The organism is Pseudomonas sp. QL9 (genome assembly GCF_041409665.1).
In the GTDB taxonomy this organism is placed as follows: domain Bacteria; phylum Pseudomonadota; class Gammaproteobacteria; order Pseudomonadales; family Pseudomonadaceae; genus Pseudomonas; species Pseudomonas knackmussii.
Genome location: NZ_CP166971.1, coordinates 1,292,191 through 1,348,543 on the forward strand (window position 1 = coordinate 1,292,191; position 56,353 = coordinate 1,348,543).

Sequence of the window (56,353 nt, forward strand, 5' to 3'; positions counted from 1 at the left end):
GCGGTCACAACCACACGCATACCCGCCATCTGTGCGGTAGCCGGGTTGGTGCCGTGGGCGGAGGACGGGATCAGGCAGACATCGCGGTGACCTTCGCCACGGCTGGCGTGGTAGGCACGGATGGCCAGCAGGCCGGCGTACTCACCCTGGGAGCCGGCGTTGGGCTGCAGCGACACGGCGTCGTAGCCGGTAGCGGCGCAGAGCATGGCCTCCAGCTCTTCGGTCAGCAGGCGATAGCCTTCGGCCTGCTCGGCCGGGGCGAACGGGTGCAGGCTGCCGAATTCCGGCCAGGTGACCGGGATCATCTCGCTGGCGGCGTTGAGCTTCATGGTGCAGGAACCCAGCGGGATCATGCTGCGGTCCAGCGCCAGGTCCTTGTCGGCGAGCTTGCGCAGGTAGCGCATCAGCTCGGTTTCCGAGTGGTAACGGTTGAACACTTCGTGACGCAGGATCGCCGAGCGGCGCAGCTGCGCTTCCGGCAGGCGGTCGCCCACGGATTCGGCCAGGGCGGCGAAGTCCGGCAGGGCCTGGCCGGCGGCGGCGAAGACCGCCCACAGCGCCTCGATGGCGGCCTGCTCGCAGGTTTCGTCGATGGAGATGCCGACGCGGGCGGCATCGATGGCGCGCAGGTTGATGCCAGCGGCCTGGGCAGCGGCGTGCAGTTCAGCCGCCGGACGAGCGGTGACCAGGCTCAGGGTGTCGAAGAAGGCTTCCTGCTCGACCTGGTGGCCGAGCTGCTTCAGGCCCTCGGCCAGGATCGCGGTCAGCCGGTGCACGCGCCGGGCGATCTGCTGCAGGCCCTGCGGACCGTGGTAGACGGCGTACATGCTGGCGATGTTGGCGAGCAGCACCTGCGCGGTGCAGATGTTGCTGGTCGCTTTCTCGCGGCGGATGTGTTGCTCGCGGGTCTGCATGGCCAGGCGCAGGGCGCGGTTGCCGAAGCGGTCGATGGAGATGCCGACCAGGCGGCCCGGCATGTCGCGCTTGAAGGCGTCGCGGGTGGCGAAGAAGGCAGCGTGCGGGCCACCGAAGCCCAGCGGCACGCCGAAGCGCTGGGCGCTGCCCAGGACCACGTCGGCGCCGAACTCGCCCGGCGGGGTCAGCAGGGTCAGGGCCAGCAGGTCAGCGGCAACGGCCACCAGGGCGTTGGCGGCGTGGGCGCGCTCGACCAGCGCACGGTAGTCGATCAGGGCGCCGGTGCTGGCGGGGTACTGCAGCAGCACGCCGAAGTAGGCAGAGAAATCTTCCAAGGCGCTTTCGTCACCGACCACCACTTCGATGTCCAGCGGTTCGGCGCGGGTGCGCAGCACCGCGACAGTCTGCGGATGGCAGTGGGCGGAAACGAAGATGGCCTGCGCGGCTTTGTTCTTCGACAGGCGCTTGCAGAAGGTCATGGCCTCGGCCGCGGCGGTCGCTTCGTCGAGCAGCGAGGCGTTGGCGATCTGCATGCCGGTGAGGTCGCTGACCAGGGTCTGGAAGTTCAGCAGGGCTTCCAGGCGGCCCTGGGAGATTTCCGGCTGGTACGGGGTGTAGGCGGTGTACCAGGCCGGGTTTTCCAGCAGGTTGCGCAGGATCGGCGCCGGGGTATGGCAGGGGTAGTAGCCCTGGCCGATGTGGTTGCGGAACGGGCGGTTGCGCGCGGCGATGGCGCGCAGATCGGCCAGTGCCTCGGCTTCGCCCTGGCCGGCGCTGCCGCCGAGCACGCTGGTGCCCTTGATGCTGTCGGGGATGACGCTGTCGGTCAGGGCGTCGACGCTGGCGTAGCCGACCAGCTCAAGCATGGCCTGGGTATCGGCATCGCGCGGGCCGATGTGGCGGCCGATGAACTCGTTGGTAGTGCTCAGTTGGATCTTGCTCATGAGGGCCTCCCGGTTCAGGCGCGAGCGGAAAGGTAGGCTTCGTAGCCGGCCTGGTCCATCAGGGTGTCGAGTACGGCGGCATCGTCCAGGCGGATGCGGAAGAACCAGCCATCGGCCAGCGGCGACTGGTTGACCAGCTCGGGGCTGTCGACCAGGGCCGGGTTGACCTCGGTGACTTCGCCGGCGAGCGGCATGACGATGTTGCTGGCGGCCTTCACCGACTCCAGCACCGCCACTTCGGCGCCCTGCTCATGGCGGCCGAGCTCCGGCAGCTGGACGTAGACCACGTCACCCAGGGCTTCCTGGGCATAGTCGGTGACGCCGACGGTCACTTCGCCGGAAGCTTCGAGGCGCAGCCATTCATGGTCGGGGGTGAAGCGCAGGGTGGTCATGGATCGTCCTCTTGTACGCGACTGAGCCGTCGGGTAGCTCAGCCATTTTTCGGCGAACATAGCAAGAGCAATGCCAATAGATTTTTTTACTTATAAATCAATAGCTTAAATATAAATCAGGCCAAGCAAAGAACCCTGAATGGAACGATTTCATTCCATCTCGGAAGTCCTACAGCCCTGTTACAACAGTCTGTAAGCCATGATTGGCGCGGCCTCGCTCGATCGGAACGAAATCATTCCAATGGAGCGAAATCATTCCACGCAAACCAAACCTCAATGCTCGCTGCGAATACCATACTTGCGCAGCCGCTGTCCGATGGCGGTGTGCGAGGTACGCAACCGCGCGGCGAGCTGGCGGGTCGACGGATAGGCCGCGTACAGGCGCTGCAGCAACGACTTCTCGAATTGCTGCACGGCCTCCTCCAGGCTGGTGACCTCCTCGTCCGCGGCCTGCCGGGTGTCGAGCTCGGTGCCGGCCACTTCCAGGTCGCCCACCTCGATCACGTCGCCCTCGCAAATCGCGGCCGCACGGAAGATCTTGTTCTGCAGCTGGCGCACGTTGCCGGCCCAGCGGTTGCCCAGCAGCAACGGGTGCGTCGCCGGCGCGAGACGGCACGGCGGGCGCTGGATCTGCGTGCAGGCCTGGCGCAGGAAGTGCTCGGCTAACAGGAGGATGTCCTGGCCGCGCTCGCGCAGCGGCGGCACCTGCAGGTTGAGCACGTTGAGGCGGTAGTAGAGGTCTTCGCGGAAGCTGCCTTCGCCGACCATCTTCGTCAGGTTGCGGTGGGTGGCGCAGAGCACCCGCACGTTGACCCGCGTCTCGCGGTCACCGCCGATACGGCGGAAACAGCCGTCATTAAGGAAGCGCAACAGCTTGGCCTGCAGGTACGGCGACATCTCGCCGACCTCGTCCAGGAACACGGTGCCGCGGTCGGCCAGCTCCAGCAGACCCGGCTTGCCACCGCGCTGGGCGCCGGTGAAAGCGCCCGAGGCGTAACCGAACAGCTCGCTCTCGGCGAGGCTTTCCGGTAGCGCCGCGCAGTTGAGTGCGAGGAAGGGCTCCTCGCGGCGCGAACTCAGCGCGTGGCAGGCGCGCGCCACCAGCTCCTTGCCGGTGCCGGTCTCGCCCTGGATCAACAAGGGTGCATCCAGCCCCGCGACCTTGCGCACACGGGCCTTCAGCTGGGTCAGCGGCGCCGAGCGGCCGATCAGTCCCTGCAAACCTTCGGCATGGTCGTGGTGCAGCACCGACAGGCGCTCACCGATTCGGCTCGGCGGATAAAGGGTTAGCAGCCCGCCGTCGAGGGCATCGCCACCGCCGCGGATCGGCGTGGCGTCCAGCAGCAACGGCTGCCCGCCCAGGCTAACCTCGTGCATCGGCAGGCGGAAGCCCTTCTCGCGCAGGTGCTCGGCCAGGCCTGGCTCGTCGAACAAGCTGGACAGCGATTCGCCGGCCGGCTGGCGACCGCACAGCTCGATCAGGCTCGGATTGGCCAGCAGCACGCGGGCCTCGGCGTCCACCGCCAGCACCGGATCGCTCATCGCCGCCAGCAGTGCATCCAGGTGCAGGCTGCGGCGCTGGCCGGGAAGCATGTCGACGATCTGCACCGAGAGCACGCCACGCACCCGCAGCAAGGCGCCATGCAGCTCGTGGAGCACTTCCTGGCGCAACTCGGGGGCATCTATATAGACGTTGGGTGGAACCATCTCCACCGCATCCAGATTGAGATTGCGCGCGCCCAGCAGCGCCAGGACTTCCTGGGTGATGCCGACGCGGTCGGTGAAGGTGACGTGGATTCGCATGCTTCGGGCCCTGGCTACGCGCTGCGCATGATCGGTATTTTTCGCCGCCCAGGCAATTTCAGAAGAGGCTGAGCTGCTCGGCTTTTCCGCGCAGATCGACCAGGCGCACGCCTACGCCGATCAGCCGCACCGGGCGCTCGCCGCGCTGGTAAGCCTGCGCCAACAGCGAACGGTAGCTGTCCAGATCGCGGCCTGCGCCGGCCTGCTCGAGGGTGGTCTGGGTGAAATCGTGGAACTTCAGCTTCACGAAGGGCTTGTCGGCCCGGTAGCTGGCATCCAGGCGCTGCATGCGCCGCTGCAGCTCGTCGAGCAGCGACGGCAACTCCGCGAGGCAGGCATCGACGTCGCGCAAGTCGTGCTCGAAGGTGTTCTCCACGCTGATCGACTGGCGGCGGCTGTCCACCTGCACTGCCCGGTCGTCGATGCCGCGGGCGAGGTTCCACAGGCGCTCGCCGAAACCGCCGAACTCGCGCACCAGCGCCAGCCGCGACCAGTCGCGCAACTCGAAGCAGGTCTGCACGCCCAGCCGCGCCAGCTTTTCCGCCGTGACCTTGCCGACGCCGTGCAGCTTCTTCACCGGCAATTCGGCGACGAACGCCTCGACCTGGTCCGGGGTGATGACGAACAGCCCGTTGGGCTTGCGCCAGTCGCTGGCGATCTTGGCGAGGAACTTGTTCGGCGCCACGCCGGCCGACACCGTGATGCCCAGCGAAGCCCAGACCCGCCGACGGATGTCCTGGGCGATGCGCGTGGCGCTGCCGGCGAAATGTTCGCAGTCGCTGACGTCCAGGTACGCCTCGTCCAGCGACAGCGGTTCGATGAGGTCGGTGTAATCGCGGAAGATCGCGTGGATGTCCCGCGACACACCTTTATAGATGTCCATGCGCGGGCGAACGATGGTCAGGTCCGGGCACAGCTTCACCGCCGTGCGCATCGCCATGGCCGAGTGCAGGCCGTAGGCGCGCGCTTCGTAGTTGCAGGTCGCGACCACGCCGCGCTTGTCCGGCGAGCCGCCCACCGCCAGCGGCTTGCCGGCGAGGCTCGGGTCGTCGCGCATTTCGATGGCGGCGTAGAAGCAATCGCAATCGATATGGATGATCTTTCGCTGCTTGGCACTCAAGGGAAACGTCTCTGCCTCGACCGGCTTGCGGCGGCACGCCGGAAGACTGCGTATGGTAATGCAAAAGGTCGGCGCCAACCTCGACGCCGGCCGCGCCCGGCCCAAGGCCCCGCAAAGCCCCGGCTGCCGCGCCCTGCCCTCCCTGGCTCGCTAAATATTTGAAGAAAAAACACTTTTTTGTTGACAGGGTAGTCTTCCTGAGTAGAATGGCCGCCGCGGGATGGAGCAGTCTGGTAGCTCGTCGGGCTCATAACCCGAAGGTCGTTGGTTCAAATCCAGCTCCCGCAACCAAAGATTCGATGAAAAAGGCCACTCCGCGGAGTGGCCTTTTTCATTTGCGCGTCAATTTAAATTATTGATTAAAAAGCAGAAATCGATTGACAGCAGTCTCCTCCCGAGTAAAATGGGCGCCGCGGGATGGAGCAGTCTGGTAGCTCGTCGGGCTCATAACCCGAAGGTCGTTGGTTCAAATCCAGCTCCCGCAACCAAACACAGAAAAAAGCCACTCCTAGAGTGGCTTTTTTCGTTGCCGAGGGATTGAACCGAGCCCGTCGGAGTCCCGGCTTCCATAATGGATGGCGACTATTCGCCCCAAGGACTTGGGAATTCGCGGCACCGCCCCTATTGTGTCGCGCAAAATCCACGAGGTGCACGATGCGCGCCAACCCTTCCGCGCCTGATACGCCCGAAGAAGCAGCCAGCCCCGTCGAGACCGGGCCGCGCCTGCTGGATCGAATCAATGCCCATCGCCAGCAGATCGGCATCGCCGTCACGCTGCTGCTGTTCTCCCTGGCGCTGATCGCCTGCTACCACCTGCTGCGCGACATCGACCCCTATTCCCTGCACGACGCCATCCTCGACGTCCCCACCGATTCCCTGCTGGGAGCACTGGGCGCGACCGTCGCCGGCTTCATCTGCCTGCTCGGCTACGAGTGGTCGGCCAGCCGCTTCGCCGGTGTGAAACTGCCGCTGCCCACCTTGCTGACAGGCGGCTTCAGCGCCTTCGCCATCGGCAACGCCGTAGGTCTGTCGATGCTCTCCGGCGGCTCGGTGCGCTACCGGCTCTACGCCCGCGCCGGGCTGAACGCCATGGAAGTGGCACGCATGACGCTGTTCGCCAGCCTCTCGCTAGGCTGCGCATTACCGGTATTGGCCGCCATGGCCGCGCTCAGCGACCTGACAGACACCGCCCAGGCGCTGAACATCCCGGCCTGGCTGGTAGCCACGGTGGCGGTCGCCATTCTGGCCTTCTGCGCGCTGCTGGTGATAGGCATCGAACGCCGCAGCCTGCCCGAACGTCCTTCGCCCGATAGCCAGCTGGTCCGTATCGGTCATCGTTCGGTACGCCTGCCAGGCCTGCGCCTGGGCCTGATCCAGCTGGTGATCACCGCGCTGGACGTGGCCGCCGCCGGCACCGTGCTCTATCTGCTGCTGCCCGAAGCGCCGCCCTTCGGCACCTTCCTGCTGATCTACATGATCGCCCTCGCCGCCGGCGTGCTCAGCCACGTGCCCGGCGGCGTCGGCGTGTTCGAGGCGATCCTCCTGGCGGCCTTCGCCGGCCAGCTGGGCGCCGCGCCGCTGGCTGCTGCCCTGCTGCTCTATCGGCTGATCTACGTGGTCCTTCCGCTGCTGGTGGCCTGCCTGGTGCTACTGTCCGTCGAGGCACGGCGCATGCTCCTGGCGCGCCAGGCGATGCGCGCCGCTTCCGGCCTGGCCGCGCCGGTGCTGGCGGTGCTGGTGTTCATCTCGGGCATCGTGCTGCTGTTCTCCGGCGCCACGCCGTCCATCGATACCCGCCTGGACGAACTGGACTTCCTTGTCCCCCACCGCCTGGTCGACGCCTCGCACTTCGCTGCCAGCCTCATCGGCGTGCTCTGCCTGCTGCTGGCGCAGGGCCTGCGCCGGCGCCTTTCCGCCGCCTGGGTGCTGACCCTGATCCTGCTGATCAGCGGTGCCGTGTTCTCGCTGCTCAAGGGCGTGGACTGGGAAGAAGCCAGCATCCTCGGCGTAACCGCGCTGCTGCTGGCAATCTTCCGCCGTTCCTTCTACCGCCGCAGCCGGCTGATGGAAGTGCCCTTCTCGCCGCTCTACCTGGCCGCGGCCGCCTGCGTGGTGGCGACCTCGATCTGGCTGTTCCTCTTCGCCTACCAGGACGTGCCCTACAGCCATGAGCTCTGGTGGCAGTTCGCCCTGGACGCCGACGCCCCGCGCGGCCTGCGCGCCGCGCTGGGCAGTTGCCTGCTGCTCGCCGCCGTGGCCTTGACCTGGCTGCTGCGCACCTCGCCGCCGGCGATCCATGAGCCGACCCGCGAAGAACTCGACCGCGCCGCCGCCATCCTCGCCCAGTCCGAGCAGCCCGACGGCGGCCTTGCACTGTCCGGCGACAAGGCCCTGCTGTTCCACCCGACGCAAGACGCCTTCCTCATGTACGCCCGCCGCGGCCGCAGCCTGGTCGCGCTGTACGACCCGATCGGCCCGACCCAGGCGCGCGCAGAGCTGATCTGGCAGTTCCGCGACCTCTGCGACCTGCACCACGCGCGCCCGGTGTTCTACCAGGTGCGCGCGGAGAACCTGCCGTTCTACATGGATATCGGCCTGACCGCCCTCAAGCTCGGCGAAGAGGCGCGGGTCGACCTGCGCCGCTTCGACCTGGAGAGCAAGGGCAAGGACATGAAGGACCTGCGCTACACCTGGAACCGCGGCCAGCGCGACGGCCTCTCGGTGGAGTTCCATGACGCAGGGCAGGCGCCGCTCGACGAGCTACGGGCGATATCCGACGCCTGGCTGGGCGGCAAGGCGACCCGTGAGAAGGGCTTCTCCCTCGGTCGTTTCACGCCCGAATACCTGCACTACTTCCGTGTCGCCGTGGTTCGCCATCAGGGCCGTGCAGTGGCCTTTGCCAACCTGCTGGAAACCGCCAGCCACGAACTGGCCAGCCTGGACCTGATGCGCGTGGTGCCCGACGCACCGAAGATGACCATGGAATTCCTCATGCTCGGCCTGATCCTGCACTACAAGGAGCGCGGCTACGCACGCTTCAGCCTCGGCATGGTGCCGCTCTCCGGCCTGCAGCCGCGCCGTGGCGCGCCGCTGACCCAACGCCTGGGCGCCCTGGTGTTCCACCGTGGCGAGCAGTTCTACAACTTCCAGGGGCTGCGCCGCTTCAAGGACAAGTTCCAGCCCGACTGGGAACCCCGTTACCTGGCCGTGCCCGCGGGACTGGACCCGCTGGTGGCCCTGGCCGATACCGCCACACTGATTGCCGGCGGCCTGACTGGATTGGTGAAACGCTGATATGTCGAAACGTCGTTGGCGCCTGCTGGCCATCGTCCTGCTGTTGATCATTGCCGTAACCACCGCAGCTGCCTGGCTGTGGTTGCACCCGCTGTCCCAGGCGAAACTGGAGCACAGCAAGCTGCCCGACGGCAGCCCGGTGACCCTCGCAAGCCCAGGCAAGCGCCCGACCGCACGGGTGCTGGTCGCCGTCCCGCAGGACCAGCAGCTGAGCGACGCGCAACTGCTCGCCCTGGCCCACGACAACGGGGCCAAGGTCGCCCAGTTCATCTTCCCGGAGAAGGATTGCGCCGCGCAGCAGCATCGCGCCCAGGCCGCGACCAACCTGCTCGACGGCCAACCGACCCTGGTCGCTGGCGTCGGCCCCGGCGGCGCCTACGCCTGGCGCTGGCTTGCCGGGCAGAACGACGACAAGGCCAAGGCCCTGTCGGTCGCCTTCTCCCTCGGCAAACCAGACTGCGCCGCCACGCCGCTGCCGCAAAGCGCCGCCCACGGCCATTGGGTGGCCGCCTGGAACGACAACCCGGATGACGATAGCGCGCGCTTCACCCGCACCCAGCAGAATGCCGAAACCGTCATCGCCGACTACTACGACAACCTGCAGAAGGTGCTCGACGACCAGCTCAAGCGCCTGATCCAGGGCGGCGGCGACAACTTCCCGGTGGTCGAGGTACCGGCTGCCAAGCCATCGGAAACCGTCACCCTGTTCTATTCGGGCGACGGCGGCTGGCGCGACCTGGACCGTGACGTCGCCGGGCAGATGGCCGAGCTCGGCTACCCGGTGGTCGGGGTCGATGCGCTGCGCTACTTCTGGGAGCACAAGAGCCCCGAGCAGAGCGCCGCCGACCTCGCCCTGATGATGCAGCACTACCGCGAGAAGTGGGGCGCCAAGCACTTTGTCCTGGCCGGCTTCTCCTTCGGCGCCGACGTCCTGCCGGCGATCTACAACCGCCTGCCGGAAGCCGACAAGCAACAGGTGAGCACCATCCTGCTGCTGGCGATGGCGCGCAGCGGCAGCTTCGAGATCGAAGTCCAGGGCTGGCTCGGCAAGGCCGGCAAGGAAGCGGCGACCGGCCCTGAAATGGCCCATCTGCCGGCACCCAAGGTGTTCTGCGTCTACGGCCTCGACGAGAAGGACGAGAGCGGCTGCACCCAGCCCCAGGCGGTCGGCGAGAACCTCGAACTGCCCGGCGGCCACCACTTCGACGAGAACTACCCGGCCCTGGCCAAGCGCCTGGTGAACGCCATTCGCGCGCGGCAGACGCAGCCCAACGAGTCCTGAGCCGGCGTTCGGGCTTAAACTGGCGATGCAGCGCGCACCTTCAGACTGTCTTCAGATTGGTCGCGCAAGCTGCCCTCGCCCCGCTGCCGTGAGCGAGGTCCGCCTGAGCCACAAGGAGTCGAGATGAACACGTCCGCCACCCCGCCACGCCGCTACGGCGGCCTGTCGATCGCCATGCACTGGCTGATGCTGGTGCTGATTGCCGGCACCTACGCGTGCATCGAACTGAAAGGAAACTTCCCCAAGGGCAGCGACGGGCGCGCGCTGCTCAGCCAGTGGCACTTCATGCTCGGCCTGAGCATCTTCGCCCTGGTCTGGCTGCGCCTGCTCGGCCGCATGATCCACCCCACCCCGCCGATCACCCCGGCGCCGCCGGCCTGGCAGAACGCCGCGTCCAAGCTGATGCACCTGGCCCTGTACCTCGTCATGATCGGCCTGCCGCTCGCCGGCTGGGCGACCCTCAGCGCCGCCGGCAAGCCGATCCCGTTCTGGGGCCTGGAGCTGCCGCCGCTGCTCGACCAGAACCCGGACCTGGCCAAGCAGATCAAGGGCTGGCACGAAACCGTGGCCAACCTCGGCTACTGGCTGATCGGCCTGCACGCCGCCGCCGGCCTGTTCCACCATTACGTCGCCCGCGACAACACCCTGGCGCGCATGCTGCCGGGCTCGCGCGAGGCCTGATCGGGATAGAAAAAGCTCCGCCTCGGCGGGGCTTTTTCATGGTCCTTCGCTCCTGTAGGAACGGTTTCATCCGCGATTCTTTTCGCGGACAAGGTCCGCTCCTACAGTCACGTACCACGTCGCCCTTCCACGTCTTCCCCGCGAACGCGGGAATCCAGAGACTTCGTGTTTCTGCGTCGCTTTGGCATGTATGGATGTATCGCTGGAAGTCCCAAGAGCGAAGCGCGCTTACGCTTTGCATAGGAGCGAGCTTGCTCGCGAACCGCACGGCAAGGCGCTCCCCTGTAGGAGCGGCCCATGGCCGCGATTCGCGCGCATGGCGCGCTCCTACAAGGGCAATTCGGCGCGAGGAGTTTCGCGGATAAATCCCCTCCTACAAGGGACTCGGGACACGCCCATGAAAAAGGCGCCCCGAAGGCGCCTTTTTCATGCAGCGGATGAACCTCAGATTTCCACCTGGGTCCCCAGCTCGATCACCCGGTTCAGCGGCAGGTTGAAGTAGCGCAGGTTGCCGTTGGCGTTCTTCAGCAGGAAGGCGAACAGCCCTTCGCGCCAGCGCGCCATGCCGATGCGCTTGGACGGGATCACCGTTTCGCGGCTTAGGAAGTAGGTGGTGCGCATCGGGCTGAAGTCCAGCTCGTTGAGGTGGCAATACTTCAGCGCCGCCGGGATGTCCGGGTCTTCCATGAAACCGTAGTGCAGCACCACGCGGAAGAAGCCCTCGCCATAGGCGTCGACTTCGAAGCGACGGTCCGTGGCCACGCGCGGAATGTCTTCGTTGACCACGGTGAGCAGTACGACCTGCTCATGCAGCACCTGGTTGTGCAGCAGGTTGTGCAAGAGCGCATGGGGCACGGCGTCGGCGCGGGCGGTCAGGAACACCGCAGTGCCCTGCACGCGATGCGGCGGCTGCGAGCGGATGCTGGAGATGAACAGCGGCAGCGGCAGCGCGCCTTCGTCCAGGCGGTCCACCAGCAGCTGGCGGCCACGTTTCCAGGTGGTCATCAGAGCGAACAAGGCGACACCGGCGACGACCGGGAAGGCCCCGCCCTGCAACACCTTCGGCAGGTTCGCCGAGAAGAACAGCACGTCCACGAGCAGCATCACGGCAAAGAACGGAATGGTCAGCCACAGCGGCCACTTCCAGTGCAACCAGAAGATCACGCCCATCAGCAAGGTGGTGACCAGCATGGTCCCTGTCACTGCCACACCGTAGGCCGAGGCCAGCGCCGCCGAGGATTCGAAGCCGATCACCAGCAGCACCACGCCGACCATCAGCGCCCAGTTCACCCCGGCGATGTAGATCTGCCCTTGTTCCTGGCTGGAGGTGTGCTGCACGAACATGCGCGGCACGAAGCCCAGTTGCATGCCCTGGCGGGTCAGCGAGAAGGCGCCGGAAATAACTGCCTGGGAAGCGATCACCGTAGCCACGGTGGACAGCGCCACCATCGGCAGCAGCGCCCAGGACGGCGCCAGCAGGTAGAAGGGGTTACGCGCCGCCTCGGGGTTGAAGAGGATCATCGCGCCCTGGCCGAAGTAGTTCAGCAGCAGGCCCGGCAGCACCAGGGCGAACCAGGCGCGGGAGATCGGCTTGCGGCCGAAGTGGCCCATGTCGGCGTACAGCGCCTCGGCGCCGGTCAGCGCCAGCACGGTGGCGCCGAGGATGGCCACGCCGATGCCCGGGTGGACCACGAAGAAGTTCACCGCCCAGAACGGGTTGACCGCGTGCAGCACTACCGGGTGCTGGTAGATGCCATAGAGGCCCAGGGCGCCGAGCACCACGAACCAGATCACCATCACCGGGCCGAAGAGGATGCCGATGCGCGCCGTACCGTGGCGCTGGATGAGGAACAGGCCGACCAGCACGATCAGCGACAGCGGCACCACCCAGTGCTCCAGGCCATCGAAGGCGATCTCCAGGCCCTCGATCGCCGAGAGTACCGAGATCGCCGGGGTGATCATGCTGTCGCCGTAGAAGAGCGAAGCGCCGAACAGCCCGAGCACCACAAGAACCGAACTCAGCCGCGGGTAGCCGTGCGCCGCTTTACGCGCCAGCGCGGTCAGTGCCATCACCCCGCCTTCGCCTTCGTTGTCGGCGCGCAGGACGAAGATCACGTACTTGATCGACACCACCCAGATCAGCGACCAGAAGATCAGCGAGAGCACGCCGAGAATGGCGTCATGCCCGACTTCCACACCGTAGCCGCCGACGAACACTTCCTTGAGCGTATACAGCGGGCTGGTGCCGATGTCGCCGTAGCAAACACCCACAGCCGCCACCATCATTCCCACGGCGGAGCTCGAGTGGCGCTCCTGGTGCTCTGCGGTTCCAGCGCTGGCATCGGACATGTAACGAAATTCCTCTACGAAAAATTCGGCGCATCCTGCTCCGACGCACTCGGCGATGCAAGAGTCGCGAAAGCCTGACTTGAATGAATATAGAGCCTGTTACGTGCGATTACTCTGACAGCGACTGGCAATTCGCCGCTCGCCTGCGACAGCTTGCCTCAGGGAGGCTGGTCAAGCACGCGGGCTGCCGGTAGAATTGCGCACTTTTTGATCAGAGGCGCCGCCAGCGCGCCCTTCGAGGTTAGCCACAGATGTCCACCGCAACGCCCAAAGTCGGTTTCGTTTCCCTTGGTTGCCCCAAAGCAACGGTCGACTCCGAACGCATCCTCACCCAGCTGCGCATGGAGGGCTACGAGATCGTGCCCACCTACGAGGACGCCGACGTGGTGGTGGTCAACACCTGTGGTTTCATCGACACCGCCAAGGCCGAATCCCTGGACGCCATCGGCGAAGCCATCGCCGAGAACGGCAAGGTGATCGTCACCGGCTGCATGGGCGTATCCGAAGACGCCATCCGCGACGTGCACCCCAGCGTGCTCGCAGTCACCGGCCCGCAGCAGTACGAGCAGGTGGTCAACGCGGTGCATGAAGTGGTGCCGCCCAAGGCCGACCACGACCCCTTCGTCGACCTCGTACCGCCGCAAGGCATCAAGCTGACCCCGCGCCACTACGCCTACCTGAAGATTTCCGAAGGCTGCAATCACAGCTGCAGCTTCTGCATCATCCCGTCGATGCGCGGCAAGCTGGTCAGCCGCCCGGTCGGCGACGTGCTCAGCGAAGCCCAACGCCTGGTCAAGGCCGGCGTCAAGGAGCTGCTGGTGATCTCCCAGGACACCAGCGCCTACGGCGTCGACCTCAAGTACAAGCTGGACTTCTGGGAAGGCCAGCCGGTGAAGACCCGCATGCTCGAACTGTGCGAAGCGCTGTCGAGCATGGGCGTGTGGGTGCGCCTGCACTACGTCTACCCGTACCCGAACGTCGACGACGTCATCCCGCTGATGGCCGCCGGCAAGCTGCTGCCGTACCTGGACATCCCCTTCCAGCACGCCAGCCCGAAAGTGCTCAAGGCCATGAAACGCCCGGCCTTCGAGGACAAGACCCTGGCGCGCATCAAGAAGTGGCGCGAGATCTGCCCGGAGCTGACCATCCGCTCGACCTTCATCGTCGGCTTCCCCGGCGAGACCGAAGAAGACTTCCAGTACCTACTCGACTGGCTGACCGAAGCCCAGCTCGACCGCGTCGGCTGCTTCCAGTACTCGCCGGTCGAAGGCGCCCCGGCCAACGAGCTGGGCCTGGAGCTGGTCCCCGATGACGTCAAGCAAGAGCGTTGGGAGCGCTTCATGGCGCACCAGCAGGCGATCTCCGCCGCGCGCCTGCAGCGCAAGATCGGCCAGGAAATCGAAGTGCTGATCGACGAAGTCGACGACGAAGGCGCAGTGGGCCGCTCCGCCGCCGACGCCCCGGAAATCGACGGCGCCGTCTACATCGACAGCTTCGACGTGAAGCCGGGCGACAAGGTGCGCGTGCGCATCACCGACGCCGACGAATACGACCTCTGGGCCGAGCTGGCCTGAGTCGACGAAAGCCCCGCCTAGCGGGGCTTTCTCTTTCCGCCCCAAGGAAATTCCCGCCATGCTGAACAACGACATCCTGCGCAGCCTGCGCTACAGCCTCGACATCGGCGATGGCGAAGTCGCCGCCATCGCCCAGCTCGCCGGCCAGCCGCTGACCGCCGCGGAAGTCGCCGACCTGCTGCGCCGCGACGACGAGGCCGGCTACCGCGAGTGCCCGGACGAGGTGCTGGCGCGCTTCCTCGACGGCCTGATCATCCATCGCCGTGGCCGCGACGAAAGCCGTCCGCTGCCGCCACTGGAACTGCCGCTGAACAACAACCTGATCCTCAAGAAACTGCGCGTCGCCTTCGAGCTGCGCGACAACGACCTGCTGGCGGTCCTGGACGCCGCCGGGTTGATCATGACCAAGGGCGAACTCAACGCACTGTTCCGCGCCCCCGGCCACGACAATTACCGCCCGTGCGGCGACCAGATCCTGCGCAACTTCCTCAAGGGGCTGACGGCGCGTCTGCGCGGCTGACCGAATCCGCAGGGATGTAGGCGACACTACCACCCTCGTGCTGCTTGAACAGCCGCGCGCCGTTGGTCTGCGGGGTGAGCAGGCGCTGGTGGTCGGCCGCAAGGTAAGCCAGCGGCATCCTCTCCGGCTTCGGGTAATAGCCGATCACCACGGTGCGCAGCGGGTCCCAGTGACGACCGCTGTAGCGCTCCAGCCAGGCGAAAAACGCGGCGCTGTCGCCCTCGCGCGGAAAATCGGCGCTGTCGTGTACATAGAAGAACGGCTCGCTCGTGCCCTGCAGGTACATCGGCAGCTTGTTGTCGCCATCGACGATCACCACCTGCCATTGTGGCCAAGGCGCCTGCCGCGTTGCCTGGCTACGCACCTGATCGGCGAAGGTGATCACCCCGCCTCCACCGTTGCTCCAGGGGTAGATCACCCCAAGCACCAGCAGCAGAAGAATCGCCACCCCACCGAAGGCCCACGCCCAACCGCGGCCGGCAGACTGCCGCGCCTCAAGACGCCGGACGATCCACCAGGCCGCCAGCAACTGCGCGAAAGGCACCAGCGGCAGCACATAGTAGCTGCGCCGGCTGCCGCTGGCGGTGAAGAACAGGAACAGCAGACCGAGCGCCCAGACCAGCCAGCGCACATTCGGCTCCAGGCCCTTCCAGTTGCGCAGCGCCAGCCACAGTCCGGCCATCCAGAACGGCGCCCAGGGCAAGGTGTAGACCGGCAGGTAGATCAGGTACGTGTAGATGGGCCCGAAGTTGTCGTAGGGGTGGAAGAAGCGCACCACGTTCTCGCGGAACACCAGGTACAGGCCGCTCTCGCCGTAGGTCGGCTGGCCATACAGGTGCGACAGCAGGAAGGGAATGAAGTACACGACCGCGGAAACCAGCAGCGCGGCCAGGAAACGCAGGTTGCAGTGCTTGCGCCAGCGCCCTTCGCCCAGCAGGTGCGGCAGCAGCACCAGGGCCGGCAGTACGAAGCCGATCAGGCCCTTGAACAACGAAGTCAGGGTGAGCAGCAGCCAGAAGCCGAGGTAGCGGCTGAAGCGCGTGTCGTCGGGGTTGCGCCAGTACAACAGCAGCGCGGCGAGGATGCCGCACACGGTGACCAGGTCGGCGGTCGCCACCCGCGCCCAGAAGGCGAAGTAGAAAGTGGTTGCCAGCAGCCAGCCGGCGACCAGCCCGATGCCCTTGCTGAACAGTTGCTCGCCGAGCAGATAGACCAGCCAGATGCTCGCCCAGGCGGCGAGCACGGAGCTCAGCCGCAGGGTCCAGTGATTGAGGCCGAACAGGCTGGCCGGCGCGGTGATCAGCCAGTACGACAGCAGCGGCTTGTCGTAATAGGCCCCACCCATGAGGTAGGGGTCGAAATAGTCGTGCGACTGCAGCATCTGCAGGGCGATATCGGCCCAGCGCGCCTCCGGCCCCCAGACCTCGCGCGCGCCCAGGCCGCAAAGCAGGATCAGCGCCGACACGCCCAGCAGCAGCCCCAGGGCGCCATGCTCCGTACGGAACAACTTCATCAAAACGACTCCCGGCAGCGAACGCCGGCACCTCCAATGGATGCGGCGGCGCAAATGCTGGCGCCGCAAGCGTTATGGCGAGGTGAATTCGTTGCAGAGAACTCGTGATTTGCCGCCCGCCCGGGCAATGGCGCGGCATTCCTGCTCTGGATGGTGCTCGGCGGCTGCCGCGCCTGCCATTTAGGGTGGAGGCCTGTCGAAGCCAAAGGAGACTCCCCGATGCATCCCTACTTCAGCCTGGCCGGCCGCACCGCGCTGGTCACCGGCGGCACTCGCGGCATCGGCCGCATGATCGCCCAGGGCCTGCTCGAAGCCGGCGCCCGCGTGTACATCTGCGCCCGCGATGGCGCGGCCTGTGAACAGACAGCCGCCGAGCTTTCCGCCTATGGCGAGTGCCACGGCCTGCCGGCCAACCTGGCCAGCGAGGATGGCGCCCGCGCCCTCGCCGCCGAACTGGCGAAGCGCCTGGAAGGCCTGGACATCCTGGTCAACAACGCCGGCACCACCTGGGGTGCGCCGCTGGAGAGCTACCCGGCCTCGGGCTGGGAGAAGGTCATGCAACTCAACGTCACTGCGGTGTTCAGCTGCATCCAGCAATTGCTGCCGCTGCTGCGCAAGGCCGGTACGGCGGCAAGCCCGGCGCGGGTGATCAATATCGGCTCGGTGGCCGGCCTCACCTCCTTCGGCGAGCAGGCCTACGCCTACGGCCCGAGCAAGGCGGCGCTGCACCAGCTGTCGCGCATGCTGGCCCGCGAACTGGTGAGCCAGCACATCAACGTCAACGTGATCGCCCCTGGGCGCTTCCCGAGCAAGATGACCCGGCACATCGTCAACGACCCCGAGGCGCTGGCCGAAGACAACGCGCACATCCCGATGAAGCGCTGGGGCCGCGAGGAAGAGATGGCCGCCCTGGCGATCAGCCTGGCCAGCACCGCCGGCGCCTACATGACCGGCAACATCATCCCCATCGACGGCGGTTTCCACCTCTGATCGGGTAACATGGCGGCCCCTGCTACACGCCTGTGCCGCCATGTCCCACTCCGTCTCGCCCATCGGCCACATTCGCTCCTGCTTCAAGGAGAAGTTCGCCATTCCGCGCCAGCCACAACTGGCACCGGCCGCGCGCGGCGTGCTGGAGCTGCTGCCACCGTTCGATACCGGCGATGCGGTGGCGGGCCTGGAGCAGGTCAGCCATGTCTGGCTGATCTTCCTCTTCCACCAGGCCCTGGAAGACAAACCACGCCTGAAGGTGCGCCCGCCGCGCCTGGGCGGCAACCGCTCCCTCGGCGTGTTCGCCACCCGCGCCACGCATCGCCCCAACGGCATCGGCCAGTCGGTGGTGAAACTGGAGAAGGTCGAGCCCGGGCGACTCTGGCTGTCCGGCATCGACCTGCTCGACGGCACCCCGGTGCTCGATGTGAAGCCGTACGTGCCCTACGCGGACATCGTCTCCGAAGCGCGCAACGCCATCGCCGAGGCACCACCCGCGCCCATCCCGGTGCAGTGGAGCGATGCAGCGCTGGCCCAGGCCCGCGAGCAGGCGCTACGCCTGGGAGAGCCGGTGGTCGAGCTGGTCGAGCAATGCCTGGCCCAGGACCCGCGCCCGGCCTACCAGCAGCCGACGCCGGAACGCCGCTACGGCGCGCGGCTGTGGGACCTGGATGTGCACTGGCACTACCCCGAACCAGGCGTCATCCGCGTGCTGGACGTGCAGCCCGCGGATCGCGGATAAATCCGCTCCTACGGTCCGCCGATCGCCCTGTAAGCGGATTCATCCGCGAATCGCGGCCATGGGCCGCTCCTAAAGAATCGCCAACGAAAAAGCCCGCCAATTGGCGGGCTCTTTCATGTAGCCGGAGCTTACTTCTCGACGAAGGCGCGCTCGATCAGGTAGTCGCCCGGCTCGCCCATGCGCGGCGAGATCTGCAGGCCGAAGCCGTCCAGCACTTCGCTGGTCTCGTCCAGCATGCTCGGGCTGCCGCAGATCATGGCGCGGTCGTCCTGCGGGTTCATCGGCGGCAGGCCGATGTCGGCGAACAGCTTGCCGCTGCGCATCAGGTCGGTCTGGCGGCCCATGTTGCGGAAGTCTTCGCGGGTGACCAGGGGGTAGTAGATCAGCTTCTCTTTCACCATGTCGCCGAAGTACTCGTGCTCCGGCAGGACCTTGGTGATGAAGTCGGCGTAGGCCAGCTCGCTGACCCAGCGCACGCCGTGGACCAGGATGACCTTCTCGAAGCGCTCGTAGACTTCGGGGTCCTGGATCACGGAGAGGAACGGAGCCATGCCGGTGCCGGTGCTCAGCAGGTACAGGTGACGGCCGGGCTTGAGGTCGTCCAGCACCAGGGTGCCGGTGGGCTTGCGGCTGACCATCAGCTCGTCGCCTTCCTTCAGGTGCTGCAGACGCGAGGTCAGCGGACCGTCCGGAACCTTGATGCTGAAGAACTCCAGGTGCTCTTCGTAGTTCGGGCTGGCGATGGAGTACGCACGCATCAGCGGACGACCGTTGACTTCCAGGCCGATCATCACGAACTGACCGGTCTTGAAGCGCAGGCCCGGGTTACGGGTGGTCTTGAAGCTGAAGAGGGTGTCGTTCCAGTGATGCACGCTGAGAACGCGCTCGGTGTACAGGTTGCTCATCGAGGACTCCTAGAGATTGGTGGCGCACCCCAGCGGATCCCGGACGTAGCGCAATTGCGCGACATTTTATAGGGGACGACAATATCCGCAAAATAAATTATCTGGATATTGCTAATCCAAATCGCAGATAAGGACCGGAATTCGCGGCCTGCCGCGCACCTTTCTCCCGCCAAGCCCACCTCGGGGCGACAGAATGTCGCGCCGAACAGCCCCTCTGGAGCCCTCGCCCAGCATGAAATTCACCTTGCGCCAGATGGAAGTCTTCGTCGCCGTCGCCCAACAGGAAAGCGTCTCGCGCGCGGCCGAAGCGCTGTCGCTGTCGCAGTCGGCGACCAGTACCGCGCTGGGCGAACTGGAGCGGCAGTTCGACTGCAAGCTGTTCGACCGCGCCGGCAAGCGCCTGACCCTTAACGCCCTCGGCCGCCAGGTGCTGCCGCAGGCGGTGGCACTGCTCGACCGGGGCAGCGAGATCGAGAGCCTGCTCAACGGCAAGAGTGCCTTCGGCTCGCTCGATCTGGGCGCCACGCTGACCATCGGCAATTACCTCGCCACCCTGTTGATCGGCACCTTCATGCAGCGCCAGCCGGACTGCCGGGTGCGCCTGCACGTGCACAACACCGCGCACGTGGTGCAGCGCATCGCCCACTACGAGCTGGACCTGGGCCTGATCGAAGGCGACTGCCAGCACCCGGACATCGAGGTGCAGCCGTGGATGGAAGACGAGTTGGTGGTGTTCTGCGCGCCCCAGCATCCACTGGCCAAGGCCGGACCGGTGGACCTGAGGCAATTGAGCAGCGAGGCCTGGATTCTCCGCGAGCAGGGCTCGGGCACCCGGCTGACCTTCGACCAGGCCATGCGCCACCACCTGGAGCCGCTGAACATCCGCCTGGAGCTGGAGCACACCGAGGCGATCAAGCGCGCCGTGGAATCCGGCCTGGGCATAGGCTGCATCTCGCGCCTGGCCCTGCGCGACGCCTTCCGCCGCGGCAGCCTGGTGCCGGTGGAAACCCCGCAACTGGACCTGCGCCGGCAGTTCTACTTCATCTGGCACCGGCAGAAATACCAAACCGCGAGCATGCGCGAGTTCCTCGACCTGTGCCGCAGCGAAACCGCCGGCATCAGCCGCAGCGACGAGATCGTGTTGCCGATGATTCCCTGACGGGAACCCAGGAAAACTGCGGGGCAATCAGCCCAGCAGAATGACGGCCCAGACCACGCTGATGATGGTCAGCGCGACGAACTGGGCAGCGCTGCCCATGTCCTTGGCGTTCTTCGACAGCGGGTGGCGCTCAAGCGAAACGCGGTCGACCACCGCCTCGATGGCTGAATTGAGCAGTTCGACGATCAGCGCCAGCAGGCACACCGCGATCATCAGCGCGCGCTCGCCACGGGTGACATGGAAGAAGAACGACAGCGGAATGAGGATGACGTTGATCAGCACCAGTTGGCGGAAGGCCGCCTCGCCGCGGAAGGCCGCGGAAAAGCCGGCCAGGGAATAGCCGGCGGCATTGAGGATGCGTTTCAGGCCGGTCTGGCCCTTGAAGGGGGACGAAGTCACTGCGGAATTCCTGTGCAAAGAGCGCGGCACTCTAATCCAGGCGCCGCGAGAAGTTGTGAAGCGAAGATCAATGAAGTGGCGATCAGGGGGCGGGAACCGTTTCCATCTGTTGCAGCAGCAGCGCCGCCTGGGTCCGGGTACGCACGTTGAGCTTGCGGAAGATCGCCGTGACGTGGGCCTTCACCGTGGCCTCGGAGACGCTCAGCTCATAGGCGATCTGCTTGTTCAGCAGGCCCTCGCAGACCATGGTCAGGACGCGGAACTGCTGTGGCGTCAGGCTGGCCAGGCCGGCGCTGGCGGCGCGCGCCTCCTCGCTCAGCTCGGTCACTGCATCGGCCTGCGGCGGCCACCAGACGTCGCCGTCGAGTACCGCGCGCACCGCCTGCTGCAGGGTGGCCATGTCGCTGGACTTGGGAATGAAACCGCTGGCGCCGAACTCTCGCGAGCGCTGCACCACGGCGGCGTCTTCCTGGGCGGAGATCATCACCACTGGAATCTGCGGGTATTGCCCGCGCAACAGCACCAGGCCGGAGAAGCCGTAGGCGCCGGGCATGTTCAGATCGAGCAGGACCAGGTCCCAGTCGGCCTTTTCGTTCAGCCGGGCTTCCAGCTCGGCGATGCTGGCTGCCTCCACCAGCTTCGCATCGGAACCCAGGCCCAGGGTAAGGGCCTGATGCAGTGCACTGCGGAACAGCGGGTGATCGTCAGCGATCAGGATCTCGTAGGAAGCCATGAATTGTCCTTGCTGGCCGCGCTCGATCCCGGCCGTGGGTAACGGCCGAGCCAGCGCCGGAAAGGTCTGAACCCGATGCGCCGCATTGTACGCCAAAGCGCCCCGCCGATGCCCGCCGAGATTGCGTCTCCCGGCGCTCCCGCAGGTATTGCGCCGTGCTTTGCAATGGGTCGGTCAATGCGGCAGAGTTGCGCTCTTTTTTCTGCCTGATCTGCCTGTTGAGAACACCATGAAAAGCCACGCCCTGCGCGCCGATATCCTGATGCTGTTCACCGCCATGATCTGGGGGGTGTCCTTCGTCGCGCAGCGATTGGGTATGGATGCCATCGGCCCGTTCCTCTTCACCGGCCTGCGTTTTGCCCTCGGCGCCCTGGTGCTGGTGCCACTGATGGTCTGGACGGGCAAGCGCGGCGCGCAACCGTTCAACCGTGGCCTGCTGCTGGCCGGCTTGGCCATTGGTACCGCGCTGACCGTTGGCATCAACCTGCAACAGGTCGGCCTGCTGTTCACCAGCGTGACCAACTCCGGCTTCATCACCGGTCTCTACGTGATCTTCGTGCCGCTGCTCGGCCTGCTGCTTGGCCACCGCACCGGCACGGGCACTTGGCTGGGCGCCGCACTGGCGGTGAGTGGCATGGCCATGCTGAGCATCGGCCCTGACTTCCACGTCGCCTCCGGTGACTGGCTGCAGCTGACCGGCGCCGTCGTCTGGGGCGGCCACGTGCTGCTGGTGGGCCTGTTCGCCAGCCGCTACGACCCAATCCGCCTGGCTTTCCTGCAGTTCGCCACCTGCTCGGTGGTGAGCCTGGTGCTGGCGGTGATCTTCGAGGAAATCCACTGGGACGCCATCGTCCAGGCCGGCCCGGCGCTGCTCTATGGTGGCCTGTTCGGCGTCGGCACCGGCTTCACCCTGCAAGTGATCGCGCAAAAGCACGCCATCGCCTCGCACGCCGCGATCATCCTCTCGCTGGAAGCGGTATTCGCCGCCATCGCCGGCGCGCTGTTCCTCGGCGAGAGCCTGCACGCCCGCGGCTACCTGGGCTGCGGCCTGATGCTCGCCGGCATGCTGGTCGCCCAGCTCTGGCCAGGCAAGGCCGAAGCCCGCGCAGCCTGACCTTCAGAGCGCGGTGAAGGGCCGCAGGGCCTGGTGCGCCAGGCTCTGCTCGTCCAGCGGCTGCTGACGCTTGGAGCCCAGATAACGCTCGCTGAACACGTCGAGGTAGGCGTCCAGCGCCTCACCGGCCTGCTGGTCGCCCGCCAACCCCAGGCAGAGCGCCGCCACTTCGGCCGTGCACAGGTGCTCGTCGAACTTGGAACGGCGCAGGCGATAGCGCGACAGCGCATCCGGGGTGATGCTCAGGACCGGGAAGCGATCCAGGTACGGGCTCTTGCGGAACATCTTGCGCGCCTCGTTCCAGGTCGCGTCCAGCAGGATGAACAAGGGCCGCTTGCCCTCCTGCGGCTCGACCTTCTCGACCACCCGCTCGGCAGCGACGAATTCACCGGGAAACACCACGTACGGCTGCCACTGCGGATCGTCGAGCAGCGCCAGCAGCGCCGGATCGACCTCGATGCGCGACCAGCCGAAGGCCCAGGTGTCCGGTACCGTCTCGGCGATCAGCCAGCCCGTGTTGCTCGGTTTCAGCGGCTCGGTGTCGAACATCACCAGGCACATCCCGGCGTTGCTCTGCACCTTCGGCTGCCAGGCACACATGCAGTAGTTCGGCCGCAGGCGGCAGCCAGGGCAACGCGGCGAGCGCGAACCCCGCGCGACGAAAGGCTTGATGCAGCGGGCCAGGCGCTCGGCACGCAAACGGGCGACGGCGTGGCTCATGGGCGGCCCTGCAAAAGGGCGACGGGGAACGGGAACATGGCGACTCGAAACGGCAGATCGGATGCGGGCGGCGATTCTAGCAGAGCGTCGCGTTGTGACCTTTCTCGGCAGCCGGGCGGTTTTCAGCGACAATAGCCGGCGCACTCCGCTGCCGAACCCTCGATGTTCGGTGCGGTCGAAGCGGCACCCATGCCAGGAGAACCCCATGCTACGCCTCACCGCCCTCGCCCTCTGCCTCGTGCTGCCCGCCGCACAGGCAGCATCCATGAAGGACTACGAACTGACCCAGACCCTGGAGAAGGTCGCCAAGGAGAGCAGCGAAGGCACTCCGCGCGCCATCAACGAGGACATCCTCGACCAGGGCTACACCGTGCAGGGCAAGCAGCTGATCAACCACCTCAGCGTGCGCGCCAGCCATGCCGAGAAGATGCGCGCGAACCCCGGCAGCGTGCGCAGCCAACTGGGCGACAGCGTGTGCAAGAACACCGGCTATCGCCAGCTGCTGGCCCAAGGCGCGGTGCTCACCTACGAGTTCACCGAGTACCACACCAACAATCCGGTAGCCATCGAGCGCTTCGACGCCGGCAGTTGCCACATCAAGCTGCAGAAGTGACGCCGGCGCCATGCTGGAGCCGGAAAAACTCAATCTGCTGAAGATGGCCCGTACGCCGATGCCGTTCGGCAAGTACCAGGGACGCATGCTGGTCGACCTGCCGGAAGAGTACCTCCTCTGGTTCCAGCGCAACGACAGCTTTCCCAAGGGTGAGCTGGGCCGCCTGATGCAGATGGTGCTGGAGCTCAAGGTCGAAGGCCTCGACGCCCTGGTCAAACCCCTGAAGCGCTGATCCGGCGCTTCAACGCAGCGCGCGCGGGTCGCCCTTGCCGGCCAGCGCGGCCGCCTCCTCTGCCGTCAGCAGGGCGCTGCGGGGGATCTCCAGCAAGCGCGCGCAAGCAGCCAGCACGTCTCCCCAGCAGGCCCGGTTGGCGAACAGCATGCCGGCCTCGTCCAGGGTGCCACCGCGATTGCGGTAACCCAGCACCGAACTTCTCAGCGCATCGGGCAGGATCGGCCAGAGATGTCCGCGCGCCACCTCCGGGCGCATGTGGGTCAGCAGTACGCGACGCGTGCAGTGGTCGGGGAACAGCCGCTCGGTCAGCTCGTCATCCGCTACCACGGCCAGCTCCCAGCTATCCCGCGGCGCACGAAAACGACCCGGCTCCTGCAGATAGACCAGCCGATACGCGTATCCGGCCTCGGACAGCCGCTCGGCAGCTCGCCGCATCTCGCCCAACTGGTAGCTGCCGTTGGCGATCAGCAGCAGCGGATCGCTGCCGGGGTGCTCCTCGACCACGATCGCGCCATCGCGAGCCAGCTGTTCCGCCTGCGCCTGGTCGAAGATGTTCGGCCGCGCGCGCTTGGGCGCCACCAGGCAGGCCAGTTGCCCGCGACTGCGGTAGATAGCCGGCAATAGCGCCAGCAGGCTGTTGTGGTCCGCCGGGAACAGCACCCGGACCATGTCGCTCATCTCGCCCAGCAGGGCCTCGCAGAAGGTGGTGTCCTGGTGCGACTGCTGGTTCTTGCCGTTCTCCCAGGTGTGCGAGGTCGCGACCAGCGGCCAGCCGAGCCAACCGGCCGGGCGCCCCGCCTCTTTCTGCAAACGCGCAAAGATCAGCGTCTGGCGCACCGCGCCCAGCATCTTCACGCAGAACGCCTCATAGCTGGCCACCAGGTTGAGACCTCCCTGGTTACCCAGGCAGGCGGCAACGACCGCCTCCTCGTTGAGTGCGGTGATGACTCGTCCGTCCAGCGCTTCGTGCTCGTTTTCCGGTTGGTTGACCCGATGTTTCAGCGCCGCGAGCACGCCCTCCAGGCGATTGCTGGCCAGCTCGTCGGGATTGCCCACGCGTGCCCGCAAATCCGGGTTGATGGCACAGAGATCGACGAAGAAGCGCTCCAGCGCGGCCATCGGGGAACAGATTTCGCTGCGGTAATGCAGCGCTGGCATAGTCGGTTCGATCGGCCGACGCACCGCCAGCGGGTTGTCGCGCTCGAACAGCCGCCCCTGGCGGCTTCCCGCGAAGAGCGCGCAGGTCTCGAGCAATTCGAACTCGGGAACATGGAGCTGCGCGGCATGCCGGTTGAACAGGTCGCGCGCCTCGGCATCCTCGTGCGGCGAGCCCGGCAACGGCAGGTTGTGCGCGGCGGCGGTGCCGGCGCCGTAGAAGCCGAAGCCCTTGATCGTCTCGGCGATGCCGTAGGGAATTGGCAGGGGATAACCCAGGATGCCGCTGTTCTTCTCGCTGACTCGATGCTCCAGGCGCTGCTCCATTTCCCAAAGGGCGCAGGCGAAGGCCGCCGGATCGCGACCGTCGAAGCTCAACGGATCGAAACCGCAGCCGCGAAGGTGCCGTTTGAAACCCTCCAGCCCCTCATGGGTACCAAGCTGGGTGCGCTGCTCGATGCGCCGGCCGTTGGCAATCATCACCGGCAGCAACGTGCCGCAGTCCTCCGCGCGCCACCACCGGGGAATCCAGTCGCTGCCACGCTGTTCTTCGGCGGCGCCATCGGACAGGAAGGTCACCAGGGTCTCGCCGGGCAACGGCATGTGCGCGTACTGCAACTCGGCGAAGCCCAGATAGCCGCCCTCGGCGATGCCACCGGCGGTGTGCGGGTTGACGTGGCTGCCCAGCGGCACGCCTACGCTGCCGTCGGGGTTCTGCGCGTAGCTATAGAAGTCCTGCACCAGGCGCTCGAGGCCCAACACGTCGAGGGTGTAGCGCTGCATCTGTTCCGGGTGCAGGTTGCCGGTCAGCACGTTCAACGCCTCGATGGCGGCGACGCAGTGGCCCTGGCCCATCAGCCAGCCGCGTGTCTTTCCACTCAGCGCGTTGAGCGCCAGATAGCCGGCATAGGCCGGAACCATGTTCAACGAGCCGCCAGTGTGGCCTTCGGGTCGCGGCTTGAAGTCCGCCGGCTGCAGGGGCGCGCCATCCAGATGGACATGGCGGGCATAGGTCATGTGCACCACCAGCCAGAGGCCGGCGCAAGTCAACCGGTCGAGGCCGCTCAACAGTCGATAGACGCTGGCCAGGTCCGGCTGCAGGCCGGCTTGGACCAATTGATGAGCCATGCGGAAGACCGCCGCCTGTGTCTCCGCGCTATGCTCAAACGGACCGCGCCCGCGCAGCCACTCGGCGAATGCCGGCTCCGCCGCCGCGTGCGCGGCCAGCTCTTCCGGGCTAGGCAGTATCTGAACCATGGGACACCTCGCAGATGCCGGGAATCAGGCAAGTCTAGGTCGCCCAATCGGATCGGTGCTGACCTGCGTCAAGGCCGCACCCCCCGGCCCGCGCGACTCTGAAGACCCGCCCTGACCAAGGAGGCCCCATGGCCCTGCTCACATTCATCGGTGCCGCGCAGGAAGTCACCGGTTCCTGTTATCTGCTGGAAACCCGTGACGGTGCTCGCGTGCTCCTCGAGTGCGGCATGCACCAGGGCCGTCGCGACGACGAGGCGCGAAATCGAACACCCTTCCCATTCGATCTGGGGACATTGGACGCGGTGGTCATCTCCCACGCCCATATCGACCACTGCGGCCTGCTGCCACGCCTGGCCCGCGAGGGCTATCAAGGTCCGGTGTACGCCACGGAATCCTGCTGCGACCTGCTGGAACTGATGCTGATGGACTCGGCGAACATCCAGGAGAAGGACGCTGAGTGGGAAAACAAATGGCGCGCCCGGCTGGGCAAGCCGCCGACCACCCCGCTGTATACCCAGGAGGATGCGCAGAAGGCCCTGTCCCTGCGTCGCGGCGTCAGCTACGGCAGTACCGTCGAGGTCGCCCGCGGCGTCCGGGTGACCTTCCACAATGCCGGGCACATCCTCGGGTCAGCCGTCGTCGAGATCGAGATCCACGAACAGGGCCGCTGCCGCCGCCTGGCGTTCTCCGGCGACCTTGGCAACACCTGCTCCCCCCTGATGCGCACACCGACTCCGCTAAGCCGCGCTGACGTGGTGCTTCTGGAGTCCACCTACGGTGACCGAGATCACCGCGACAACCAGGAAACCCTCCAGGAACTTGCCGACATCCTCGAACAAGCACATAAGGACGGCGGCAACGTGCTCATTCCTGCTTTCGCCGTCGGTCGCACCCAGGACCTGCTGTTCTACCTCGGACGCTTTTACCAGGAAGGTCGCCTGCCCCAGCAGACGGTCATCCTCGACAGCCCCATGGCCGCGCGCGCCAATGAGATCTACCTACGCCACACCAACGAATTCTCCGATTCCGACCGCGAGTACATCCGCGGCACCGGCACGGTGAAGCTCTCCGAATGGCTGCCGCCGCTGCGCACCACTCAGTCAGTCGAGGAGTCCATGGCGATCAACCGCATCAAGAGCGGCGCGATCATCATTGCCGGCAGCGGCATGTGCACCGGCGGGCGAATCGTCCACCACCTCAAGCACAACCTCTGGCGCGAGGAGTGCCACATCGTCTTCCCCGGCTTCCAGGCCATAGGCACCCTGGGGCGCAACATTGTCGAGGGAGCCGAAAAAGTGCGCGTCCTTCGCCAGCGCATTGCCGTAAAAGCCAAGGTACACACCCTCGGCGGCTTCTCCGCCCACGCCGGACAATCGCAATTGATTCAGTGGGTTGGCCACTTCGAGAATAAACCCGAGCTATACCTGATACATGGCGAACGGACGAAAATGGACGTGCTGCAAGCCGCTCTGCTCGACCGCCTGGCCTGGCAAGCCAACATTCCGGAACCGGGGGAACAGATCGCTTTCTGAAACAGGGTCATCGCTGGCTGCCATGGGTGGCAGTCAGACTGGCGCGAGCCGCCAACGCGGGGTTGATCAACAAGGAGTATCCCCATGCCCTTCGAACCCGAAGACTTCCTTTCCAGACACTTCCAGACCAGCGGCACCGACCTCGCGCAAAAGGTCGAGGAACTCGCGGCGCTCGCCGCACCGGGAGACAGCCGCAACCTTCCGCTGTACCAGGAAATGCTTTTCACGGTCGCACGCATGGCCCAGGCCGACCGCAATCGCTGGGACGCCAAGATCATGCTTCAGACCCTGCGCGAGATGGAGCACGCCTTCAGCACCCTCGAGCAGTTCAAACGCCGGCGCAAAGTCACCGTGTTCGGTTCGGCGCGCACGCGGCCGGATCACCCGCTGTATGCCCAAGCCCGCGAACTTGGCCGGGCGCTGGCGCACTACGACATGATGGTCATCACCGGTGCCGGCGGGGGCATCATGGCGGCCGCACATGAGGGCGCGGGTTCGGAAAACAGCCTGGGCTTCAACATCACCCTGCCCTTCGAACAACAGGCCAACCACACAGTGGCGGGCACCAACCACCTGCTGTCGTTCCACTTCTTCTTCTTGCGCAAGCTGTTCTTCGTCAAGGAAGCCGACGCCCTGGTGCTCTGCCCTGGCGGTTTCGGCACCCTTGACGAAGCACTGGAAGTACTCACCCTGATCCAGACCGGTAAGAGCCCCCTGGTGCCGGTAGTGCTGCTCGACCAACCCGGAGGGCAATACTGGGAACGTGCACTGCAGTTCATCCAGGAGCATTTGCTGGCCAACGGCTACATCCTGCCCAGCGACGTACACCTGATGAAGCCGGTGTATTCGGTGGACGATGCCGTGGGCGAGATCGCACGCTTCTACAGCAACTACCACTCGAGCCGCTGGCTCAAGGAAAACTTCGTCATCCGCCTGAATCACCGTCTCAACGACGCAGCATTGACTCGAATGCACGAAGAGTTCGGCAAGCTCTGCCTGCGGGACGGCTTCCACCAGCAGCCCTGTTGCGACGCAGAGCAGGACGAGCCGGAGTTCGTCCACCTGACCCGCCTGGCCTTCGCCTTCAACGGCCGCGACCACGGCCGCCTGCGCGAACTGCTGGACTTCATCAACCAACCGGAGAACTACGCCGAGTCTTAATGCTCGGGCAGAGAGCGACGGCGCAGGAGCGACCGTGGCCGGGAGAAGTACCGTCTCTATCCGCTCCGCGACATCGATCGAGCCGAGTGCAGTGGCTCTCGCTCGCGGAAATTCCTCATCGGCAGGTGGATGGCCCCACCACAAGCCCGCCTCGAGACGCTCACAGGCACGAACCTAGCAGGCCTGCCCCGCGGCTAAATATTCGTGCCTGTTTCCCTTATCACCCGAACGGGTGTCGCGCAGCAGCAAAACATCATTCAGTGAGCTGAAAGCTAAACGCATTTCATAGGAGCGAGATTGCCCGCGAATCAGGAGCGTACTCGCCGAAACCCATTCGCGAGCAAGCCTGCTAGAGGGCGCTCAACGGGAAAGCAGAGTGGTGCGTGAGCTCAGTCGTCACCACGACCACTGAACAGACGGTTGATAGCCTCCATGGAGAACCCACGGTAAGCAAGGAATCGCCCCTGCTGAGCACGCTCACGGGCATCCTGCGGCAGGCGAGGAAACTTGCGCCGCCAGACTTCGTGCAATTGCGCACGCCAGTCTACTTCGGCTTCGGCCAACGCCTTTTCGATCTCGCCTCGTGGCAACCCGCGTTGCCCCAGTTCCTCGCGAATACGCAACGGGCCATAGCCACTGCGCGCCTTGCTCGCAATGAACGCTTCCAGGTAACGGGATTCGTTGAGCAACCCCTCCTCGGCCAGGCGGTCGAGGGCGGGGTCAATGAGCTCTGCAGTGGCGCCACGCTGGCGCAGCTTGCGGGCGAGCTCGGCCCGACCGTGCTCGCGACGCGCCAGGAGGTCCATGGCGGCCCGCCGAACGGCGGCGGGCGTATCGAGCACGGTCGGCATCGGCGGGATCAGTAGTCGAGATCGGCTTCAGCAGCCTCGGCGGCTTCGGCCGCAGCCAGCTCGGCCTTGGTCGGCGCAGGCTGATTGCTCAGCAGCTGTTCGCGAATGGTTTTGTCCAGAACGGCGCAGACCTCGGAGTTCTCTTCCAGGTACTTGGCGGCGTTGGCCTTGCCCTGTCCGATCTTGCTGCCCTGGTAGCTGTACCAGGCACCGGATTTCTCCACTAGGCCCAGCTGTACGCCCAGGTCGATGATCTCGCCAGTACGGTAGATGCCTTTACCGTAGAGAATCTGGAATTCGGCCTGACGGAACGGCGGAGCGACCTTGTTCTTCACTACCTTGACGCGGGTCTCGCTGCCGACCACCTCGTCGCCTTCTTTCACCGCGCCGGTACGACGGATATCCAGGCGAACCGAGGAGTAGAACTTCAGCGCGTTACCGCCGGTGGTGGTTTCCGGGTTGCCGAACATCACACCGATCTTCATACGGATCTGGTTGATGAAGATGACCAGGCAGTTGGCGTTCTTGATGTTGCCGGTGATCTTGCGCAGCGCCTGCGACATCAGGCGGGCTTGCAGACCAACGTGCTGATCGCCCATCTCGCCTTCGATTTCAGCCTTGGGTACCAGGGCCGCCACGGAGTCGACGATGATCACGTCAACCGCGTTGGAACGCACCAGCATGTCGGTGATTTCCAGGGCCTGCTCGCCGGTGTCCGGCTGAGAGACCAGCAGATCGTCGACATTGACGCCCAGCTTGGCGGCGTAGTCCGGGTCAAGCGCGTGCTCGGCGTCGACGAAGGCGCAGGTGGCACCCTGCTTCTGAGCTTCGGCGATGACAGACAGGGTCAGCGTGGTCTTACCCGAGGATTCCGGGCCGTAGATTTCGACGATACGGCCTTTCGGCAGACCGCCGATGCCCAGCGCAATGTCCAGGCCCAGCGAGCCGGTGGAGATGGCCGGAATGGCCTGGCGCTCATGGTCGCCCATGCGCATGACCGCGCCCTTGCCGAATTGGCGTTCGATCTGTCCCAGGGCCGCAGCCAGGGCGCGCTTCTTGTTCTCGTCCATTGAAGTCCTCGCGAAGTCAGAGCGGCCGGGATGGGCCACGAACAACTGTATAAGTAGACAGTATTATTCCACAGGGCAAGTCGCTCGCCTACCCCTGTGCGGGATTTTCCCCGACGACCAGTCGTGACAGGCCGGCCAGAGCTGTTGCCACGGCCTGCCGACGCACATCGAGGCGATCACCGTCGAAATGAAAGCGCAAAGAGAAGAGGCGCTCGCCATCCGCCCAACACAACCAGACGGTTCCCACTGGCTTGTCGGGCGATCCGCCATCAGGACCAGCAATACCGCTGACCGAAACAGCGAAACGCGCACCGCTACGCTGCCGCGCACCACAGGCCATGGCTTCGACCACTTCTCGGCTGACCGCACCGACCAAAGGGAATAGCGCCTCGGGAACACCTAACTGGGCGCTCTTCTGCGCATTGGAATAGGTCACGTAGCCGGCATCGAACCAGGCCGAGCTACCGGGAATGCGCGTTATCGCCTCGGCGATGCCGCCGCCGGTACAGGACTCCGCGGTGCTGACCCGCTCTCCCAGGCGCTGCAACTGTGTGCCAAGACGCAAGGCCAGTTCGGTGATCCCTTCGTCGCTGATGTTCATGGGCTGACTCCGATGCTGAAGCGGGCTAGCCGGATACCGTACACTAGGCGCTTTTGCATATAGAAGACGGACCGCCCATTCCCATGAGCCAGAGCGACCTCTCCGCCCATACGCCGATGATGCAACAGTACTGGAAGCTGAAGAATCAGCATCCGGACCAACTGATGTTCTATCGCATGGGTGACTTCTACGAGCTGTTCTACGAGGACGCCAAGAAGGCCGCCAAGCTGCTCGACATCACCCTGACCGCCCGAGGTCAGTCGGCGGGCAATGCCATCCCGATGGCCGGAATTCCCTTCCACTCTGCCGAGGGCTACCTGGCCAAGCTGGTCAAGCTCGGCGAGTCGGTGGTGATCTGCGAGCAGATCGGCGATCCCGCCACCAGCAAGGGTCCGGTGGAGCGCCAGGTAGTGCGCATCCTCACCCCTGGAACCGTGAGCGACGAAGCTCTCCTCGACGAGCGCCGCGACAACTTGCTGGGTGCCGTCCTGGGTGACGAACGACTGTTCGGCCTCGCCGTACTGGACATTACCAGCGGCAGGTTCAGCGTCCAGGAAATTCGTGGCTGGGAACCGCTGCTGGCCGAGCTCGAACGCCTCAACCCGGCGGAACTGCTGATTCCTGACGACTGGCCAACCGGCCTCCCGGCGGAAAAACGCCGCGGCGCACGCCGTCGCGCGCCCTGGGACTTCGATCGCGACTCGGCGTTCAAGAGCCTGTGCCAGCAGTTCGGCACCCAGGATCTGAAAGGCTTCGGCTGCCAAGATCTCACCCTGGCCATCGGTGCTGCCGGCTGCCTGCTCGGTTATGCCAAGGAAACCCAACGTACCGCCCTGCCGCACCTGCGCAGCCTGCGCCATGAGCGCCTGGACGATACAGTCGTGCTGGACGGTGCAAGCCGTCGCAACCTCGAGCTGGACATCAACCTCGCCGGCGGTCGGGACAACACCCTGCAATCGGTGGTGGACCGCTGCCAGACCGCCATGGGCAGCCGCCTGCTGACCCGCTGGCTGAATCGCCCTCTACGCGACCGCGCGATACTCGAAGCACGCCAGGAATCCATCGCTTGCCTGCTCGAGCGCTACCGCTTCGAGAACCTTCAGCCACAGCTGAAGGAAATTGGTGATGTCGAGCGCATCCTCGCGCGTATCGGTCTGCGCAACGCCCGTCCCCGCGACCTTGCGCGCCTGCGTGATGCCCTGGCCGCACTGCCGGCGCTGCAACATGGCATGAACGAACTGGAAGCCCCGCACCTGGGCGAACTGGCCTCCAGTATCCGCACCTATCCGGAGTTGGCGGACCTGCTGGCACGAGCGATCATCGACAATCCGCCAGCAGTCATCCGCGATGGCGGCGTAATCAAGCGCGGTTACGACGCGGAGCTGGACGAGCTGCAAACGCTCAGCGAGAACGCCGGCCAGTACCTGATGGACCTGGAAATTCGCGAGAAAGCCCGCACTGGGCTGCCTAACCTCAAGGTGGGCTACAACCGCATCCATGGCTACTACATCGAACTGCCAAGGGTCCAGGCTGAACAGGCTCCGGCCGACTACATCCGCCGCCAGACGCTTAAAGGTGCAGAGCGCTTTATCACTCCGGAACTGAAGGCCTTCGAAGACAAGGCGCTTTCCGCGCAAAGCCGCGCACTGGCTCGCGAGAAGCAACTGTACGAAGAGTTGCTCGAACTGCTGATCGCCCAGCTTGCGCCGCTGCAGGACACCGCAGCAGCCCTAGCCGAACTGGACGTACTGGCCAACCTGGCCGAGCGCGCTCTGCATCTTGATCTGAACCGCCCACGATTCGTCGAGGAGTCGGGTATTCGCATCGAGCAAGGCCGCCATCCGGTGGTGGAGCAGGTGCTGGACACCCCCTTCGTGGCCAACGATCTGACGCTCGATGAAGACACGCGCATGTTGGTAATTACCGGTCCGAACATGGGTGGTAAATCCACCTATATGCGCCAAACGGCGCTCATCGTGCTCCTCGCGCACATTGGTAGTTTCGTTCCGGCGGCGAAGTGCGAGCTGTCGCTGGTGGACCGCATTTTCACTCGGATCGGCTCTTCCGATGACCTCGCCGGCGGCCGCTCGACCTTCATGGTGGAAATGAGCGAAACCGCCAACATTCTGCACAACGCGACCGACCGCAGCCTGGTGCTGATGGACGAAGTCGGACGCGGCACCAGCACCTTTGACGGTCTTTCGCTGGCCTGGGCGGCAGCGGAGCATCTGGCCAAGCTGCGCGCATTCACCCTGTTCGCCACTCACTACTTCGAACTGACGGTGCTGCCAGAAAGCGAACCCGTGGTCGCCAACGTCCATCTCAACGCCACTGAGCACAATGAGCGGATTGTCTTCCTGCACCATGTGCTACCCGGGCCGGCCAGCCAGAGCTACGGCCTGGCCGTCGCGCAATTGGCAGGCGTTCCCGGCATGGTGATCCAGCGCGCCCGCGAACACCTTGCGCGCCTGGAAACCACCAGCCTGCCTCACGAACATCCGCGCCAGGAGCTCGGCAAGCCTGCAGTGCCCATGCAGAGTGACCTCTTCGCCAGCCTGCCACACCCGCTGATCGATGAATTGGCGCGCATCCAACCCGATGATCTGACGCCCCGCCAGGCACTCGATCTGTTATATGCATGGAAGATGCGAGTCTGACGGACGCGCCTACAAGCTGCTAGAATCGCGCGCGCTGTGCCGCCCGCCTGAGGAGAGAATTAGAAAATGACCTTCGTCGTCACCGACAACTGCATCAAGTGCAAATACACCGACTGCGTGGAAGTCTGCCCGGTCGACTGCTTCTACGAAGGCCCGAACTTCCTCGTCATTCACCCTGACGAGTGCATCGACTGCGCGCTCTGCGAGCCGGAATGCCCGGCCCAGGCGATCTTCTCGGAGGACGAAGTGCCCGAGAACATGCAGGAGTTCATCGAGCTGAACAAGGATCTGGCTGACGTCTGGCCAAACATCACCGAGAAGAAAGACCCTCTCGCCGACGCGGAAGAGTGGGACGGTGTGGCTGACAAGCTGAAGCACCTGGAGCGCTAATCGCACCCGCAAGGCCCGCCAAGAGCGGGCCTTGTTGTATCTGGGCGGTACTTTTCTGCAGACAAAAAAAAGGGGCGGGATTAACCCGCCCTTTTTTTCCCTACCCCATCATCCTGATGAGTCGCATCCCGCGACGTCCTGGCCGAAGTCCTTTTCGACCCGCGTCATTCCGTGTACGCAGGGGTGATATTAATGATCTGCCAATACGTCGCAAGGCGACTAAATGTCACCGGGCACAGCCTATCGCCCGCGGACCACATTAATAAATCCATTAAAAACAATAGCTTAGAATGAGTCAGCGTTGCACATCCCTTTTTCGGGCAGGCAAAAGCGACAATTACTCACAGCACGTGTAAGCAAAGGCTTACAACGCGCGCATAAAAAAGCCCGAATCACTCCGGGCTCTTTCATCTGATCACCTGTTACTGGAACAGGGCGTCGCTCGACAGACCGTTCTTCTCGAGGATCTCGCGCAAGCGCTTGAGAGCCTCGACCTGGATCTGGCGCACCCGTTCGCGCGTCAGTCCAATCTCCTGCCCCACTTCCTCGAGGGTGCTGCTTTCGTGGCCGCGTAGACCAAAGCGGCGGATCACCACTTCGCGCTGCTTGTCGGTCAGCTCGGACAGCCACTGGTCGATGCTCTCGCTCAGATCATCATCCTGCAGCAGTTCGCAGGGATCCGTCGGGCGGTCATCGGTCAGGGTATCGAGCAGGGTTTTATCCGAATCCGGCCCCAGGGAGACATCGACCGAAGTGACACGCTCGTTGAGACCGAGCATGCGCTTGACCTCGTCCACCGGCTTCTCGAGAAGATTGGCGATCTCTTCGGGAGAGGGTTCATGGTCCAGCTTGTGGGTGAGCTCACGCGCCGCCCGCAGGTAGACGTTGAGCTCCTTGACCACATGGATCGGCAAACGAATGGTGCGAGTCTGATTCATGATGGCCCGCTCAATGGTCTGTCGAATCCACCAGGTCGCGTAGGTAGAGAAGCGGAAGCCGCGCTCCGGGTCGAACTTCTCCACCGCACGAATCAGACCGAGATTGCCTTCTTCGATCAGGTCGAGCAGCGATAGCCCCCGATTGACATAGCGTCGGGCGATCTTCACCACCAGGCGCAGGTTGCTCTCGATCATCCTCCGCCGGCCGGCAGGGTCGCCCTTCTGGGCCAGGCGCGCGAAGTGGACTTCTTCTTCGGGCGTCAGCAGAGGCGAGAAACCGATTTCGTTGAGATACAGCTGGGTAGCATCCAGTGCCCGGCTGTAGTCGATATGCTTGTGCTGCTTCAGTGAAGACAGAGAGGTTGTTTTGGGAGTGACTTGAAGGGAGACCTGCTCTTCGGCAAGTGACTCTTCGAAAGAGATGGCGGGCTCCAGCAACAGCAGCTCGTCATCCACGTCAAACTCCGGCCCTTCTTTCTTGAGTGCCATATCGTTATCCCTTGCTGAGTTCGACAACAAGTTCAGGCGATTCCATATCCTTGGGACGCCTGAACCCGCTCACCCACGCAGGGAGCGGCAACGATCAACGAGGTGGCAAGTACTGCAGAGGGTCTACGGGCTTGCCTTGGCGGCGAATCTCGAAGTGCAGCTTCACCCGGTCCGTGCCCGTGGAGCCCATCTCGGCAATGTTCTGCCCGACTTTGACTTGTTGCCCTTCCCGAACAAGCAGCCTCCGGTTGTGGCCGTAGGCGCTGACGTAGGTATCGCTGTGCTTGATGATCACGAGTTCGCCGTAGCCCCGCAAACCACTACCGGCGTACACAACCGTACCATTCGACGCAGCCAAGACAGGCTGGCCCAATTGCCCGGCTATATCAATCCCTTTATTCAAACTCCCGTTTGATGCAAAGCGACCTATCAGAGTACCGCTGGTCGGCCACACCCAACCTTCTGCCCCCTTGCCTACCGCCGGGGAAGTGGCGGTAGCTGCGGAAGATGGCGGAATAATGGCGGCTTTCGCCGTCTCGCTCTTCGGCGGCTGCTGAACACTGGTTGCGGACTTGGTTACCACGACCGGAGCGACAGGCGGGGTATTTTTAGCGACAGACGACTGAGGTGCCGCTTTTCCGTCGAAGCGGATCGTCTGGCCCGGGCGAATGGTATAGGGCGCAGGGATATTGTTGTGCGCAGCCAGGGCTTTCCAATCCCATCCATAGCGGAAGGCGATCGAATAAAGGGTGTCGCCACGGCGAACCTGGTACTGGCCGTTGGTCACAGGGGCACGGGTTGGTTCGGCACTCTGCTGTACCGAAGAGGAGGAGCTGCTGCTGCGCGTAGACGAACAGGCAACCATCAGGGAGCAGAGGACGACCGCCAGCATCAGCCGGCAAGCGCCCTGGATCCAATTCCGTTGTGCAAGGGCTGCGTTCAGGCTCACCCCTTCCCCCTTATCCATTTCAAACATGCCCGGCTCTTGCCGGTATTTTCCGTGCGGCCCAGGCCGTCAGGTGCAACCTGGACTAGCCCAACGGGCCATTGAGTAGAGGGACGAAACGCACCGAGTCCAAGGTGCTGCGCTGGAAGCCGTCGTCGGTTCGCACTATCAGCATCAGCTGCTGCACCTCTCCGCTGCCCACCGGAATGACCAGGCGTCCGCCCGGTGCCAGTTGGTCTAGCAGTGCCTGAGGCACTTCGGCAGCCGCCGCGGTAACTATGATGCCGTTGTACGGTGCCAGCGCCGGCCAGCCTTCCCAGCCGTCCCCCCAGCGAAAGACAACATTTCTCAGGTTTAGCTCCGCAAGGCGCTCCTTGGCACGATCCTGCAGCGCCTGGATGCGCTCGACGGAGAAGACGCGCTCGACCAGTTGCGCCAGCACGGCGGTCTGGTAGCCGGAGCCGGTGCCGATCTCCAGCACCTTGTCCAGCGGACCGGCCGCCAGCAGCAACTCGGTCATCCGCGCCACCATGAACGGCTGGGAAATTGTCTGGTTATGCCCGATCGGCAGCGCGGTGTCTTCGTAGGCCCGGTGCGATAGAGCTTCATCGACGAACAGATGGCGCGGCGTACGGCGAATGACTTCGAGTACATGGGCGTTGGACAGCCCTTCCTCGTACAGACGCTGAATCAGGCGCTCCCGCGTCCGCTGCGAGGTCATGCCAATTCCGCGGCGCGTCAGGTCATCGGCCATGCTCGAGCCCTCCGATCCAGTCCTGCAGGCCATTGAACGCCTCATGGAAGGTACGGTCCAGCTGCAGAGGAGTAACGGATACGTACCCCTGCATCACGGCATGGAAGTCAGTGCCTTCTCCACCATCTTCGACATCGCCGGCAGCGGCAATCCAGTAGCCTTCCTTGCCGCGCGGATTGACCACCTTGACCGGCGCGGCAGCGCGCTTGCGGTGGCCCAGGCGAGTCAGGCGGACTCCGCGGATGCGCTCCAGCGGCAGGTTAGGCACGTTGACGTTGAGCACGCTACGCGGCGGCAGGTCGAGCTGCTCGTGGTTCTGCACCAGCAGGCGCGCGTAGTGCATCGCGCTGTAAAGATTGTCCGGCTGCCGCGAGAGCAGCGAGAAGGCGAAAGCCGGCCGCGACAGGAAGCGCCCTTCGATAGCGGCTGCCACAGTTCCGGAATAGAGCACGTCATCGCCGAGGTTGGCGCCCAGGTTGATGCCCGAGACCACCATGTCCGGCAAGGTCTCGAGCAAGCCGTTCAGGCCCAGGTGCACGCAATCGGTCGGCGTACCGTCGATACCGATAAATCCGTTGCTCAGGCGCTGCGCGTGCAGCGGCCGGTCCAGCGTCAGCGAACTGCTGGCGCCGCTACGATCCTGTTCGGGAGCGACCACCACGCACTCGGCGTGTTCGCTCAGCGCGTCGTAAAGCGCGGCGATACCGGGCGCGTTAACCCCGTCGTCGTTGGCAATCAATATGCGCATGGGTTTTCCATCTGCCCCGCCGGTATCAGATCGACCAGCTCGCGCACGACGACGGTGGCGAAGCAGCCTGCCGGCAGGACGAATTCCAGTTGCAGAATGTCAGGGCCGGGATAATGCCATGCCAGACTCTGGATGGGGAGGCGCAGGATACGCCGTTCGTGCACCAGGTCCGCATCGCCCAGCCATTGGCAAAGTGCCATTTCGTCAGCCCCGATAGCGTTCTCTCGCTCGGCAGTCAGGCCTGCGGCAGGCGACGCGCCCTTGCCCCAGAGCGGCCCCGTCGGGTGCAGGTCCAGGATATCCAGGCGCGGGTCGGCGCATTCCGCCTCGCCAGCCGGGAAGAAGCTACGGCTGTCGGTGAAGGCCAGCAGGTCGCCGACCTGGGCGCGATTCCAACTACCCTCGGCAACCCTTTGGGCGAGCACGCGGTTGAAAAGGAAGCTGCGTCCCGCCGACAGCATTCGCGAGCGCAGATTGCGCTGCTCCGGAACGATGAGCCGCTCGGCGCAGCTGCGCGCATCCATGACATTGCCGCCATCGTGGCCGAAACGCTGAGCGCCGAAGTAGTTGGGCACGCCTTCGCGGGCGATGCTTTGCAGCCGCTCTTCCAGCGCTGCCTTGTCGGCACTCAGCTGGGTCAGGCGCAAGCAGAAACCGTTGGCCGAATGGGCGCCGCGCTGCAGCTTACGCTGGTGCCGGGTGCGCTGGAGGATGCGCAGCGAATCATCTTCGGCGGCGGTCAGATCGGGATCGGCCTTGCCCGGCAGGTGCAGGCTGAACCACTGCCGGGTCAGCGCCTGGCGATCCTTGAGCCCGGCGTAGCTGATCATCCGTTGCGACACGCCAGCGGCGCGGGCCAGGCGGCGAGCCGCTTCCTCGGTGTTCAGCCCACGCTTTTCGACCCACAACCAGAGGTGCTCGCCATCACCGGACAGCGGGATGTCCAGCACCTCGTCGACCTGGAAGTCCTCGGCCACTGCCTTGAGCACAGCCTGCCCGCAGGGTTCGCCATGGGCGCGCGGGCCCAGCAGTTCCAGCTCGGTCATGGGCGGACCAGCAAGGCCACGGCATGCACCGCGATGCCTTCTTCGCGACCAGTGAAGCCGAGCTTCTCAGTGGTAGTGGCCTTGACGTTGACCTGATCCACGTCGACCTCGAGATCGGCGGCGATGTTCGCGCGCATGGCTTCGATATGCGGCGCCATTTTCGGCGCCTGGGCGACGATAGTGGCGTCGATGTTGCCGACCACGTATCCCTTGCCCTTCACCAGGCTGACCACATGGCGCAGCAACGCGCGGCTGTCTGCCCCCTTGAAGCGCGGGTCGGTATCGGGGAAGTGCCGGCCGATGTCGCCCAGGGCACAGGCCCCAAGCAGCGCGTCGGCCAGGGCGTGCAGCAGCACGTCGCCATCGGAGTGCGCGATGAGTCCGAATTTGTGCGAAATGCGCACACCGCCGAGGGTGATGAAGTCGCCTTCGCCGAAGCGGTGTACGTCGTAGCCGTGGCCGATACGCATGAAAAAACGCCCTGAAACTGTCAGGGCGTCGATTCTACCGGAAAGCCGCAGCGCCGGTGTCAGGCCGGCGCTGTCAGTGCTTGCGCGTGGTGTCGCAGGTGGTCATCGATGAAGCTGGCGATGAAGTAGTAGCTGTGGTCATACCCCGGGTGCAGACGCAGATTCAGCGGGTGCCCCACCGCCTCCGCCGCCTGGCGCAGGGCCTCGGGCTTGAGCTGCGTAGCCAGGAAGTCGTCGCGCTCGCCCTGGTCGACGAGGATCGGCAGGCGCTCGCTGGCCTTCGCCAGCAACTCGCAGGCGTCCCATTCGGCCCAGGCCGCTCGGTCTTCACCGAGGAAACGACCGAGGGCTTTCTGCCCCCAGGGGCAATCGCTTGGATGGCTGATCGGCGCGAAAGCCGACAGCGACTGATAGCGTCCCGGATTGCGCAAGGCGCAGACCAGCGCACCGTGTCCACCCATGGAGTGGCCGGCAATGCCGCGGCGATGTGATACGGGGAAGTTGTCCTCGATCAGCGCCGGCAGTTCGTGCACCACGTAGTCGTGCATGCGGTAGTGGCGCGCCCAGGGTTCCTGGGTGGCGTTGACGTAGAAACCCGCGCCAAGGCCGAAATCCCACGCGCCGTCTGGATCGCCCGGCACGTCCGGGCCCCGCGGGCTGGTGTCCGGCGCCACAAGCACCAGGCCAAGTTCGGCAGCCATGCGCTGGGCACCGGCCTTTTGCATGAAGTTCTCGTCGGTGCACGTCAGCCCCGAGAGCCAGTAGAGCACTGGCAGCCCCGCCTCGGGCTCGGCCTGGGGCGGCAGGTAGACGGCGAACACCATGTCGCAGCCGAGCACTTCGGAGCGGTGGCGATAACGCTGGTGCCAACCGTCGAAGCTTTTCTGGCTGCTGATCAGCTCGATGGATTCCGCCATGGGAACCTCCTTCCTTCAGGGCCGGAGCGCTGGCGGCGCTCCGGCCGCCCCATCAGTAGTGGATGACCGAACGGATGCTCTTGCCTTCATGCATCAGATCGAAGGCCTCGTTGATCTTGTCCAGGCCCATGGTGTGGGTGATGAAGGTATCCAGAGGGATTTCACCCTTCTGCGCCTTTTCCACGTAGCTGGGCAGCTCGGTACGACCTTTCACGCCGCCGAACGCCGAACCGCGCCAGACGCGACCGGTGACCAGCTGGAACGGCCGGGTGCTGATCTCCTGGCCGGCGCCGGCGACACCGATGATGGTCGACTCGCCCCAGCCCTTGTGGCAGCACTCCAGGGCCGCGCGCATCAGTTGCACGTTGCCGACGCACTCGAAGGAGTAGTCCACGCCGCCGTCGGTCATCTCGACGATGACGTCCTGGATCGGCTTGCTGTGGTCTTTCGGATTGACGAAGTCAGTTGCGCCCAGCTCCTTGGCGATGTCGAACTTGGCCGGGTTGATGTCGATGGCGATGATCCGCGAGGCCTTGGCCATCTTGGCGCCGATGATCGCCGCCAGACCGATGCCGCCAAGGCCGAAGATGGCCACGGTGGAGCCCTCGGTGACCTTGGCGGTGTTGAGCACGGCACCGATACCGGTGGTGACGCCGCAGCCGAGCAGGCAGACCTTCTCCAGCGGCGCCTCTTTCGGGATCTTGGCCAGGGAGATTTCCGGCAGCACGGTGTACTCGGAGAAGGTCGAGCAGCCCATGTAGTGGTAGATCGGCTGGCCGTTGTAGGAGAAGCGCGTGGTGCCGTCGGGCATCAGGCCCTTGCCCTGGGTGGCGCGCACGGCCTGGCAGAGGTTGGTCTTGCCGGATTTGCAGAATTTGCACTCGCGGCATTCGGCGGTGTACAGCGGGATCACGTGATCGCCGACCTGCAGCGAAGTAACCCCCTCGCCCACCGCTTCGACGATGCCGCCACCTTCATGGCCGAGGATGCACGGGAACACGCCTTCGGAATCCTGACCGGACAGGGTGTAGGCGTCGGTGTGGCAGACCCCGGTGGCGACGATGCGAACCAGCACCTCACCCTTCTTCGGCGGCGCCACGTCGACCTCTACAACCTGCAGCGGCTGATTGGGGGCGAAGGCGACGGCGGCACGGGACTTGATCATCTCGAAACTCCTGGCGGATTGATGCGTGGGCTCCCGCCGCTGGGCGGAAGCGGCCGGCAAACGGCGCCGGCGGAAATTCGGCTGCCCGGCAGATGCACGGGATACAGCCTTGAAAGTGTAGAAAAGTGCCTGCCAGGGAATAATCAGGCAATAATCAAAATATTATTGCCATACAGGGACAATATAGATGAATCGCTGGGAAGGGCTCGACGAATTCGTCGCCGTAGCGGAAACCGGCCAGTTCACCGCGGCGGCCGAACGCCTGGGCGTCTCCTCCTCGCATGTCAGCCGGCAGATTGCGCGGCTGGAAGAACGCATGCAGACACGCCTTCTCTATCGCAGCACCCGCCGTGTCTCGCTGAGTGAAGCCGGGCAGACGTTCCTACAGCACTGCCAGCGCCTGCAGGATGCCCGCGACGAGGCACTGCGCGCGGTCAGCGACCTCTCCGCCGAACCCAAGGGCCTGCTGCGCATGACCTGCGCCGTCGCTTACGGCGAGCGCTTCGTGGTGCCGCTGGTGAACGCCTTCATGGCCGACTACCCGCAACTGCGCGTCGAGATGGAACTATCCAACCGGCAACTCGACCTGCTCCACGAAGGTTTTGACCTGGCCATCCGCCTCGGGCGCCTCAGCGATTCGCGGCTGGTGGCCACGCGCATCGCGCCGCGAGTCATGTATCTCTGCGCCACGCCCGAATACCTGGCACGGCACGGCGCGCCGCAGTCGCCGGCCGAATTGCCGCAGCACAATTGCCTGATCGGCAGCAGCGACATCTGGACCTTCCTCGAGAATGGCCGGGAAACCCAGCACCGCGTCCAGGGCAACTGGCGCTGCAATAGTGGACAAGCAGTACTCGATGCCGCTCTGCGCAGCTTTGGCCTATGCCAGTTGCCGGACTACTACGTGCTCGAGCATCTGCAGCGAGGCCGCCTCGTCTCGCTGCTGGAGGAACATCAGCCGCCAAACACCGCGGTGTGGGCGCTTTATCCGCAGCAGCGGCATCTGTCGCCGAAGGTTCGCCAATTGGTGGACTTCCTGAAGGATGGCCTGCAACGCATTCATCCAGGAACGGCTTGAGTCCAACGCCGCTAGTGGCTCCGGGCCGAATCGTCGGCGCCAGCATGCCGACCGTGGCGATGCAGGAAGTCATGGATATGCGCTGGGAAACGCGAACCGACCCAGGCGAAGAGGCCGTACTTGAGCAGCTTGCCGACGAAGACCACCAGTAGCGCGCCTGGATAGTCCAGCGGGGCGTTGGCCAGCACCACCAACGCAGGCGTCTGCGGTAGCGGCGAGATGGATACGAGGAAGAGTGCCAGCAAGTGGTAGCTGTGGGTCCAGTCCATCACCCGCTGCCAGGTCGGGTCCTGCAACATCTGCGGGAAGTGAGCGTAGAGGCTGGCCCAGCCCATGTGGTGGGCAACGATCATCAGCAACAGCGCCCCCAGACTGCTTCCCAGCGCACAGAACAATGCGACGCCGAGCCAACGCCGTGGCACCAGCAGGACTGCCGGCACCACCACGGAGGTGATGGGGTAGATGGCGAACAGGGTGCCGACGAGGGCCAGCCCCAAGCACAGCCAGGGCAACTTCCAGCCGTCTCCGGCCCAGCGCAACATTCGGTGCAGAACGCCTTCGAGCCTGGGCAGGAACATCGCGAGGCGCTTCATGTCCAGCCTCAGCGCCTGCTGAAAGTTTGCTGCAAGCGCTGCAGGTCTTCGGGGGTCGTCACCTTGAGGTTATCCGCGCGGCCTTCGACCATGCGCGGTGCATAGCCCGCCCACTCCATGGCCGATGCCTCGTCGGTGATTGCCGCTTCGGCAACCAGGGCGTCGGCCAGCGCGCGGTGCAGCGCGCCCAGGTGGAACATCTGCGGGGTATAGGCTTGCCAGACGACGCTGCGATCCACGGTTTCCAGCACTCGGCCGTCTTCGCCTACGCGCTTGAGGGTATCCCGTGCGGGAATGCCGAGCAGGCCGCCCACCGGATCGTTGGCCAGCTCATCGAGCAGGCGATCGAGGTCGCCGCGACTCAGGTTGGGACGCGCCGCATCATGCACCAGCACCCAATCGTCGCTTCCGGCGCCCAGCTCGTTCAGCTTGAGCAGGCCATTGAGCACGGAATCGGCGCGCTCGCGACCACCTTCGGCTCGCACGATGCGTGGATCGTCGGCACAGCCCAGGCCCGGCCACCACGGATCATCCGCGGCAAGACAGACTACCAGCCCCTTTAGCATCGGATGGCCGAGGAAGCAGTCGAGGGTATGTTCGAGGATGCTGCGACCGGCGAGGTCGAGGTACTGCTTGGGACGGTCGGCGCGCATGCGCGAACCGATGCCCGCGGCCGGAATCACGGCCCAGAAGGCGGGAAGGGAAATGTCGCGGAATTTCATTGGGCCAGCTGGTAGAGGGTTTCCTTGTCCTTGATCATGCCGAGTTCGTGGCGGGCACGCTCCTCGACCGTCTCGGTGCCTTTCTTGAGCTCCGCCACCTCGGCCTCGAGGATGCGGTTGCGCTCCAGCAGGCGCTCGTTCTCGCCCTGCTGATCGGCGATCTGCTTCTGCAAGTCGCGCACCTGCGCCAGGCTGCCTTCACCTACCCACAGGCGATACTGCAGGCCGGCGAGAGCGAGGCTCAGCACGAGGAATAGCCAGTAGGGGCTACGCAGGCGACTCAGACGCACTTCAGGACTCCATATGCGAAGGGGTGGCTCCTGCCACCCCTTCACCGTACCAGACTAGCGTCAGCCGCGGAATTCCGCGCGGCCACGGTACGGCGCCTTGGCGCCCAGCTGCTCTTCGATGCGCAGCAGCTGGTTGTACTTGGACACGCGGTCGGAACGGCACAGCGAACCGGTCTTGATCTGGCCGGCAGCGGTGCCGACAGCCAGGTCAGCGATGGTGCTGTCTTCGGTTTCGCCGGAGCGGTGCGAGATCACCGCGGTGAAGCCGGCGGCCTTGGCCATCTGGATGGCTTCCAGGGTCTCGGTCAGCGAGCCGATCTGGTTGAACTTGATCAGGATCGAGTTGCCGATCTTCTCTTCGATACCGCGCTTGAGGATCTTGGTGTTGGTTACGAACAGGTCGTCGCCGACCAGTTGCACCTTCTCGCCGATCTTGTCGGTCAGCACTTTCCAGCCAGCCCAGTCGGACTCGTCCATGCCGTCTTCGATGGAGATGATCGGGTAGCGCTGGGTCAGGCCGGCCAGGTAGTCGGCGAAACCTTCGGCGCTGAACACCTTGCCCTCGCCTTCCAGGTCGTACTTGCCGTCCTTGAAGAACTCGGAGGAGGCGCAGTCCAGAGCCAGGGTGACGTCTTCGCCCAGCTTGTAGCCGGCGTTGGCGACGGCTTCGGCGATGGCGGCCAGGGCGTCTTCGTTGGAAGCCAGGTTCGGTGCGAAACCACCTTCGTCACCGACAGCGGTGTTCAGGCCACGGGCCTTCAGCACGGCTTTCAGGTGATGGAAGATCTCGGCGCCCATGCGCAGTGCGTCGGCGAAGTTCTTGGCGCCAACCGGCTGAACCATGAACTCCTGGATGTCGACGTTGTTATCGGCATGCTCGCCGCCGTTGATGATGTTCATCATCGGAACCGGCATGGAGTACTGGCCCGGGGTGCCGTTCAGATCGGCGATGTGCGCGTACAGCGGCACGCCTTTGGCCTGAGCGGCAGCCTTGGCGGCGGCCAGGGAGACAGCCAGGATGGCGTTGGCGCCCAGATTGCCTTTGTTCTCGGTACCGTCGAGCTCGATCATCGCGTGATCCAGAGCCTTCTGGTCAGCCGCGTCCTTGCCCAGCAGCAGGTCGCGAATCGGGCCGTTGATGTTGGCCACGGCTTTCAGCACGCCCTTGCCCAAGTAACGGCTCTTGTCGCCATCGCGCAGTTCGAGAGCCTCACGGGAACCGGTGGATGCACCGGACGGGGCGCAGGCGCTGCCGACGATGCCGTTGTCCAGGATCACGTCCGCTTCAACGGTGGGGTTGCCGCGGGAGTCCAGGACCTCACGGCCCTTGATGTCGACGATCTTTGCCATTGTTGTTAACACTCCGAAGAAAAGAAAAACGGGGCGGGCTGGTGAGACTCAGGCAGTCTCGATTACGGGGAAACTCTTCACCAGGTCGTCCAACTGCTTGAGCTGGGACAGGAACGCTTCGAGCTTGTTCAGACGCAGCGCACACGGGCCGTCGCATTTTGCATGCTCGGGATCCGGATGGGCTTCGAGGAACAGGCCGGCCAGGCCCTGGCTCATGCCGGCCTTGGCCAGGTCGGTGACCTGGGCGCGGCGGCCGCCAGCGGAATCGGCGCGACCGCCCGGCATCTGCAGGGCGTGGGTCACGTCGAAGAACACCGGGTAGCCGAACTGCTTCATGATGCCGAAGCCGAGCATGTCGACGACCAGGTTGTTGTAGCCGAAGCTCGAACCGCGCTCGCAAAGGATCAGCTGGTCGTTACCGGCTTCCTCGCACTTGGTCAGGATGTGTTTCATCTCCTGGGGCGCGAGGAACTGAGCCTTCTTGATGTTGATCACCGCGTTGGTCTTGGCCATCGCCACGACCAGGTCAGTCTGCCGGGACAGGAAGGCCGGCAGCTGGATGATGTCGCACACCTCCGCCACCGGAGCAGCCTGGTAGGGCTCGTGGACGTCGGTGATGACCGGAACCTTGAAGGTCTGCTTGATCTCTTCGAAGATCTTCAGCCCCTCTTCCATCCCCGGACCGCGGAAGGAGTTGATCGAGGAGCGGTTGGCCTTGTCGAAGCTGGCCTTGAACACGTAAGGGATACCGAGCTTCTCGGTAACCCGCACGTACTCTTCGCAGACCTGCATGGCCAGGTCGCGCGACTCCAGCACGTTCATGCCGCCGAACAGCACGAACGGCAGTTCGTTGCCGATCTGGATGTCGCCGACGCGGATGATCTTCTGGGTCATGCTCAGGCCTTCCCGGCGTGCTTCAGGGCAGCGTTGACGAAGCCGCTGAACAGCGGGTGGCCATCACGCGGGGTGGAGGTGAACTCCGGGTGGAACTGGCAGGCGACGAACCACGGGTGATCCGGCGACTCGACCACTTCGACCAGCGCGCCGTCGCCGGAGCGACCGGAAATCTTCAGGCCGGCAGCCTGCAGTTGCGGCAGCAGGTTGTTGTTCACTTCGTAGCGGTGGCGGTGACGCTCGACGATCACGTCCTTGCCGTAGCAATCGTGCACCAGGGTGCCCGGTTCCAGTTGGCATTCCTGAGCGCCCAGGCGCATGGTGCCGCCCAGGTCGGAAGCCTCGGTGCGCACTTCGGTGGCACCGGTGGAGTCTTGCCATTCGGTGATCAGACCGACGACCGGGTGGCCGCTGGACTTGTCGAACTCGGTGGAGTTGGCGTCTTTCCAGCCCAGCACGTTGCGGGCGTACTCGATGACCGCGACCTGCATGCCCAGGCAGATGCCCAGGTACGGCAGCTTCTTCTCGCGGGCGTATTGCACGGCGGTGATCTTGCCTTCCACGCCGCGCAGGCCGAAGCCACCCGGAACCAGGATGGCGTCAGCGCCTTCGAGCAGGCTGGTGCCTTGTTGCTCGATGTCTTCGGAGTCGATGTAGCGCAGGTTGACCTTGGTGCGGCTCTGGATGCCGGCGTGGGTCATGGCTTCGATCAGCGACTTGTAGGCGTCGAGCAGTTCCATGTACTTGCCAACCATGGCGATGGTGACTTCACGCTCGGGGTTGAGCTTGGCGTCGACCACGCGGTCCCACTCGGACAGGTCAGCCGGACCGCACTCCAGGCCGAAGCGCTCGACGACGATGTCGTCCAGACCCTGGGCGTGCAGTACGGACGGGATACGGTAGATGGTGTCGACGTCTTCCAGCGAGATGACCGCACGCTCTTCCACGTTGGTGAAGAGCGCGATCTTGCGGCGCGAGGACACGTCCACCGGGTGGTCGGAACGGCAGATCAGCACGTCCGGCTGCAGGCCGATGGAGCGCAGTTCCTTCACCGAGTGCTGGGTCGGCTTGGTCTTGGTCTCGCCAGCGGTGGCGATGTACGGCACCAGGGTCAGGTGCATCAGCATCGCGCGGCGCGAACCGATTTCCACGCGGAGCTGGCGGATCGCCTCGAGGAACGGCTGCGACTCGATGTCGCCGACGGTACCGCCGACTTCAACCAGGGCCACGTCGGCATCGCCGGCGCCCTTGATGATGCGACGCTTGATCTCGTCGGTGATGTGCGGGATCACCTGTACGGTGGCGCCCAGGTAGTCGCCGCGGCGCTCCTTGCGCAGCACGTCCATGTAGACGCGGCCGGTGGTGAAGTTGTTGTTCTGGGTCATCGTGGTGCGCACGAAGCGCTCGTAGTGGCCCAGGTCGAGGTCGGTCTCGGCGCCGTCGTGGGTGACGAACACCTCACCGTGCTGGAACGGGCTCATGGTGCCCGGATCGACGTTGATGTACGGATCCAGCTTGAGCATCGTGATCTTCAAGCCACGCGCTTCCAGAATGGCAGCCAAGGAAGCCGAGGCGATGCCTTTCCCCAATGAAGAAACAACACCACCCGTGACGAAGATGTAGCGCGTCATGAAAAGCCCTGAATGTCAGCGTTTAGGCGGCTGTGCCGCCGGGGAAGCGATGAATGGGCCGCGGCCCAAACCGCGGCGCATGCCGCTTAAAATAGCGAACTCCCGCTGATTCCGGGGGAATCGGCAGGAGCGGTACAAGACGGGAGCGTAGTCTACCGGAAAGGGCGTTTCAGCTCAAACCCGGGTCATTCGTCGGCGGTATCCAGCGCAGGCGCCAGCCCTGCTCGCCCGTCCGAACCAGGGCTGGCAGATTGGCCACGCCAAGCAGCTCATCGCCGCGCCAGAGCAGCGGCAGACGACTTCGAACAAACGGCGGCAAGGCGCTTTCATTGAGCAGCCGTTTGAGATCACGGCGGCCGCGCATGGCTAGTTCCAGCCGCTCGCCACCGCGACGATAGGTCACCCGCAACGAACCGACCGGCGGCAGTCCGTCCAGGTGCAACTCGCCATTTCCGGGCAGCACGAGTGGTTGCGACGGATCACTCCATTCCAACTCGTCTTCGACGGTATGCAGCCACTCCCCGGACAGCCACCAGAGCCAATCACCGCAGCGATGCAGCTCCCCTCCTCCCAGTCGCCAGACGGGCGTGGCGTCGCCGGCGGCATCGCGCAGCGTCTGCCAGGTCGCCCAATGGGCGCTATCGGGCATCGGCGTCAGAGGTGCCAACCAGTGGCGCAGCGCATTGCGCTGACGCGACTCACTCAGGCTGCGCAGCGGCTCCAGTTGCAGGGAAGGCAGAGACAACCAATCGAGTTCAGTCGAACCACGGGCGGCGAGCAGATCCTGAATGGCCAACTCGCCGAGCAGCGCTTCGGCTTCGGCCAGATGCGCCGCGCTGCGCGCCAGATTCACCGAAGCCTGCGGCCAACGCTCCGCGAGAACCGGCATGACTCTCTGGCGCAGATAGTTGCGGGCGAGACTGGTATCTCCGTTGGATGGATCTTCGACCCACTGCAGGCCCTGTTCGCGGGCGTAGCTTTCAAGCTCCGTACGCGAGACATCCAGCAAGGGGCGCAGCAGGGACCCTCTCCCCAGCCGCCGTACAGCGGGAATGCCCGCCAGCCCGCGAACACCAGCACCTCGCAGCAGGCGGAAGAGCAATGTCTCGGCCTGGTCGTCGCGATGTTGAGCGGTTAGCAGAAACTCGCCTTCCTCCAGATGTTTTTCGAAGGCTGCATATCGCGCCCGGCGCGCCTGCTGTTCGAGGCTTGCCCCCTGCTCGACCTTGACCCGCTCGACGATCAGCGGCACACCCAGCTCATCGCAGAGCGCCTGACAGTGCTCCGGCCAGTCATCCGCAACGGCCTGTAGACCGTGATGCACATGAATGGCCGAGATTGGCGGCAATACTTCCTTCTCGACGAGACGCGCCAGCGCGCGCAGCAAGACGACGGAATCCAGGCCGCCGGACAGCCCAACCCGCCAGGCGCGAGCGTGGCGCCAGGGAGTCAGGGCAATCAGCAGTCGGGATTCCAGGGACATGGCAGGAAATCGGGCTGTGGATAAGCAATGCCGGCAAGCATAAACGAGGCGGCCGGTCGCCAGAAATGCGAAGGGCGGAACCCTCGCAGGTTCCGCCCTCTTCGCTGACCGGCCCGCGCCCGAAGGCGCGGCGAGTAATCAGGCGATGCCGTAGCTCATCAGGCGCTCGTAGCGGCGCTCCAGCAGCTTGTCGATGCTCAGGCCCTTGAGCATGGCCAGTTGCGACTCGATGGCGGTACGGATGTTCTGCGCGGCGGCAGCCGGATCGCGGTGGGCGCTGCCCAGTGGCTCCGGGATCACGGTGTCGACGATACCCAGGTCCTTCAGGCGCGCCGCGGTGATGCCCATGGCCTCTGCGGCTTCAGGCGCCTTCTCTGCGGTACGCCAGAGGATCGAGGCACAGCCTTCCGGCGAGATCACCGCGTAGGTGGAGTACTGCAGCATGTTCAGGTTGTCGCAGACACCGATGGCCAGCGCACCGCCGGAACCACCCTCACCGATGACGGTGGCGATGATCGGGGTCTTCAGGCGCGCCATGACGCGCAGGTTCCAGGCGATGGCCTCGCTCTGGCCGCGTTCTTCGGCGTCGATGCCCGGGTAGGCGCCGGGGGTGTCGATGAAGGTCAGGATCGGCATCTTGAAGCGTTCGGCCATTTCCATCAGGCGGCAAGCCTTGCGGTAGCCTTCCGGACGCGGCATGCCGAAGTTGCGGCGCACTTTCTCGCGCACCTCACGGCCTTTCTGGTGACCGATGACCATCACCGGCTGCTCGCCCAGGCGAGCCACGCCGCCGACGATCGCGGCGTCATCGGCGAAGTGACGGTCGCCGTGCAGCTCTTCGAACTCGGTGAAGATGTGCTCGATGTAGTCGAGGGTGTACGGGCGGCGCGGATGGCGGGCGAGCTGGGCGATCTGCCAGCTGCTCAGGTTGCCGAAGATGTTCTCGGTCAGCGCCCGGCTCTTGTCTTCCAGGCGGGAGATCTCGTCGCTGATGTTGATCGAGTTGTCGTTGCCGACCAGCCGAAGCTCTTCGATCTTGGCTTGCATGTCGGCGATCGGCTGTTCGAAATCGAGGAAATTCGGGTTCATGGGCTATCCGTCGTGCTGATGGCGGCTGGGCCTGGTCCGTTTGGCGCCCTACCTTACGGTATCGGGCGCCCAGGGTCGAGGCTGGCGGGAACGAGGCTCTTGGCCATCGCTCGCGCTAGCGGTAGTTGAGGAAGACGTTGTCTCGTCCGAACTGGTCACGCAATGCTTGAATCAGACTGTCGGCCGGGTCGATCTTCCATTCCTCGCCGAACTGCAACAGGGCGCGCGCGTCGCTGGAACTGTAGTCGACGGTCACCGGGCAGTTACCGCGATGGCGTCCGCAGAGCTCGGCCAGCCAGCGCAGGCGGTCGCCCTTGAGCGCATCGGCAGCGACCTTCACCCGCAGGCTTTCGGCCAGCGCAGTGCGCGCCTCTTCGAGGCCCATGACGCGCTTGGCGCGCAGGCGCAGGCCGCCGGAGAAGTCGTCCTGGCTTACTTCGCCCTCGATCACCACCATGGCGTCGGTCTGCAGCAGGCCCTGGTTGGCGGCGAAGGCCTCGGCGAACAGCGAGGCTTCGATGCGTCCGGAACGGTCGTCGAGGGTGACGAAGCCCATCTTGTCGCCGCGCTTGTTCTTCATCACTCGCAGGTTGACGATCAGGCCGGCCACCGTCTGGGTGTCGCGCGCGGGCTTGAGCTCGACGATGCGCTGGCGGGCGAAGCGGCGGACCTCACCTTCGTACTCGTCGATCGGGTGACCGGTAAGGTAGAGGCCGAGGGTGTCTTTCTCGCCCTTCAGCCGCTCCTTGAGGGTAAGCTCCTTGGCCTTGCGATGGTTGGCATAGACGTCCGCTTCCGGCTCGGCGAAGAGTCCGCCGAACAGGTCCATGTGGCCGCTGTCATGGCTGCGCGAGGTTTGCTCGGCGGCCTTGATGGCTTCCTCCATGGACGCCAGCAACACCGCGCGGTTGCGGTCGACGTTGGCCTGGTAGGCCTTGACCTCGTCATGGAAGTACGGGCCCAGGCGATCCAGCGCACCGGCGCGGATCAGCGCCTCGAGAGTCCGTTTGTTGATCCGCTTGAGGTCGACGCGGTCGCAGAAGTCGAACAGGTCCTTGAACGGCCCACCCTCATTGCGGCATTCGGTGATGGCTTCCACCGGACCTTCACCGACGCCCTTGATCGCGCCGAGGCCGTAGACGATCTGGTTGTCGTCGTCGACGGTGAAGCGGAATTCGGAGTTGTTCACATCCGGCGCCACGATGCGCAGCTTCATGTGCCGGCATTCTTCGATCAGCGTCACCACCTTGTCGGTGTTCTGCATATCCGCGGTGAGTACCGCAGCCATGAAGGGGGCTGCCCAGTGGGTCTTCAGCCAGGCGGTCTGGTAGGAGACCAGGCCATAGGCGGCCGAGTGCGACTTGTTGAAGCCATAGCCGGCGAACTTTTCCACCAGGTCGAAGATGTTGCCCGCGAGGTTCGCATCGATGCCGTTGTTGGCGCAGCCTTCGATGAAGCCGCCGCGCTGCTTGGCCATCTCCTCGGGCTTCTTCTTGCCCATGGCTCGACGCAGCATGTCCGCGCCGCCGAGGGTGTAGCCGGCCATGACCTGGGCGATCTGCATCACCTGTTCCTGGTACAGGATGATGCCGTAGGTCGGCTTCAGGACCGGCTCGAGGCCCGCGTACTGGTAGTCCGGGTGCGGATAGGAGATTTCCTCGCGACCGTGCTTACGGTTGATGAAGTCGTCCACCATGCCCGACTGCAGCGGACCGGGACGGAACAGCGCCACCAGTGCGATCAGGTCTTCCAGGCAGTCCGGCTTGAGCTTCTTGATCAGCTCCTTCATGCCGCGCGATTCAAGCTGGAAGACCGCGGTGGTCTCCGCCTTCTGCAACAGGTCGTAGGTCTTCTTGTCGTCCAGCGGGATACGGTCGATGTCGACCAGGTTGTCGTCGCCGTTCTTGCGCTGGATGCGGTGGATGATCTCCATCGCCCACTTGATGATGGTCAGCGTACGCAGGCCGAGGAAGTCGAACTTCACCAGGCCGGCGGCCTCCACATCGTCCTTGTCGTACTGGGTCACCAGGCCGGCACCCTCTTCATCGCAAGCGATGGGCGCGAAGTCGGTGAGTTTGGTCGGCGCGATCACCACGCCGCCGGCGTGCTTGCCGGTACCGCGGGTGATGCCTTCGAGCTTCAGGGCCATGTCCCAGATTTCCTGGGCTTCCTCGTCGGACTTGAGGAAGTCGCGGAGCATCTCTTCCTGCTCGTAGGCCTTTTCCAGGGTCATGCCGACTTCGAAAGGAATCATTTTCGACAGTTTGTCGGCCAGCCCGTAGGACTTGCCCTGCACCCGCGCCACGTCGCGCACCACCGCCTTGGCAGCCATGGAGCCGAAGGTGATGATCTGGCTCACCGCGTTGCGCCCGTAGGCACCGGCCACGTAGTCGATTACCCGGTCGCGGCCTTCCATGCAGAAGTCCACGTCGAAGTCAGGCATGGAGATACGTTCGGGGTTGAGGAAGCGCTCGAACAGCAGGTCATAGGCCAGCGGATCGAGATCGGTGATCTTCAGCACGTAGGCTACCAGCGAGCCGGCACCCGAGCCCCGGCCGGGGCCCACGGGCACGCCGTTGTTCTTGGCCCACTTGATGAAGTCCATCACGATCAGGAAGTAGCCGGGGAAGCCCATCTGGATGATGGTGCCCAGCTCGAACTCCAGGCGGTCGATGTAGATCTGCCGCTTGGCTTCGTAGTCCGGCGTGGTCTCCTTCGGCCAGAGCACCGCCAGGCGCTCCTCCAGGCCCTCGTAGGAGACGTGGCGAAGGTATTCGTTGATGTCCATCCCTTCGAAGGGGATCGGGAAGTTGGGCAGGAAGTATTTGCCCAGCTGCACTTCGATGTTGCAGCGCTTGGCGATCTCGACGGTGTTTTCCAGCGCCTCGGGCAGGTCGCTGAACAGCTCGGCCATTTCCGCCGGGGTCTTCAGGTACTGCTGGTCGGAGAAGTTGCGCGAGCGGCGCGGATCGTCCAGTGCGCGGCCTTCACCGATGCATACGCGGGTCTCGTGGGCCTCGAAGTCCTCGGGCTTGATGAAACGCACGTCGTTGGTGGCGACCAGCGGCGCGCCGCTGCGTTCGGCCAGGGCCACGGCGGCATGCAGGTGTTCTTCGTCGTATGCCCGGCTGGTGCGCTGCACTTCCAGGTAGAAGCGATCGGGGAAGACTTCCATCCACTCGGCGAGCAGCGAGTCGGCCAGGTCGTTCTCGCCGTTCAGCAGGGCATGACCGATCTCGCCCTCTTTCGCTGCGGACAGGGCGATCAGGCCTTCGGCAGCCTCGCGGACCCATTCGCGCTCGATGATGATCTCACCGTTGCGCTGGCCGTGCTGCCAGCCGCGGGAGATGAGCTCGGTGAGATTGCGGTAGCCCTTGGCGTTCATCGCCAGCAGGCTCAGGCGGCTCAGCGGGCCTTCGTCGTCGCGGTTGGCCAGCCAGATGTCGGCGCCGCAGATCGGCTTGATCCCGGCGCCCATCGCCGTCTTGTAGAACTTCACCAGCGAGCACATGTTGCTCTGGTCGGTGACCGCCACCGCCGGCATGCCCGCACCGGCCACCGCCTTGCACAGGGGCTTGACCCGGACCAGGCCGTCGACCAGGGAGTACTCGGTATGCAGACGCAGGTGGACGAAGGAGGCGGTCATGACGGTCCTATGCAACGCGGAAACGATAAGCGGCCGATTGTACCGGCCCCTTCCGCAAAGCTACAGGCTTCAGATCGCCACTGCCGCCGTGCGGCCTCAGATCAGTCCGTTCGGGGTCTCGAGCAACTCGCGCACGGGACCGAAGGAGCGCCGATGGATCGGCGTCGGGCCCAGGCGCTTGAGCGCTTCCAGGTGTACCGGAGTCGGATAGCCCTTGTGCCCGCCGATGCCGTAGCCGGGATAGAGCGTTTCCATCTCGGCCATTTCACGATCGCGCGCCACCTTGGCCAGGATCGAGGCGGCGGCGATAGCCGGGACGCTGGCGTCACCCTTGACCACAGGTGCCGCCGGCACCTTGAGCTTCGGGCAGCGGTTGCCGTCGATCAACGCCAACTTGGGCGTGACGGACAGCCCTTCAACCGCACGCTGCATGGCCAGCATGGTGGCGTGCAGGATGTTCAGCTGATCGATCTCCTCGACCTCGGCACGGGCGATGCACCAGGCCAGGGCCTTCTCGCGAATCTCGTCGAACAGCGCTTCGCGCTTGGTTTCGCTGAGCTTCTTGGAATCGTACAGCCCCTGGATCGGACGCGCGGGATCGAGAATCACCGCAGCAGTCACCACCGGCCCGCAAAGCGGGCCGCGGCCCACCTCGTCGACGCCGGCAACCAGTTCCTCGACCAGGGTGAAGTCCAGCCCCATCTGCATCAGTGTTTCTCCACGAGCTCGAGCACGGCCTCGGCGGCCTGTGCGGACGCATCCTGGCGCAGGGCGCGATGGATGGCGTCGAAGGATTCGGTTTGTGCGCTGCCGTCATCCAGCAAAGGCAGCAGGTGCTGCACCAGCGCCTCGGGGGTCGCTGCGTCCTGGATCAACTCAGGTGCCAGCAGGCGACCGGCGAGCAGGTTGGGCAGCGAGACGTAGGGGCTCTTCACCAGACGCTTGAGGATGCGATAAGTCAGCGGGGCGACCTTGTACGCCACCACCATCGGGCGCTTGTACAGCAGCGCTTCGAGGGTCGCGGTGCCGGAAGCGATAAGTACCGCATCACACGCAGCTAAAGCCTCGTGGGACTGGCCGTCGAGCAATTGCAGCGGCAATTCGCGCCCTTGCAGCATCTGCTCCAATTGCTCACGGCGCTCCGGGCTGGCGCAAGGCAGCACGAAGCGAATACCGGGGCGCTGTTGCAGCAGGCGCTGAGCGGTATCGAGGAAGAGTGCGCCCAGGCGGCCGACCTCACCGCCACGGCTACCGGGCAGCAGGGCTACGACCTGGGCGTGCTGCGGTATCCCAAGCTGATCGCGCGCCGCCGCGCGATCAGCATCGAGCGGGATGGTATTGGCCAGCGGATGCCCGACGAAGCGCACCGGGACGGCATGTTCTTCGTAGAACTTCGCTTCGAAGGGGAACAGGGCGAGCATCAGGTCGCAGGC

At 64.8% G+C, this 56,353-nt stretch carries 49 protein-coding genes and 2 tRNA genes (2 of these 51 running past the window's edge); 18 read left to right on the top strand and 33 right to left on the bottom strand.

From position 1 onward, the window contains the following. From gcvP to dinB, 4 genes are all read right to left on the bottom strand, one after another. A protein-coding gene (gene gcvP, locus ACA097_RS06165) for an aminomethyl-transferring glycine dehydrogenase (RefSeq protein ID WP_371369143.1) crosses the window boundary here: on the bottom strand, positions 1-1,859 show its 5' portion. The gene continues 1,006 nt to the left of window position 1, outside the view; only the first 1,859 of its 2,865 coding nucleotides appear in the window; it begins with the start codon at positions 1,857-1,859; its stop codon lies off the left edge, out of view. A gap of 14 nt (positions 1,860-1,873) precedes the next feature. Beyond that, the gene (gene gcvH / locus ACA097_RS06170; RefSeq protein ID WP_043250090.1) at positions 1,874-2,251 is read right to left on the bottom strand and encodes a glycine cleavage system protein GcvH; all 378 of its coding nucleotides are present in this window, start codon (positions 2,249-2,251) and stop codon (positions 1,874-1,876) included. A gap of 273 nt (positions 2,252-2,524) precedes the next feature. After that, entirely contained in the window at positions 2,525-4,054 is a 1,530-nt protein-coding gene (locus ACA097_RS06175) for a sigma 54-interacting transcriptional regulator (protein ID WP_371369145.1), read from the bottom strand. Between the two features lie 58 nt (positions 4,055-4,112). After that, positions 4,113-5,174, bottom strand: a complete 1,062-nt coding sequence (dinB, locus tag ACA097_RS06180) for a DNA polymerase IV (RefSeq protein ID WP_371369147.1) — start codon at positions 5,172-5,174, stop codon at positions 4,113-4,115. Positions 5,175-5,388: 214 nt separating this feature from the next. Here dinB and ACA097_RS06185 point away from each other — a divergent pair. From ACA097_RS06185 to ACA097_RS06205, 5 genes are all read left to right on the top strand, one after another. After that, positions 5,389-5,465, top strand: a tRNA-Met gene (locus ACA097_RS06185). A 120-nt stretch (positions 5,466-5,585) separates the two neighbouring features. Then, positions 5,586-5,662 (top strand) — tRNA-Met (locus ACA097_RS06190). A 166-nt stretch (positions 5,663-5,828) separates the two neighbouring features. Next, positions 5,829-8,468 (top strand): bifunctional lysylphosphatidylglycerol flippase/synthetase MprF, encoded by a 2,640-nt coding sequence (mprF, locus tag ACA097_RS06195; RefSeq protein WP_371369149.1) that lies wholly within the window; start codon positions 5,829-5,831, stop codon positions 8,466-8,468. Between the two features lies 1 nt (position 8,469). Continuing rightward, positions 8,470-9,750: a virulence factor family protein gene (locus ACA097_RS06200; protein WP_043250082.1), complete on the top strand. Its 1,281-nt coding sequence runs from the start codon at positions 8,470-8,472 to the stop codon at positions 9,748-9,750. 123 nt (positions 9,751-9,873) lie between these two features. Beyond that, positions 9,874-10,431: a cytochrome b gene (locus ACA097_RS06205; RefSeq protein WP_160286075.1), complete on the top strand. Its 558-nt coding sequence runs from the start codon at positions 9,874-9,876 to the stop codon at positions 10,429-10,431. Between the two features lie 444 nt (positions 10,432-10,875). Here the strand turns inward: ACA097_RS06205 and ACA097_RS06210 are convergent, their stop codons facing one another. After that, the gene (locus tag ACA097_RS06210; RefSeq protein WP_371369152.1) at positions 10,876-12,780 is read right to left on the bottom strand and encodes a potassium transporter Kup; all 1,905 of its coding nucleotides are present in this window, start codon (positions 12,778-12,780) and stop codon (positions 10,876-10,878) included. A 251-nt stretch (positions 12,781-13,031) separates the two neighbouring features. On the opposite strand from ACA097_RS06210, the gene rimO reads away from it, so the two are divergent. Together rimO and ACA097_RS06220 are read left to right on the top strand one after the other, a co-directional pair. Then, positions 13,032-14,354, top strand: a complete 1,323-nt coding sequence (rimO, locus tag ACA097_RS06215; protein WP_160286074.1) for a 30S ribosomal protein S12 methylthiotransferase RimO — start codon at positions 13,032-13,034, stop codon at positions 14,352-14,354. A 58-nt stretch (positions 14,355-14,412) separates the two neighbouring features. Further along, entirely contained in the window at positions 14,413-14,874 is a 462-nt protein-coding gene (locus ACA097_RS06220) for a DUF1456 family protein (protein ID WP_371369155.1), read from the top strand. Here the strand turns inward: ACA097_RS06220 and ACA097_RS06225 are convergent. Next, entirely contained in the window at positions 14,843-16,387 is a 1,545-nt protein-coding gene (locus ACA097_RS06225) for an ArnT family glycosyltransferase (RefSeq protein ID WP_371369157.1), read from the bottom strand. The genes ACA097_RS06220 and ACA097_RS06225 overlap by 32 nt on opposite strands. A 219-nt stretch (positions 16,388-16,606) precedes the next feature. On the opposite strand from ACA097_RS06225, the gene ACA097_RS06230 reads away from it, so the two are divergent. After that, entirely contained in the window at positions 16,607-17,377 is a 771-nt protein-coding gene (locus ACA097_RS06230) for an SDR family oxidoreductase (RefSeq protein ID WP_371369159.1), read from the top strand. Between the two features lie 40 nt (positions 17,378-17,417). Then, a complete protein-coding gene (tsaA, locus tag ACA097_RS06235; RefSeq protein ID WP_043250073.1) occupies positions 17,418-18,119 on the top strand; it encodes a tRNA (N6-threonylcarbamoyladenosine(37)-N6)-methyltransferase TrmO in 702 nt (233 codons plus the stop codon). A 128-nt stretch (positions 18,120-18,247) separates the two neighbouring features. Here the strand turns inward: tsaA and fpr are convergent, their stop codons facing one another. Beyond that, on the bottom strand, positions 18,248-19,024 hold the full coding sequence (fpr, locus tag ACA097_RS06240; RefSeq protein WP_043250071.1) for a ferredoxin-NADP reductase: 777 nt from the start codon (positions 19,022-19,024) through the stop codon (positions 18,248-18,250). A gap of 232 nt (positions 19,025-19,256) precedes the next feature. Here fpr and ACA097_RS06245 point away from each other — a divergent pair, with 232 nt between their 5' ends. Then, complete coding sequence (locus ACA097_RS06245; RefSeq protein WP_043250069.1) at positions 19,257-20,183, top strand: LysR family transcriptional regulator; 927 nt, start codon at positions 19,257-19,259, stop codon at positions 20,181-20,183. Between the two features lie 27 nt (positions 20,184-20,210). Here the strand turns inward: ACA097_RS06245 and ACA097_RS06250 are convergent, their stop codons facing one another. Together ACA097_RS06250 and erdR are read right to left on the bottom strand one after the other, a co-directional pair. Then, positions 20,211-20,582, bottom strand: a complete 372-nt coding sequence (locus tag ACA097_RS06250) for a diacylglycerol kinase (protein WP_371369162.1) — start codon at positions 20,580-20,582, stop codon at positions 20,211-20,213. Positions 20,583-20,664: 82 nt separating this feature from the next. Beyond that, on the bottom strand, positions 20,665-21,315 hold the full coding sequence (erdR, locus tag ACA097_RS06255; RefSeq protein WP_043250065.1) for a response regulator transcription factor ErdR: 651 nt from the start codon (positions 21,313-21,315) through the stop codon (positions 20,665-20,667). A 229-nt stretch (positions 21,316-21,544) separates the two neighbouring features. On the opposite strand from erdR, the gene ACA097_RS06260 reads away from it, so the two are divergent. Further along, the gene (locus ACA097_RS06260) at positions 21,545-22,429 is read left to right on the top strand and encodes a DMT family transporter (RefSeq protein ID WP_371369164.1); all 885 of its coding nucleotides are present in this window, start codon (positions 21,545-21,547) and stop codon (positions 22,427-22,429) included. 3 nt (positions 22,430-22,432) lie between these two features. Here ACA097_RS06260 and ACA097_RS06265 read toward each other — a convergent pair whose 3' ends face one another. Then, positions 22,433-23,149: a tRNA-uridine aminocarboxypropyltransferase gene (locus ACA097_RS06265; RefSeq protein ID WP_371369166.1), complete on the bottom strand. Its 717-nt coding sequence runs from the start codon at positions 23,147-23,149 to the stop codon at positions 22,433-22,435. A 205-nt stretch (positions 23,150-23,354) separates the two neighbouring features. On the opposite strand from ACA097_RS06265, the gene ACA097_RS06270 reads away from it, so the two are divergent. Continuing rightward, positions 23,355-23,762 carry a quorum-sensing-regulated virulence factor family protein gene (locus ACA097_RS06270; protein ID WP_043250060.1) on the top strand — a complete coding sequence of 136 codons (408 nt, stop codon included), beginning with the start codon at positions 23,355-23,357 and terminating at the stop codon, positions 23,760-23,762. 10 nt (positions 23,763-23,772) lie between these two features. Next, complete coding sequence (locus ACA097_RS06275; protein ID WP_043250058.1) at positions 23,773-23,994, top strand: DUF3820 family protein; 222 nt, start codon at positions 23,773-23,775, stop codon at positions 23,992-23,994. A gap of 9 nt (positions 23,995-24,003) precedes the next feature. On the opposite strand, the gene ACA097_RS06280 is transcribed toward ACA097_RS06275, so the two are convergent. Beyond that, positions 24,004-26,409, bottom strand: coding sequence for a xylulose 5-phosphate 3-epimerase (locus ACA097_RS06280; protein WP_371369168.1), 2,406 nt, complete (start codon positions 26,407-26,409; stop codon positions 24,004-24,006). 128 nt (positions 26,410-26,537) lie between these two features. On the opposite strand from ACA097_RS06280, the gene ACA097_RS06285 reads away from it, so the two are divergent. Further along, positions 26,538-27,941: an MBL fold metallo-hydrolase RNA specificity domain-containing protein gene (locus ACA097_RS06285; protein ID WP_371369170.1), complete on the top strand. Its 1,404-nt coding sequence runs from the start codon at positions 26,538-26,540 to the stop codon at positions 27,939-27,941. An 84-nt stretch (positions 27,942-28,025) separates the two neighbouring features. Continuing rightward, positions 28,026-29,102, top strand: coding sequence for an LOG family protein (locus tag ACA097_RS06290; RefSeq protein ID WP_371369172.1), 1,077 nt, complete (start codon positions 28,026-28,028; stop codon positions 29,100-29,102). A 389-nt stretch (positions 29,103-29,491) separates the two neighbouring features. On the opposite strand, the gene recX is transcribed toward ACA097_RS06290, so the two are convergent. From recX to ACA097_RS06305, 3 genes are all read right to left on the bottom strand, one after another. Further along, positions 29,492-29,953, bottom strand: coding sequence for a recombination regulator RecX (recX, locus tag ACA097_RS06295; RefSeq protein WP_371369174.1), 462 nt, complete (start codon positions 29,951-29,953; stop codon positions 29,492-29,494). A gap of 8 nt (positions 29,954-29,961) precedes the next feature. After that, a complete protein-coding gene (gene recA / locus ACA097_RS06300; RefSeq protein WP_043250048.1) occupies positions 29,962-31,023 on the bottom strand; it encodes a recombinase RecA in 1,062 nt (353 codons plus the stop codon). Positions 31,024-31,111: 88 nt separating this feature from the next. After that, positions 31,112-31,624 carry a CinA family protein gene (locus tag ACA097_RS06305; protein WP_043250046.1) on the bottom strand — a complete coding sequence of 171 codons (513 nt, stop codon included), beginning with the start codon at positions 31,622-31,624 and terminating at the stop codon, positions 31,112-31,114. An 83-nt stretch (positions 31,625-31,707) separates the two neighbouring features. Between ACA097_RS06305 and mutS the strand changes: the two genes are divergently transcribed. Then, positions 31,708-34,281 carry a DNA mismatch repair protein MutS gene (gene mutS / locus ACA097_RS06310; protein WP_201752544.1) on the top strand — a complete coding sequence of 858 codons (2,574 nt, stop codon included), beginning with the start codon at positions 31,708-31,710 and terminating at the stop codon, positions 34,279-34,281. 66 nt (positions 34,282-34,347) lie between these two features. Next, positions 34,348-34,671, top strand: coding sequence for a ferredoxin FdxA (fdxA, locus tag ACA097_RS06315; RefSeq protein WP_043249946.1), 324 nt, complete (start codon positions 34,348-34,350; stop codon positions 34,669-34,671). Between the two features lie 422 nt (positions 34,672-35,093). Here the strand turns inward: fdxA and rpoS are convergent, their stop codons facing one another. From rpoS to ACA097_RS06355, 8 genes are all read right to left on the bottom strand, one after another. Then, the gene (gene rpoS / locus ACA097_RS06320; protein ID WP_371369177.1) at positions 35,094-36,098 is read right to left on the bottom strand and encodes an RNA polymerase sigma factor RpoS; all 1,005 of its coding nucleotides are present in this window, start codon (positions 36,096-36,098) and stop codon (positions 35,094-35,096) included. 94 nt (positions 36,099-36,192) lie between these two features. Beyond that, positions 36,193-37,047, bottom strand: a complete 855-nt coding sequence (locus ACA097_RS06325; protein WP_371370487.1) for a peptidoglycan DD-metalloendopeptidase family protein — start codon at positions 37,045-37,047, stop codon at positions 36,193-36,195. A gap of 82 nt (positions 37,048-37,129) precedes the next feature. Further along, positions 37,130-37,765 carry a protein-L-isoaspartate(D-aspartate) O-methyltransferase gene (locus ACA097_RS06330; RefSeq protein ID WP_156958117.1) on the bottom strand — a complete coding sequence of 212 codons (636 nt, stop codon included), beginning with the start codon at positions 37,763-37,765 and terminating at the stop codon, positions 37,130-37,132. 22 nt (positions 37,766-37,787) lie between these two features. Continuing rightward, positions 37,788-38,546, bottom strand: coding sequence for a 5'/3'-nucleotidase SurE (surE, locus tag ACA097_RS06335; protein WP_043249942.1), 759 nt, complete (start codon positions 38,544-38,546; stop codon positions 37,788-37,790). Further along, positions 38,534-39,592, bottom strand: a complete 1,059-nt coding sequence (truD, locus tag ACA097_RS06340; protein ID WP_371369179.1) for a tRNA pseudouridine(13) synthase TruD — start codon at positions 39,590-39,592, stop codon at positions 38,534-38,536. Before truD ends, surE begins: the two co-directional genes overlap by 13 nt. Beyond that, positions 39,589-40,062, bottom strand: a complete 474-nt coding sequence (gene ispF / locus ACA097_RS06345; protein WP_371369181.1) for a 2-C-methyl-D-erythritol 2,4-cyclodiphosphate synthase — start codon at positions 40,060-40,062, stop codon at positions 39,589-39,591. Before ispF ends, truD begins: the two co-directional genes overlap by 4 nt. Positions 40,063-40,121: 59 nt before the next feature. Beyond that, positions 40,122-40,979: an S-formylglutathione hydrolase gene (gene fghA / locus ACA097_RS06350; RefSeq protein ID WP_371369183.1), complete on the bottom strand. Its 858-nt coding sequence runs from the start codon at positions 40,977-40,979 to the stop codon at positions 40,122-40,124. 52 nt (positions 40,980-41,031) lie between these two features. Beyond that, on the bottom strand, positions 41,032-42,144 hold the full coding sequence (locus ACA097_RS06355) for an S-(hydroxymethyl)glutathione dehydrogenase/class III alcohol dehydrogenase (protein WP_043249938.1): 1,113 nt from the start codon (positions 42,142-42,144) through the stop codon (positions 41,032-41,034). Between the two features lie 187 nt (positions 42,145-42,331). Here ACA097_RS06355 and ACA097_RS06360 point away from each other — a divergent pair, with 187 nt between their 5' ends. Continuing rightward, positions 42,332-43,222 (top strand): LysR substrate-binding domain-containing protein, encoded by an 891-nt coding sequence (locus ACA097_RS06360; RefSeq protein WP_043249937.1) that lies wholly within the window; start codon positions 42,332-42,334, stop codon positions 43,220-43,222. Positions 43,223-43,233: 11 nt separating this feature from the next. On the opposite strand, the gene ACA097_RS06365 is transcribed toward ACA097_RS06360, so the two are convergent. The 11 genes from ACA097_RS06365 to lpxB all read right to left on the bottom strand — a co-directional run. Next, positions 43,234-43,815, bottom strand: a complete 582-nt coding sequence (locus ACA097_RS06365) for a hypothetical protein (RefSeq protein WP_371369185.1) — start codon at positions 43,813-43,815, stop codon at positions 43,234-43,236. Between the two features lie 8 nt (positions 43,816-43,823). Next, on the bottom strand, positions 43,824-44,537 hold the full coding sequence (gene ispD / locus ACA097_RS06370) for a 2-C-methyl-D-erythritol 4-phosphate cytidylyltransferase (RefSeq protein WP_371369187.1): 714 nt from the start codon (positions 44,535-44,537) through the stop codon (positions 43,824-43,826). After that, positions 44,534-44,812: a cell division protein FtsB gene (gene ftsB, locus ACA097_RS06375; protein WP_197539265.1), complete on the bottom strand. Its 279-nt coding sequence runs from the start codon at positions 44,810-44,812 to the stop codon at positions 44,534-44,536. The genes ispD and ftsB overlap by 4 nt, the downstream gene beginning before the upstream one ends. Before the next feature lie 75 nt (positions 44,813-44,887). Then, a complete protein-coding gene (gene eno, locus ACA097_RS06380; RefSeq protein ID WP_371369189.1) occupies positions 44,888-46,177 on the bottom strand; it encodes a phosphopyruvate hydratase in 1,290 nt (429 codons plus the stop codon). Between the two features lie 48 nt (positions 46,178-46,225). After that, positions 46,226-47,071, bottom strand: coding sequence for a 3-deoxy-8-phosphooctulonate synthase (kdsA, locus tag ACA097_RS06385; RefSeq protein WP_043249933.1), 846 nt, complete (start codon positions 47,069-47,071; stop codon positions 46,226-46,228). 2 nt (positions 47,072-47,073) lie between these two features. Beyond that, positions 47,074-48,702, bottom strand: coding sequence for a CTP synthase (locus ACA097_RS06390; protein WP_043249932.1), 1,629 nt, complete (start codon positions 48,700-48,702; stop codon positions 47,074-47,076). 169 nt (positions 48,703-48,871) lie between these two features. Continuing rightward, entirely contained in the window at positions 48,872-50,185 is a 1,314-nt protein-coding gene (gene tilS, locus ACA097_RS06395) for a tRNA lysidine(34) synthetase TilS (RefSeq protein WP_371369191.1), read from the bottom strand. Between the two features lie 138 nt (positions 50,186-50,323). Beyond that, positions 50,324-51,274: an acetyl-CoA carboxylase carboxyltransferase subunit alpha gene (locus ACA097_RS06400; RefSeq protein ID WP_043249930.1), complete on the bottom strand. Its 951-nt coding sequence runs from the start codon at positions 51,272-51,274 to the stop codon at positions 50,324-50,326. A gap of 115 nt (positions 51,275-51,389) precedes the next feature. After that, positions 51,390-54,920 carry a DNA polymerase III subunit alpha gene (dnaE, locus tag ACA097_RS06405; protein WP_043249929.1) on the bottom strand — a complete coding sequence of 1,177 codons (3,531 nt, stop codon included), beginning with the start codon at positions 54,918-54,920 and terminating at the stop codon, positions 51,390-51,392. Positions 54,921-55,016: 96 nt separating this feature from the next. Then, a complete protein-coding gene (gene rnhB / locus ACA097_RS06410) occupies positions 55,017-55,628 on the bottom strand; it encodes a ribonuclease HII (RefSeq protein ID WP_371369194.1) in 612 nt (203 codons plus the stop codon). Beyond that, a protein-coding gene (gene lpxB, locus ACA097_RS06415; protein WP_371369196.1) for a lipid-A-disaccharide synthase crosses the window boundary here: on the bottom strand, positions 55,628-56,353 show its 3' portion. It continues 417 nt past the right edge of the window; 726 of the gene's 1,143 nt are visible here — the last part of the coding sequence; its start codon lies off the right edge, out of view — the gene reads right to left on this strand; it ends in the stop codon at positions 55,628-55,630. The genes rnhB and lpxB overlap by 1 nt, the downstream gene beginning before the upstream one ends.

What these genes read in the sequence shown, in the direction of transcription:
- mutS (WP_201752544.1), top strand. Translation starts at nt 31,708, where the DNA reads ATGAGCCAGAGCGACCTCTCCGCCCATACGCCGATGATGCAACAGTAC.
- ACA097_RS06260 (WP_371369164.1), top strand. Translation starts at nt 21,545, where the DNA reads ATGAAAAGCCACGCCCTGCGCGCCGATATCCTGATGCTGTTCACCGCC.
- mprF (WP_371369149.1), top strand. Translation starts at nt 5,829, where the DNA reads ATGCGCGCCAACCCTTCCGCGCCTGATACGCCCGAAGAAGCAGCCAGC.
- tsaA (WP_043250073.1), top strand. Translation starts at nt 17,418, where the DNA reads ATGTCCCACTCCGTCTCGCCCATCGGCCACATTCGCTCCTGCTTCAAG.
- kdsA (WP_043249933.1), bottom strand. Translation starts at nt 47,071, where the DNA reads ATGACCCAGAAGATCATCCGCGTCGGCGACATCCAGATCGGCAACGAA.
- fdxA (WP_043249946.1), top strand. Translation starts at nt 34,348, where the DNA reads ATGACCTTCGTCGTCACCGACAACTGCATCAAGTGCAAATACACCGAC.
- ACA097_RS06390 (WP_043249932.1), bottom strand. Translation starts at nt 48,702, where the DNA reads ATGACGCGCTACATCTTCGTCACGGGTGGTGTTGTTTCTTCATTGGGG.
- ACA097_RS06290 (WP_371369172.1), top strand. Translation starts at nt 28,026, where the DNA reads ATGCCCTTCGAACCCGAAGACTTCCTTTCCAGACACTTCCAGACCAGC.
- ACA097_RS06365 (WP_371369185.1), bottom strand. Translation starts at nt 43,815, where the DNA reads ATGAAGCGCCTCGCGATGTTCCTGCCCAGGCTCGAAGGCGTTCTGCAC.
- ACA097_RS06305 (WP_043250046.1), bottom strand. Translation starts at nt 31,624, where the DNA reads ATGAACATCAGCGACGAAGGGATCACCGAACTGGCCTTGCGTCTTGGC.
- ACA097_RS06330 (WP_156958117.1), bottom strand. Translation starts at nt 37,765, where the DNA reads ATGACCTCGCAGCGGACGCGGGAGCGCCTGATTCAGCGTCTGTACGAG.
- ACA097_RS06245 (WP_043250069.1), top strand. Translation starts at nt 19,257, where the DNA reads ATGAAATTCACCTTGCGCCAGATGGAAGTCTTCGTCGCCGTCGCCCAA.
- ACA097_RS06225 (WP_371369157.1), bottom strand. Translation starts at nt 16,387, where the DNA reads ATGAAGTTGTTCCGTACGGAGCATGGCGCCCTGGGGCTGCTGCTGGGC.
- dnaE (WP_043249929.1), bottom strand. Translation starts at nt 54,920, where the DNA reads ATGACCGCCTCCTTCGTCCACCTGCGTCTGCATACCGAGTACTCCCTG.
- ACA097_RS06270 (WP_043250060.1), top strand. Translation starts at nt 23,355, where the DNA reads ATGCTACGCCTCACCGCCCTCGCCCTCTGCCTCGTGCTGCCCGCCGCA.
- rpoS (WP_371369177.1), bottom strand. Translation starts at nt 36,098, where the DNA reads ATGGCACTCAAGAAAGAAGGGCCGGAGTTTGACGTGGATGACGAGCTG.
- ACA097_RS06210 (WP_371369152.1), bottom strand. Translation starts at nt 12,780, where the DNA reads ATGTCCGATGCCAGCGCTGGAACCGCAGAGCACCAGGAGCGCCACTCG.
- ACA097_RS06175 (WP_371369145.1), bottom strand. Translation starts at nt 4,054, where the DNA reads ATGCGAATCCACGTCACCTTCACCGACCGCGTCGGCATCACCCAGGAA.
- ACA097_RS06265 (WP_371369166.1), bottom strand. Translation starts at nt 23,149, where the DNA reads ATGAGCCACGCCGTCGCCCGTTTGCGTGCCGAGCGCCTGGCCCGCTGC.
- ACA097_RS06220 (WP_371369155.1), top strand. Translation starts at nt 14,413, where the DNA reads ATGCTGAACAACGACATCCTGCGCAGCCTGCGCTACAGCCTCGACATC.
- eno (WP_371369189.1), bottom strand. Translation starts at nt 46,177, where the DNA reads ATGGCAAAGATCGTCGACATCAAGGGCCGTGAGGTCCTGGACTCCCGC.
- ACA097_RS06355 (WP_043249938.1), bottom strand. Translation starts at nt 42,144, where the DNA reads ATGATCAAGTCCCGTGCCGCCGTCGCCTTCGCCCCCAATCAGCCGCTG.
- ACA097_RS06400 (WP_043249930.1), bottom strand. Translation starts at nt 51,274, where the DNA reads ATGAACCCGAATTTCCTCGATTTCGAACAGCCGATCGCCGACATGCAA.
- ACA097_RS06285 (WP_371369170.1), top strand. Translation starts at nt 26,538, where the DNA reads ATGGCCCTGCTCACATTCATCGGTGCCGCGCAGGAAGTCACCGGTTCC.
- ispF (WP_371369181.1), bottom strand. Translation starts at nt 40,062, where the DNA reads ATGCGTATCGGCCACGGCTACGACGTACACCGCTTCGGCGAAGGCGAC.
- erdR (WP_043250065.1), bottom strand. Translation starts at nt 21,315, where the DNA reads ATGGCTTCCTACGAGATCCTGATCGCTGACGATCACCCGCTGTTCCGC.
- rnhB (WP_371369194.1), bottom strand. Translation starts at nt 55,628, where the DNA reads ATGCAGATGGGGCTGGACTTCACCCTGGTCGAGGAACTGGTTGCCGGC.
- ispD (WP_371369187.1), bottom strand. Translation starts at nt 44,537, where the DNA reads ATGAAATTCCGCGACATTTCCCTTCCCGCCTTCTGGGCCGTGATTCCG.
- recA (WP_043250048.1), bottom strand. Translation starts at nt 31,023, where the DNA reads ATGGACGAGAACAAGAAGCGCGCCCTGGCTGCGGCCCTGGGACAGATC.
- truD (WP_371369179.1), bottom strand. Translation starts at nt 39,592, where the DNA reads ATGACCGAGCTGGAACTGCTGGGCCCGCGCGCCCATGGCGAACCCTGC.
- ACA097_RS06205 (WP_160286075.1), top strand. Translation starts at nt 9,874, where the DNA reads ATGAACACGTCCGCCACCCCGCCACGCCGCTACGGCGGCCTGTCGATC.
- rimO (WP_160286074.1), top strand. Translation starts at nt 13,032, where the DNA reads ATGTCCACCGCAACGCCCAAAGTCGGTTTCGTTTCCCTTGGTTGCCCC.
- recX (WP_371369174.1), bottom strand. Translation starts at nt 29,953, where the DNA reads ATGCCGACCGTGCTCGATACGCCCGCCGCCGTTCGGCGGGCCGCCATG.
- fghA (WP_371369183.1), bottom strand. Translation starts at nt 40,979, where the DNA reads ATGGCGGAATCCATCGAGCTGATCAGCAGCCAGAAAAGCTTCGACGGT.
- tilS (WP_371369191.1), bottom strand. Translation starts at nt 50,185, where the DNA reads ATGTCCCTGGAATCCCGACTGCTGATTGCCCTGACTCCCTGGCGCCAC.
- ACA097_RS06200 (WP_043250082.1), top strand. Translation starts at nt 8,470, where the DNA reads ATGTCGAAACGTCGTTGGCGCCTGCTGGCCATCGTCCTGCTGTTGATC.
- ACA097_RS06280 (WP_371369168.1), bottom strand. Translation starts at nt 26,409, where the DNA reads ATGGTTCAGATACTGCCTAGCCCGGAAGAGCTGGCCGCGCACGCGGCG.
- fpr (WP_043250071.1), bottom strand. Translation starts at nt 19,024, where the DNA reads ATGAGCAACCTGTACACCGAGCGCGTTCTCAGCGTGCATCACTGGAAC.
- ACA097_RS06275 (WP_043250058.1), top strand. Translation starts at nt 23,773, where the DNA reads ATGCTGGAGCCGGAAAAACTCAATCTGCTGAAGATGGCCCGTACGCCG.
- ACA097_RS06230 (WP_371369159.1), top strand. Translation starts at nt 16,607, where the DNA reads ATGCATCCCTACTTCAGCCTGGCCGGCCGCACCGCGCTGGTCACCGGC.
- ACA097_RS06360 (WP_043249937.1), top strand. Translation starts at nt 42,332, where the DNA reads ATGAATCGCTGGGAAGGGCTCGACGAATTCGTCGCCGTAGCGGAAACC.
- surE (WP_043249942.1), bottom strand. Translation starts at nt 38,546, where the DNA reads ATGCGCATATTGATTGCCAACGACGACGGGGTTAACGCGCCCGGTATC.
- gcvH (WP_043250090.1), bottom strand. Translation starts at nt 2,251, where the DNA reads ATGACCACCCTGCGCTTCACCCCCGACCATGAATGGCTGCGCCTCGAA.